This is a genomic window from Aeromonas sp. DNP9 (assembly GCF_001728955.1).
Classification (GTDB): domain Bacteria; phylum Pseudomonadota; class Gammaproteobacteria; order Enterobacterales; family Aeromonadaceae; genus Aeromonas; species Aeromonas veronii.
Genome location: NZ_LYSQ01000031.1, coordinates 1 through 52699 on the forward strand (window position 1 = coordinate 1; position 52699 = coordinate 52699).

The window sequence follows — 52699 nt, forward strand, 5'->3', positions numbered from 1 at the left end:
TGAAAAAACAAAAAGCCCTGCCAGATTGGCAGGGCTTTGTCAGTCAACCGCATAGCTGGGGAGTCAAGCTCCCGAGCCGCTTACTGATTGTGAGTAGAACGACGTGGACGACGGGCCTGAGCCGGCTTGGCGGCGCCATCAGCCGGACGCTGACCACCCTGGGGCTTGGGCTTGCCGCCGTTGCCGGAGCGGTTAGCGCCTGCGTTGCCACCATTGTTGCCGGAGCGAGCGGCACCCTGACGCTGGCCTTGACCTTGCGGACGCGGCGCTCGGCGCTGCTCGCTCGGATCACGGGGCTCTTTGCGCAGCGGCGCGCCGATACCACGGGCGATGTTGTCGAGGGTCTCGCGGGATGCTTCGAAGCCGGGCACCTGCTCGCAGGGGATGTTCTGCTTGGTCAGACGCTCGATGGCCTTGATAAGCTTCCCTTCATCGGCTGCAACCAGGGAGATGGCGTGACCGGCAGCGCCGGCACGACCGGTACGACCGATACGGTGCACGTAATCTTCCGCCACGTTCGGCAGCTCGAAGTTCACTACCTGCGGCAGCTTGTCGATATCGAGGCCACGGGCCGCGATGTCGGTCGCCACCATCACGCGCACGCTGCCATCCTTGAAACCGGCCAGCGCGCGGGTACGGGCACCCTGGCTCTTGTTGCCGTGAATGGCGGCGGCGCTGATGCCGTCTTTTTCAAGCTTCTCGGCAACCCGGTTGGCGATGTGCTTGGTACGGGTAAAGACCAGCACCTGCTGCCAGTTGTTGCTGGAGATCAGGTGGCTCAGCAGGGCAATCTTGTTGGCCTTGTCGCACGGGTGCACCAGCTGCTCGATACGCTCGGCGGTGCTGTTGCGCGGGGCGACTTCAATGACCGCCGGGTTGTCCAACAGGCCAGTTGCCAGCTCGCGGATCTCGTCGGCGAAGGTGGCGGAGAAGAGCAGGTTCTGGCGCTTCTTCGGCAGCAGGGTCAGGATGCGGCGGATGTCGCGGATAAAGCCCATGTCGAGCATGCGATCCGCTTCGTCCAGTACCAGGATCTCCACCTCGTCAAACTTGACGGCATTCTGGTTGTAGAGATCGATCAGACGGCCCGGACAGGCCACCAGCACGTCCAGACCACGGCGGGTCGCCATCATCTGCGGGTTGATGCTTACGCCACCAAATACCACGTGGCTGCGCAGGGGCAGATGCTTGCCGTAATTGCGCACGCTCTCGCCCACTTGGGCAGCCAGCTCGCGCGTCGGGGTCAGTACCAGCGCACGGACGCGGTTCGGAGAGACCTTGCGCTTGCTCTCCATCAGACGTTGCAGCATCGGCAGGGTAAAGCCTGCGGTCTTGCCGGTCCCTGTTTGGGCCGCCGCCATCAGATCGCGGCCAGCCAGAACGGCGGGGATCGCTTGCTGCTGAATGGGAGACGGGGTGTCGTAGCCTTGTTCGGCAACGGCACGCAACAAGGGTTCGGCCAGACCGAGGGAAGTAAAACTCATAATTACCTGCTAGAGATAGGGGCGCCGGGGATTTGTGGTGGGGCTCCTCTGCTGAGCCGATGCCATCTCACAAGATCTGGGCCTATTGAGAAAACAACGATTTCCCCGGGGAGCAGAGCAAAGGGGAAAGAATAGAGGCCCAGTCTAACGGAGTTGTCCGGGATAAACGAGAAAAATGTGATGCTCCTCCCAGCACGAACAGAAAATCCCCCTCCTGCCCCCCGAATAATCCCGTTGTTGATGTAGCACGCACCACACTATTAACTGGCAACACAATATCAGCCCTCGCAGGCATGGCTCGCGGGGCAAACGCACGGGATAAAAGAACACAATAACGAGGTTTAGCTATGACCACGCCATATCGTCCCCGCGGCAGCTGGCAGGCAAGGATTGGCCTGCTGCTTCTGCTGCTAAGCCCTGCGCTGCAGGCCAGTCAGACTCTGACCGTGGCCTGGAGTCACTGGCCCCCCTTCAGCCAAATCAACAACCGGGGTGAGCTGGATGGGCTGGATGTCAGCCTGACCCGCCAGATCCTCACCCAGGCGGGCTTTGCCCCCAAGTTTCGCGAGCTTCCCTGGGCGCGGGCACTGCATCTGGTAGAACACGATCAGTTGGATGTGGCGATGGCCGCCCTCCCTCTGCCGGAGCGCCAGAGCTATGCCCGCTTCTCGACACCCTACCGCCAGAGTGCCTATGTGCTGCTGAGCAATGACCCGATTCCCGGCCATCAGGATCGCTGGGCGCAGCTCGATAATCTGCCCGCGCTGTGCCACGAGAAAGGACTCAAGATAGGCAAGTTGCGCGGCACCCGCCCCATGCATCAGATGGATAGCTGCCCGGCGCTTAAAATGGCGACCGAATACAACGCCGATGAGCGGATGCTCGATCTGCTGCTGGCTCGCCGCCTCGATGGCATTATCATGGAGTGGCAATATGCCCGCTACCGGCTGGCCCAGCTGGGGGCCGAAGAGTTTATCAGCTGCCAGCTGTTGCTACACCACCAGCCGGTCAGTCTGATGTTTGCCAAAAACAGCGTGAGCGAAGAACAGATCCTCAAAGTCAACGAGGCCATTCATGCCTTGCCCAAACCCCACAACAAGTTCTCGCCCCCCAGGTGTCGCCTCAATGCCGATCCGGGCGCCGCGGATCTGCTGACCCGCACTCTCCGCAAGCATTGACGGGTTGAGCCGCCACCTGAAATAGCAAAGGCGACCCGAAGGTCGCCTTTTTGGTATTGTCGAACTTGTTCCCCAAACAGGGAGCGATCAGTCGATGCGCAGCAACTGCGATCAGCGTAGCTGTGGGGTATGGGTCAACACCCCCTGGTTCTGGGCGCGATGGCGCAGCAGATGATCCATCAACACCAGCGCCAGCATGGCTTCGGCGATGGGTACGGCGCGAATGCCGACACAAGGATCGTGACGACCCTTGGTGATCATCTCGATTGCCTCGCCTTCGGTATTGATGGTCTTGCCCGGCACAGTGATACTGGAAGTCGGTTTGAGCGCCATGCTCACCACGATATCCTGACCCGACGAGATCCCACCCAGAATGCCGCCCGCATGGTTGCTGGCAAAGCCTGCCGGAGTCATCTCGTCACGGTGCTCGGAACCTTTTTGCTCCACCACCGCGAAACCGTCGCCGATCTCCACCCCTTTAACCGCATTGATGCCCATCATGGCATGGGCAATGTCGGCGTCGAGGCGATCGAACACCGGCTCACCGAGGCCCACCGGCACATTGCTGGCAATGACCTGCACCTTGGCACCGATACTGTTGCCCTCTTTTTTCAGGTCACGCATGTATTGATCGAGCGCTTCCAGCTTGCCCGCATCGGGAAAGAAGAAGGGATTCTGCTCGATCTGCGCCGCGTCAAAGCCTTCTGCCTTGATGGGGCCGAGCTGGGAGAGAAAACCGGTGATCTCGATGCCATGCACCTGTTTGAGGTACTTCTTGGCGATCGCCCCCGCCGCTACCCGCATCGCGGTCTCGCGTGCCGAGGAGCGACCACCGCCACGATAGTCCCGCTGACCATACTTCTGGTGATAGGTGTAGTCAGCGTGACCCGGCCGGAACAGATCCTTGATGTCGGAGTAATCCTTGGAGCGCTGATCGGTGTTCTCGATGAGCAGCCCGATGGAGGTACCGGTGGTCTTGCCCTCAAACACTCCGGAGAGGATCTTCACCTCATCCGGCTCGCGGCGCGGCGTGGTGTAGCGGGAGGTACCGGGCTTGCGCCGATCCAGATCCCCCTGCAGATCCGCTTCGCTTATCTCCAGCCCCGGCGGGCAACCATCGACCACGGCGCCCAGCGCCAGGCCGTGGCTCTCGCCAAAGGTGGTGACCCGAAAGAGTTGACCAAAACTGTTCCCTGCCATGCGCGCTCCTGCTTAGTTCTTGTAGATGGCGAAATGATCCTGATACTGCACCAGCTCTTCACGGGTCATCACAAAGACGCCGTGACCGCCGTTTTCGAATTCAACCCAGGTAAAGGGGATCTCGGGGAACTGGGCTTCCAGATGGATCATGCTGTTGCCCACTTCGACCACCAGCACGCCGTTATCCTTGAGGAAATCTGCCGCATGGGCCAGCAGACGCTTGGTCAGCTTGAGACCATCGGAGCCGGACGCCAGCGCCAGCTCGGGCTCGTGACGGAACTCGTCCGGCAGATCCGACATATCTTCGGAGTCAACATAGGGCGGGTTGGAGACGATGAGATCGTACTTGTCGCCCGCTGGCAGATCGCGGAACAGATCGGAGCGGATCGGAATGACCTGCTGCTCCAGCCCGTGATCGTTGATGTTGCGCTCAGCCACGTTCAGCGCATCGATGCTGATGTCGATGGCATCCACTTCCGCTTCCGGGAACTCGTGAGCCATGATGATGGCGATACAGCCGGAGCCAGTGCACAGGTCCATGATCCGGGTCGGTTCATGTTTGAGGAAAGGCGCGAAACGGTTGGCCACCATCTCGGCAATGGGGGAACGGGGAATGAGCACCCGCTCGTCCACGTAGAACTCCCAACCGGCATACCAGGCCTTGTTGGTCAGATAGGCGGCCGGAACCCGCTCCTGTACGCGGCGGATAATCAGCTCGGCGATACGGTGACGCTCGCTGCTGGTGAGACGGGAGTGGCGCATGGCCGGGTCTACATCCGGTGGCAGATGTAACGCGGGCAGTACCAGCTGCACAGCTTCATCCCAGGCGTTGTCGGTTCCATGACCGTAAAAAATCCCGGCGTCGTTGAAACGACTCATGGCCCAACGCAACATGTCCTGGATGGTGTGCATCTCGGCAACCACCTCATCGATAAATATCTTGTCCAAATCCACCTCCAAGTCGAGTAATATCCGGCCCGAGCCCCGTTTACGTTGCGGGCAAGACGCATACCTAATACATGAGCATCTGATGAAAAAAACGCCCTCACCGACAGACGAGGAAACCCTGCTGTTCCGCGATGCGATAAAAGGTACCCGGAAAATCAAGCAAGATACCATAAGGGCCGAGTTACGCCCGGTCAAGCAGAAACGCGAATTGCGCGAAACCCGCGAAAAGCTTGGGGTTGACCACTATTTCAGCGATGAGTATCAGCCCCATCTCGACGACGATGGGCCGACACGTTACGTGCGGGAAGATGTGTCAAAATTTGAGCTGAAAAAGCTCAAGCGGGGCATTTATCCGCCGGAGATCTATCTCGATCTGCACGGTATGAACCAGCAGCAGGCAAAACAGGAATTGGCCGCTCTGCTCACCCTCTGCCAGAAAGAGAACATTCACGTCGCGTCGGTGATGCACGGCATCGGCAAACATATTCTCAAGCAGCGCATTCCCAGCTGGCTGGCCCAGCACCCCAATGTGCGCGCCTTCCATCAGGCCCCCCGCGAATGGGGCGGCGACAGCGCCATTCTGGTGTTGCTGGATATCGAAGAGTAGTTAGCCAAATGACCACACTATACTGAATATCAATACGTTATTCGCCGTGGAGGTCGCATGTTTACACAGGGTTCCCATGCCGACATAAAGTCATCTCTCGACGCCATCGGCGCTGCCGTGGCGGTGTTCAGCCTCGACAAAGATGATCACTTTGTGCTGGTCTCTGCCAACGATACCTTTGCCAAGGCGTTCGAGCTGGATGTCCTTGGCAGCATTGGCAAACAGCTGAGCGAGATGTTTCCCCGCTACATCACCAATACCATCGAGCCGCCAATGCACGAATGTGTGCGCATGCAGACTGGGCTCGAGAGCGAGCTGCCCATCGACAGCCTTTCGCGTACCAGTTGGTGGCGTTTTATTCTCTCCCCCATCATCCCCGAGCAGGCACGGATCAACCGGATCATCGTGACCGCTATCGACATCACCGCCAGGATGCAGCTGGAAGAGGCGCTCACCACCAGTCGCCGCCGCTTCGAGGCAGTGGTCAACTCCGCCTATGACGGCATCATCAGTGTCAGCAGCGAGTCACGCATCGAGCTTATCAACACCGCCGCCTGCGAGATGTTCGGCATCGACGAAAGCTATCTCGGCAAGCGGCTGGAAACCCTGCTGCCACAGCGTTTTCGCGCCAATCACGAAACCTATTTCAAAGCCTTCAGCAGCTCCCCCATCAATTCGCGCCCGATGCATGCCCGCGCTTCGGTGATGGGTCTGCGCCGAGACGGCAGCGAATTTCCGCTGGAGGTGACCATCGCCAAGATCAATCTGGGCCCGACCACCGAGATGACCGCCATCTTGCGGGATATCTCTGAGCGAGCCCGACTGGTGGAGGAGTTGAAGGTCGCCGCCACCACGGATCCCCTGACCGGCATTGCCAACCGGCGCCGCTTCAACGAGCTGGTCAACGCCGAGATGCAACGCTGCCAGCGTTTTGGCCATACCATGAGCCTGCTGCTGATCGATATCGACCACTTCAAGGAAGTCAACGATACCTTTGGCCACCAGCAGGGGGATCAGGCGATCCTGAGTCTGGTGAAACGGATCAGCAAACAGTTGCGGGAGGTGGACATGCTGGGGCGCTGGGGTGGCGAGGAGTTTATCGTGCTGCTGCCGGAAACCTCCCTCGAACTCGCCTGGGCCAGTGCCGAGCGGATCAGGCTCGCCATCGAATCCCAGCACCATGCACTGGAGGGGGATCTTGAGATCTCCCTCACCATCAGTATCGGGATCAGCGCCAGCAAGGGCAGCCATGACACTGTAGAGAAGATGGTTAGACGGGCCGACACCGCCCTCTATCTGGCCAAAAAGCAGGGGCGCAACTGCTGCCGCAAAGAAGAGCCGGAGCCGACCTGATGGCGCACGCCCCTGCCCTCTGGTGACACTGCTAACCTGTGCCTGTAGAGATAACCAACCGCAACGAATACAAAAGACAGCGCTACTCTCTTCGGTAGCGCTTTTTTCGTCCTGCTTTTGGTGCACTTTTCAATCACAACCATCAAGGGGACGGCTAAAGCGCAGTGGGCCACCATCAGTCTGAGAGAGCCTCACCGACAGCATGCCGCTGTTGGGCAATTGCCACTCGAAGAAGTCATCAAATCCGGCAATCGTTACGGCGCGGATCACCTTGGCGACCACTCCATGCGCCACCAGCAGTATCCGCTCCCCTTGCATGGTCGAAGCAAGTTCCGTGAGTCCCTGCGAGACCCGGGCAATCACCTCATCAATGGTCTCACCACCGGGTGGTGCCTCTGCCCAACGCCGGGTAATATTGCGCGCCCACAGCTCGGGATAACGCGATTTCGCCTCTGCCTGTGTCAACCCCTCAAAGAGGCCGACATGCCGCTCACGAAAAGCTGGCGCAAGCTCCACTGGCAAATCCAACTGGCGAGCGAAGATCGCAGCGCTCTCTCTGGTTCGCTGCAGCGGCGAAGCCAGCAGCCGATCGAACGGGGCCTGAGTGGCCGCTATCTCATCAGCCAATCGGGCAATGTGCCTCTGGCCACTCTCATTAAGCCCGATATCCAGCGCGCCCTGATACCGTCCTTCCGCATTGGCTTGCGTCTCGCCATGGCGGATAACGACCAGCTCCATGCCGACCTCCTTTGTTGGGGCTACCCTGGTTTTACTTCCCTTTGCGATAACGAGGATGCTCGTCCTGGATCGGCAACCAGGGCAGCTGGCTGTCGGTATGGATGTGGTAGGTTGGCGCAACAGTATCTGGATTATCGAGGGAGGCGATGGCCAACGTGAGATACTCAGGGTACTGGGTGCTGCGATACGTAAGGGAGGAGCCACACTCGGCGCAAAATCCCCGGCGGATAAAATCTGAAGACGCATACTCGGTCGGTTTGCCGCAAAGCCACTCTACCTGCTCGATGCGAAAGTCCATCCAGGCCCCGACCGGGGCACCCGTGGTGCGCTGGCAATCCCGACAGTGACAAAAATCGGCCGCAAAAGGTGCAGTCAGCACCTCATAACGGATCACCCCGCAATGACAACCGCCCTTCATCTTGCCCCTTTTGTTGCAATTTTGCACAAGTCAAAGAGCTTACCAATATAAACCGATCGTTCACATCAATTTTCTCAAGGGAATAAGCGACAAAGTACCTAGATCAAGCTGAGTGATATAGCAAGACCTCACCATTTCAGGTGATAAATGACAGTTTACCAATAGAGAAGATACTCCTCATATTCGCAATGAGAGGTTTCAATTTATGGTGGAAAATGAATTAGCAAGTAGCGCGCTACTCTTATCAGAAGATGCCAGTTTATAGGGGCTAACGAACCTGAATATAAATTTCATTCTCAACGTTGATTCAACACTATTTTATTTCAATTTTCAGATAAAAACTCACCTTATCAGTTAGAACATAAGCACCATTGAAAATACAAGATAATATTCAGTGATGCACTGCTGATAATTAACGAGGAGAAGGAGTTATCCCCCCTCTCCTCTTTGGGAGTTAAATTACGCCATCTTATTTGGCAGGAACTACAACCCAGGGGCCGCCTTTGGCGGGATCATCCCCCTGTGTCCACCATTTGGCCTGATAGACGGCGCCCTTGTAGCTCACCTTGTTGCCCGCGGTGTAGACCTTGGTCACTTCCCAGGCCGGGTTGCCACCGATGGGGGGTTCGCTCGGATCGACCGGTGGTGGAGTCAGTTTGTCCACAACCCGCACTTTCGGCCAGTTGGCGTGGGAGCCGTAGAAGTTGGTCACACACTTCTCGTAATCACCCGGTACCAGCGCGGAATATGCGGTCTGGAAGCCCACCAACTCACACTCGAAGGAGTAACCGCCCGGGCGATCCGGGTAGTATTTCCAATTGCCATCCCAGTTGGTGTAGAGCACGTCGGTAGCGCCATTGAGATTGAGGCTGCCATAAGGAGTCTGCTGCCAGCAGGTGTTCTTCTCATCCGCCTTGATCGGGATCTGGTAGTGGTTGGCCAGCCCTTCCCAGTAGCGGATTCGATTGACCGGCTGCCCCTTGTCCTTGTTTTGTTCACCACACTCGATACCGCCGTTGATCACGTTGATGGTGGTACCGAAGCCATAGCCGATACCGGCGTCAGCTTCCCGTTTTGAGGGTACCCAAGTGCGATCAATCACGTGCAGCATGGCCGGTTTCGGAGCCTGCGGGGTGAGGAAGAACCAGATGGCCGAAGCGAGGTTGAGCCAGGAGTCCGCCACCAGCCCCGGGTTGTTGAGCAGCACGGAGGCATCGCCGTCAAACATCGCCTCGGAGAAGGCGCCGTAGTTGAAGTGGTAGGAGAGCTGCTTGGCACCGCGACCGAAGTAACCCTGCCCCGTGCTGCAGGGCCACTTTTTGTTCTGCCAGTCGTTCTGGCCACAGCCGGTGGTGTAGCCGGTCTGTCCCTCTGACCAGCCCATCTCCCGCACATGCACCAGTGCCTGTTGCCACTCCTCCAACCCCAGCGGGTTATCGGAGACGTTCTCCTTGGCAATATGGCCACCGGTCTCCTGAGAGAAGTGCGCAAAGGCGGTCACGATGGATTTTTTACAGATCGCATCAGAGTCGCGACCGTCGGTATATTCGCCACAGAACGCAGGAAATTTACCGATGGCTCGCAAGAAGCGGACATAAGTATATTCCGGCGCTGCCATCTGGGTTAAATATTCCCATTCAGATTGGGGAAATACCCGTTCAACCCGTTTTACGTTGTCAGGATTGCTTGCCAGACCCGGTTCAATGGCATCAACGATTTTATTTGACCTGGTCGCCAATGCCTTGGCCCATATTGCATACATGGGATTGGCCGTCTTGGCTTTTTCCATGGCAGCCAGATCCGGGGCCGCAATCACATATCCTCCCGCATTTTGCGGATCGGGTTGAATATTCATGGCTGCACTCATTGCGGCATAGCTTGGCAATGCGCAGGCGGCAGCGATCAGCCAGGCACAACGCTTGGGTTTGAACATGTTTATCGTCCTTGTTTGAATTAATGCGTTCCAAGAGTAGGTGTTTCAACAACTAAATTCACGATGAGAATTAAGAAATAAGCAGAATTTGTGAGCCATTTCACCTTGTGATATTCAGTGCAGCTGAAACAAAGAAAAAGAACCCAAACGAAAACGCCACAGCGTGATCTTTCGCCCATTTTTAGAACAGTTGAGACGGCCAGGTGGCCTGCCATACGGTCATTGTTCGTGATGGAAAAAATGGCTGACAGGCTCAACCTATCAGCCATCATCAATGTTCAAGAAAAATGCTCAAAATAGCCGGATGTCAGGCACGCACGGCACGGATCAGGATATTGCGCGGGGTCATGGGTTTGGCACAGAACTCCCCCACTTCGACCCGATAGCCCTGCTCTTGCAAAAAGAGCGCGCGATCCAGCGCCAGCCAGATCTCGAGGGGACGGCGAAATAAATGACGCACCAGCTCCATGCGGGCGACATCACCAAAGCGGCGCTCCCCGTGTTCCAGCCAGGCGGAATAGTCGAGCCCGGCGGGCAGCACAATCCCTTTGCGTTCAGCAGCCCAAACGCAGAATGCCTCGAAGGTGCCGGTCAGCAGGCTCTTTTGCATATTGGGCACCGGCAGATACTCATCCACCCCGCGCACCTGACGCTGCAGGCAGTCAAACCCGAGCCGCCACACCACTTCCTGCTCGCGCAGGCGGGCGATCCGCGCACCGCCAGTCACCGTCTCCTGCAGCGGCAACTTGAGATCCGCCTTGCTCAACACCAGCTGGCTGGCATTGGCCGCGGCCGACAGCGGGCGATAGTGGCTGGTACGGATCAGGTGATAACAGCAGGGAGAGATGGTCACTCCGCTGGCACTGCGCTCGGCCACCCGCTCCAGCAGATGGGTGTGCAGCTCACCGCAGGCATGGAGTGCCATGGCGTGATGTTCGGGGGCGATCAGCGCCGCCGATTCGGGGGCAAAGGCATCGGCGCAGGTAAAGGTCATATTGGCACCATCCCGCTCGGCCAGCAGCCGACCTTCGTCACAAAGCTGCTCTTGCAACTCCAGACTGAGGATCGGAGCCTGTCGATGAAGTGACACCAGCCGCCCAAGGTGGCCCTTGCCGGCACACCACTCCAGATAGGGGCCCTGATGGGCCGGCAAACAGGCGGTGAACGACTCGATCTGGGCCTGCTTGCGCCCCGGCATATGCAGCGCCATCTCCTTGCTGCAACTGATGGGCTCGGGGGTAAAAGGCTCAAGCTGACTGAGTTGCAGCAACAACTCGCCATCAGCAATCCAGGGGGAGAGCAACGAGCCAAGGGCTGCCATGTCGCCATCAAGTTCAGCCAGTTGCTCCAGCGTGAGAGCATCGAACTGCGCCACCAGCTCCGGCGCCTCGTTGGCAAAAGGCATGGTCAGGTGGTGATAGGGCTGATATTGCCACCAGCGCCGATGGCGGATCAGCAGCTGATCCAGTTGTTGAAAGCGTTGCGCCAGCACAGGAGCCTCTATCCGGCAGTCAAAAGGAGGCTCATTCTAGCGATCCCGCTTCAAATTGCACTCCTGCTGCGCAGTAAAGTGCCGTTCAAGGGTGTAGCCTGACCCGGCTTGCTACCCAACCTGACAAAGTGCGGGGTTTTATGCTATATTCCGCCCCCTCTTTCACGCGCCCCGCCCAACGCGGGTCGCTTTACCACTAGCTATGGAACCAACAACATGACCATCAACGCCATTCTGCAAGCGCGCGCGGGCGCCAAGTGTGAACTGTGCAGCGCCGAGCAGGCGCTGACCGCCTTCGTGGTGCCTCACTCCCCCGCCAGCGACGATGATCACAGCGTTGCTATCTGTGATACCTGCCGTGGTCAGCTGGAACAACCGGATACCCTGGTGGTCAACCACTGGCGTTGCCTGAGCGACAGCATGTGGAGCCAGGTGCCTGCGGTGCAGGTGATGGCATGGCGCCAGCTGAAAGCACTCTCCGGCAAGGGTGAAGTGTGGGCTCAGGATCTGCTGGACATGATGTACATGGAAGACGAAGCCAAGGCCTGGGCTGAAGCTGGTATTGCTGACGAAGATGATGACAACGTACCGACTGTTGACTCCAACGGCGCCGTGCTGCAAGAGGGCGACTCCGTCACCCTGATCAAGGATCTGGACGTGAAAGGCGCCGGTTTCACCGCCAAGCGCGGCACCTTGGTCAAGGGCATCCGTCTGACCAACAACCCGCTCCATATCGAAGGCAAGGTAAACGGCGTGCAGATCGTACTGGTGGCCGCCTACCTGAAAAAGGCCTAAGCCAAGCGCGATTGCTCTGCTGTCTACTGCCAGAGCACAAGCACAACGGAAAAAGGATGGCGTCACGCCATCCTTTTTTATGCCCGCTTGCCGCAAACGGCCAACTTGAGCCCATAACAGACGAGCCAAAGCTAAAAGGCGCATCCGGATGGACGCGCCTTGTTTACATGGCCGATGCCGTTAACCGGCAGCGGAAACGATCACTCAGGAGGAGAGCTTGCCGTCCAGCTCGGCAATCTTGGCCGACCAGTAGGCCGGACCGGTTTCGTGGATATTGTTGCCTTCGGAATCGACGGCAACGGTCACCGGCATATCTTCCACTTCAAACTCGTAGATCGCTTCCATGCCGAGATCGGCAAAGGCCACCACACGCGCCTTCTTGATCGCTTTGGCCACCAGATAAGCAGCGCCGCCCACCGCCATCAGATAGACGGCCTTGTGCTGCTTGATGCTCTCGACGGTTTTCGGGCCACGCTCGGATTTGCCGATCATGCCGATAAGGCCGGTTTCACCCAGCATCATGTCGGTGAACTTGTCCATCCGGGTGGAGGTGGTGGGGCCAGCCGGGCCAACAACTTCGTCACGCACCGCATCGACCGGGCCAACGTAATAGATAAAGCGGTTGGTGAAATCGACCCCTTCCGGCAGCCCTTCGCCATTTTTCAACATGTCGGCGATGCGCTTGTGGGCTGCGTCACGACCGGTGAGGATCTTGCCTGACAGCAGTACGGTATCACCGCTCTTCCAGCTGGCCAGCTCGGCCTTGGTGATGCCATCGACGTTGACGCGGCGCACGTTGCCACCCGCTTCACGGGTGATCTCCGGCCAGTCGCTCAGTTTCGGCGGGGTCAGTTCGGCAGGGCCTGAACCATCCAGCTCGAAGTGAACGTGGCGGGTGGCGGCGCAGTTGGGGATCATCACCACCGGCTTGGAGGCGGCGTGAGTCGGCGCAGATTTAACCTTCACATCCAGCACGGTAGTGAGGCCGCCCAACCCCTGGGCACCGATCCCCAGCTTGTTGACCTTGTCGTAGAGCTCGACCCGCAGCTTCTCTTCGGTGGTTTGCGGGCCACGGGCGATCAGCTCCTGAATGTCGATGTGCTCCATCAGGGCCTCTTTGGCCAGTACCGCGGCTTTCTCGGCGGTACCGCCGATGCCGATGCCCAGCATGCCGGGCGGGCACCAGCCTGCGCCCATGGTCGGCACGGTTTTCAGCACCCACTCGACGATATCGTCAGAGGGGTTGAGCATCACCATCTTGGATTTGTTCTCGGAGCCGCCGCCTTTGGCCGCGATGCTCACTTCCACCTTGTTGCCGGGGATCATGTCGATATGGACCACGGCAGGGGCGTTGTCTTTGGTATTCTTGCGACTGCCAGCCGGATCGGCCAGCACGGAGGCGCGCAGCGGGTTGTCAGGATTGGTGTAGGCACGACGGGTCCCTTCGTCCACCATCTCCTGCACCGTCATGTCGCTGTCCCACTGGACTTGCATGCCGATCTTGACGAAACAGGTCACGATGCCGGTGTCCTGGCAGAGCGGACGATGACCTTCGGCGGACATGCGGGAGTTGATCAGGATCTGTGCCAGCGCATCTTTGGCGGCCGGGTTGGCCTCGCGGTCATACGCCGCTTTGGCAGCCTGAACAAAATCCACCGGGTGGTAATAGGAGATGTACTGGAGGGCATCTGCGATAGAATCGATGAAATCCTGTTTTTTTATAATGCTCATATCATCCTCACTGGTCCTTGTCTCTGCCACGGAGCAGGGCAAGGGCTTCCATATGATGGGCCGTGCTGACGTGCTGGCTAAAAACTATCAACCAGCAAAAAACGAACGACACGGCAGTTTTTTCTTAAGTCACCGATACCTATGATACGCTTGCCCACCAGCACCGACTAGGGTTCGGGAACCAAACTGTTGCCTGTGTAACATAAAATGACGCCAACACTTCATATCCATCATCTAGACCATAGTGCTGAACTCCATCAGCTTTTTGCCCGCCTGCAACATCAGCCCTGGGCTATGTTGCTGGAATCAGCGGGGCCATTCGGCGCCGATAACGGCTTTGATATCATCACTGCCGATCCGCTGGCGACCCTCGAAACCCGCGGCGAGGTGACCACTCTGCGTGTCGGGGCGGATATCAGCAAACACCACGAAGATCCCCTCGCTCTGCTGGCCCATACCCAGCAACAGTTGCTGGGGGAGCTGGAACTTTGCGCCACTCACCTGCCCTTTATTGGCGGCGCCCTCGGCCTGTTTGGCTATGATCTGGGCCGCCGCTTCGAACGTCTTCCCGTACAGGCAACCGCCGATATCGCGGTGCCAGACATGGCGATGGGCATCTACGACTGGGCACTGCTGCGCAATGTGGCGACCGGCGACTGGCAGCTGATGCACTGGGGGGATGAAACAGGCCTTGCCAAGCGGCTGGCCTGGCTTGAACAGCAGCAGGCCAAACCGGCCCCCGCTTTTGCCTTGCAGGGGTCGTGGCAGAGCAATATGAGCCGTGCCGAGTATGGCGAGAAGTTTGCCCGTATTCAGGAATACCTCGCTGCTGGGGATTGCTACCAGATCAACCTGACCCAGCGTTTCAGCGCCCCCTATCAGGGGGATGAGTGGCAGGCCTACTGCCTGCTGGCAACCGCCAACAAGGCCCCCTTCTCTGCCTTTATCCGTCTGCCGGAGAGTGCGCTGCTTAGCCTCTCCCCCGAGCGGTTCCTGCTGCTCGATGGCCGTCATATCGAAACCAAACCCATCAAAGGCACTCGCCCTCGCCACCCCGATCCGGCCACCGATCGGCAAGTCGCGCAGGAACTGGCGCAGGCCGACAAGGACAGATCAGAGAATCTGATGATCGTTGATCTGCTGCGCAACGATATAGGTCGGGTCAGCCGGCCTGGCTCGGTCAGCGTGCCTCATCTCTTTACTGTGGAGTCGTTTCCGGCGGTACATCATCTGGTCTCCACCATCCACGGTGAGCTGGATGCACGCTGGCAAGGAGTCGATCTGCTGCGGGCCTGTTTCCCGGGTGGCTCCATCACTGGCGCCCCCAAAATCCGGGCTATGGAGATCATCGAAGAGCTTGAGCCACAGCGCCGCAATGCCTATTGCGGCAGCATCGGCTATCTCAGCCAGCATGGCCGGATGGATACCAGCATCTGCATTCGCACTTTGATCGCCGAAGCGGGTCGCCTGCACTGCTGGGCCGGTGGCGGCATCATCGCCGACTCCGATGCCGACAGCGAATATCAGGAGACCTATGACAAGGTTGCCCGCATCCTGCCGCCGCTGTCGGCGCTGTAATCCTCCCCACTGTCAGGCCAACGCACAGGAGAGCTCCCCGCCATGGATCGCCACGAACTGCTGACCCGCTTCCAGTTGCAGCGACCCGCCCCGGCCCATCGCCTCGCCATCGGCGGGCTCAACCCGGCGGCGGTGTTGATCCCGGTGGTGATGCGCGATGAGGGGCTCAGCGTGTTACTGACTCGGCGCAGCCCCCGGCTGCGTCATCATGGGGGACAGATCAGCTTCCCCGGCGGGCGACAGGATCCCGGCGACGAGAACCTGATTGCCACGGCGCTGCGGGAGACCGAAGAGGAGCTCGGCATTCCGGCCCGGCTGATTGAAGTGATCGGCACCCTCAACCCGCTCAATACAGTGTCACGATTCGAGGTGCTGCCGGTGCTGGGGCTGCTCGATGGCAACTATCCCCTCATCCTGAGTCCGGATGAGGTGGATCACGCCTTTGAAGTGCCGCTGACCCATCTGCTGGATCGGCGCAACCACATCCCCCTGACCCTTTACAGAGGGGGCAAAGCACACACCATCTACTGGATCCCCTGGCAACAGCACTTTATCTGGGGGGCTACCGCCAGCATGATCAACCAGCTAGCCCAGCATCTCGCAAAATAACAATTTACCTACATTTGGCTGAGCGCGATTTAATCATTAACACTAAAATAACGTGCCAATTGATAAACAATAATTGAATTTTTCTTGTTTTGATCACATTTCCATAAGAAAGTGCGGTTTTTCGTGCCGTAAAGATGAATTTGATCAACATTTTTGATTAGAAAAACCGTATCCTTGCGCCGACTTGATAAGAACCACACATTCGGGGTGAGATAGATGTCAAACACAGTCACTGGCACGCAGGGAGTTGCGGCGTCAACAGAGCAAGGGATCCGCTCTACTCAAACCACTCGTTGGGAAAAACGCGACTCTACCTGGGTCATCAGTCTGTTCGGGACCGCAGTTGGCGCGGGGATCCTGTTCCTGCCGATCAACGCAGGTATGGGCGGTTTCTGGCCGCTGGTCGTCATGGCGCTGCTGGTAAGTCCCATGACCTATCTGGCCCACCGTGGTCTGGCCCGCTTCGTGCTCTCCTCCAAAAAGCCAAATGCAGACATCACCGAAGTGGTGGAAGAGCACTTTGGCGTGGGTGCCGGTAAATTAATCACCCTGCTCTACTTCTTCGCCATCTACCCCATCGTGCTCATCTATGGCGTGGGTATCACCAACACCGTCGAAAGCTTTATGGTCAACCAGCTGCAGATGAGTGCCCCGCCGCGCTGGATCCTCTCCATCGTGCTGATCATGGGCATGATGTCGGTAATGCTGGCCGGTGAAAAGCTGATGCTGAAAGTGACCGAGCTGCTGGTTTATCCGCTGATCGCCATTCTGGCCGGTATCTCTTTGTACCTCATTCCGGACTGGACCGGTGCCGCGCTGGAGCAAGTGCCCTCTGCCAAGGATTTCGCCACTACCCTGTGGCTGACCATCCCGGTACTGGTTTTCTCCTTCAACCACAGCCCGGCCATCTCCAGCTTCTCCCTGGCCCAGCGCCGCGACCACGGTGATCAGGCGGTCGAGAAGGCCGATGCCATCCTCAAGCGTACCGCCATGGTGCTGCTGGGCTTCGTGATGTTCTTCGTCTTCTCTTGCGTCATGAGCCTGACTCCGGCTCAGCTGGCAGAAGCCAAGGCTCAGAACATCGCCGTGCTCTCCTATCTGGCCAACCAGCATGCCAGCCCCATCATCTCCTACTTCGGTCCGCTGGTTGCGTTCGTGGCCATCGTATCCTCCTTCTTCGGCCACTATCTGGGTGCCCGTGAAGGTCTGAAGGGGATGATCGTGCAGAACATGCGCAAGTCAGGCAAAGAGCCGAACGCCAAGAAAGTCGAGATGTTCATCATCGCCTTCTTCATCCTGACCCTGTGGGGCACTGCCATTGCCAACCCCTCCATCCTGGGCATGATTGAATCCTTGGGCGGCCCGATCATCGCCACCATCCTGTTCATCATGCCGATGTACGCTATCAAGCGCGTACCGGCCATGGCGAAGTATCAGGGTCATATCAGCAACGTATTTGTCGCTGTGATGGGGATGATCGCCATCTCCGCCATCCTCTATCAGCTGGTCGGTTAATCCCCCAGCTGCCACTGATAGCAAAAAGCCAGCCGAATAGTCGGCTGGCTTTTTTATCTCTGCAATCTGTGCCACCGCGATTACCCTGCTCTCTCCTTATTTCTCCCTTTGTTGGATATCTGTATGCTCACCAGCGCCATGGCAGAGCACATCGGGTATCAACATGACCCCCCTGCCTGCAGCTCAATATCCTCAACACGTTTACTCCCCCTCACCAAACCATGACGGCGTGTCTGATAGGACGGGTTTATTTGCCGCAGCCAGCCACCTCCATTCTTCTGTGATGCTGTGATGCTGTGATGCTGTGATGCTGTGATGCTGTGATGCTGTGATTATCCTGAAGATCTGGGGTAAGCCATAGCAATCGGCTGTTAGCAGAGCAGACAAATGTGTGTGACTCACAACAGAGGGAGTAAGCACAACTCGAAGGGATAAAGATAAGGCAGAGCCCTGGACAAGGGCGACAGAATGTCTGGCACATCAGTCAATGAGATTGCTCAAAGAGGAAAAGAGAGCAAAGCCGACAATAAAAAGCGCCCTCCGAAGAGGGCGCAAGTGTGTTACGAAACTGACCGTTACGAGATCAGGCTTCGCGGCTCGGTACCGGGGCCACATCCAGCAGGGTTTCATCTTCGGCCATGCAAGCAGCGGCGGTGAACAGCACGTCGGTGGAGCTGTTCAGTGCTGTCTCAGCAGAATCCTGCAACACGCCGATGATAAAGCCGACAGCAACCACCTGCATGGCGATGTCGTTGCTGATGCCAAACAGGCTGCAGGCCAGCGGGATCAGCAGCAAAGAGCCACCGGCGACACCGGATGCGCCACAGGCACTGACGGTGGCGACCACGGAAAGCAGAATGGCCGTTGCCATGTCCACTTCCATCCCCAGGGTATGTACCGCCGCCATGGCCAGCACTGTGATGGTGATGGCCGCACCCGCCATGTTGATGGTGGCACCCAGCGGGATGGAGACAGCGTAGGTATCTTTGGGCAGGCGCAGTTTTTCACACAGCGCCATGTTGACCGGGATGTTGGCGGCAGAGCTGCGGGTAAAGAAGGCGGTCACACCGCTCTCTTTGAGGCAAGTCAGCACCAGCGGATAGGGGTTGCGCTTGATCTTCCAGAAGACGATCAACGGGTTGACCACAAAGGCGATAAACAGCATGCAGCCGATCAGCACCACCAGCAGTTGGGCATAGCCAAACAGGGCGTCAAAGCCGGTCTCTGCCAGCGTGGAGGCAACCAGACCCAGGATCCCGAGCGGGGCACAGCGGATCACCGCTTTCACGATGGCGGAGACACCGTGAGACAGGTCAGTGATCAGCGCCTTGGTGCTCTCGTTGGCATGGCGCATGGCGATACCCAGACCGATGGCCCACGCCAGGATCCCGATATAGTTGGCATCCATCAACGCCTTGACCGGGTTGGTCACCACGTTGAACAGCAGGGTCTGCAGCACCTCGGTGATCCCGCCGGGCGGGGTGATCTCGGCAGTATTGGCCACCAGATGGAGGTTGGAGGGGAACAGGAAGCTGGCAATCACCGCGACCACGGCCGCAGAGAAGGTACCAAACAGGTAGAGCGCCAGCAGCGGGCGAATATTGGTCTTCTGACCCTGCTTGTGACCAATGATGGCCGCCATCACCAGTACGAATACCAGCAGCGGGGCTACTGCTTTCAGTGCGCCAACAAACAGACTGCCGAGCAGACCTGCCGTTTTCGCCCACTCGGGCGCAAACAGTGCCAGCAAGATACCAAATACCAGACCAACCAGGATCTGGCTGACCAGACTGGTGCTATTGACCAGCCGAAGGAGGGGGTGTTGTTGTGTCATCAAAAAAGTCCCTAAGCACCGTAGTGCATGAATCATGAGTCCTGTCTGCAACCACTCATCGGGAGACCCCTGTCGCCCGAATGTGGTGTCTGTGGCAAGCCTTCTGTCGGGCCGATCCGCCAGTCACCGGATTGCATGACGGAATATCCCATTCGCCATCTTTTTTTTCCAGAGACTCACCAAAAAATATCCCGTTTCCATCACAAAAAACCGCAACAAAACATTAACCACAGCGCAACCACCCATTTTTGTACGTTTTATCGACACTCTCTGCCCTTACCCTGACGACCATTCCTGTGCCCCCCGTGACCGTGTCGCTGTGCTATCATCCCCCATTTGCCGCGGAGCCTTGCCATGATCCCATCCCTGCTCAACCAATATTTTGGTTTCTCCGCACTCAGGCCAGGTCAGGAAGCGGTGATCAGCCGGGTGCTGGCAGGTCAGAGTGCCGCCGCTATCTTTCCCACCGGCTCCGGCAAGTCGCTCTGTTATCAACTGCCGGCCCTCGCCCTGCCTCACCTGACCCTGGTGATCTCGCCGCTGCTGGCGCTGATGCACGATCAGCTCGCCTTCCTTAAAAGCAAGGGAATAAGCGCCGCCACCCTCGACTCGAGCCAGAGCCCGGAGGAGAGCCGACGAGTGATGCAGCAGGCGCTGGATGGCCAGCTCAAGATCCTGATGATCTCGGTGGAGCGACTCAAGAATGAGCGTTTTCGCCGCTTTATCCAGCAAGTACCGCTCTCGCTGCTGGTCGTCGATGAGGCGCACTGTATCTCGGAGTGGGGCCACAACTTTCGACCCGACTACCTCAAGCTGCCGAGTTATCGCCATGACCTGAAAATCCCGCAGGTGTTGCTGCTCACCGCCACCGCCACACCGGCGGTAATTCAGGATATGCAGACCAAATTCGGCATCGCGCCGGAGGGGGTCGTGGTCACCGGTTTCTACCGCCCCAATCTTGATCTGGCGGTCATTCCCCTGGCGCCCGATGCGCGGGATAGCTGGCTCGCAAAGGAGTTGGCCAACGATCCGGCGGCCCCCACCATCGTCTACGTCACCTTGCAACACACCGCAGAAGCCTGTGCCGAACAACTCATTAGAGAAGGGATCAACGCCCGCGCTTATCATGCCGGACTCGACTCGGCGCTGCGCAGTCAGATCCAGCACGACTTCATGGTGGGCAAGGTGGATTGCATCGTCGCCACCATCGCCTTTGGCATGGGGATCGACAAAGCGGATATCCGGCGGGTCATTCACTACGATCTGCCCAAATCCATCGAGAACTACAGCCAGGAGATTGGCCGCGCCGGACGAGATGGCCAGCCATCGCGCTGTATCGTGCTGGCCAACCAGAGCCAGCTGCCGGTGCTGGAGAACTTCGTCTACGGCGATACGCCGGATTTGAGTGCCATCCTCCAGCTCCTTGCCCTCATCAAGCAGAGTGGGAGCGAGTGGGAATTCACCCTGCTGCGCCTCTCCAACGACACCAATATTCGCCAGTTGCCCCTTAAGACCCTGCTGGTCTATCTGGAGATGGCAGGCATCATCATCCCGGCCTACAGCTACTACGCCGACTACCGCTTCAAGTTTGTGCTGGATAAAGGCGAGATAGTGAGTCGCTTCAATCCGGATCGCCGCCAGTTTCTGGAGCAACTGTTCGCCTGCGCCCCGCAAGCCCGCAGTTGGTGCACCATGGACTTTGACGCCCTCTGGCAGGGCTATCAGGGAGAGCGACAGCGGGCCGTTGCGGCGCTCGACTACCTGCAGCAGCAAGGCTGGATCGAGCTTGAAAGCAAACAGATGACCGAGGTCTACCGGATCACCCGTCAGGGGTGGGACTGCGAGCAGGAGGCTAACGCGCTCCATGCGCTCTTCTTGCAAAAAGAACAGAGTGAGCTGGCCAGACTGCAAGCCATGCTCGACTTTTTCACCTCAAGTGAGTGCCTGAGCCACCGCCTCGCCCGCTATTTTGCCGATGAGGTGGCGCCGGTTCATTGTGGCCACTGTTCGGTTTGTCGCGGCGAGGTGGCGCATCTCCCGTCCCTGCCCTCACTGACCATGCCAAACGAGGCGGGGATCCGCGCCTGGTGCGATCCGCTGATTGCCAAGACAGGTTCGGTGGATGCTCGTGTTCTGGCCCGTTTCCTGTGCGGCATCACCACACCGCTGACCAGCCGGGTCAAAGCCAAATCGCTGGCGGGAGCAGGCCAGTTGGCCGCGCACCCGTTTGCAAGCGTCCTGGCGGCAGTGCAACAAGCCTACCCTTGCTAGATGAGTGCTGGCGGCGTCAATAGCCACCAGCAGAAACAAGCGTTTACAGACGCAGAAAAAGAAGACCCTCGCGGTTGCGAGGGTCAAGCCAACGGAAACGTGCTTAAACAGAGCTTGGTGAGGCAACAGTCAACTCTCTTGCTAAAGCGTCTTGCTGCTCACACATCGCCAATCTAGGGCACTCAAAATGTAGCGTCAATGTAAAAATTAGAGCCAAAACTCCAAACAAAGTGATTTACGTTGACGTACACGTAATGACGTTTTCATTCATAACCCCGCTAACCCGCAGCCCCATTGCCTTTCGTCAAACCCCTTAATCTTTTCGCAATAAGTTCCCTGTTTCCCATAAACATTTATTTTTTATGTCTTTGACATTTACCTCACTATCGTGGCAAAAATAATTTAACAGTCAGTAACATAGCGGTGTTGTTGACTGACCCTCCCCGCACAAGGATCGGGCAGGTTTCTTCAGAATTTAACCTATCAACCGTGATGGATTACTGGAGTCTGTTGACTAGGCTTTAAAAGCGCACAACACAAAAGCAGTCATCCACTTTTTTCAGGGTAAGCGACTATAACGAGGGCAAAGTTATGGGCATATTCGAGCATTACCAACAGCGATATGAAAAAGCGAGAGAAGAGGAATATACCATCCAGGAGTTCCTGGATATGTGTAAGCAGGACAAAGCCTGCTACGCCTCCGCAGCCGAACGTCTGCTGACCGCCATTGGTGAGCCGGAGATGGTAGACACCTCAGCCAACCCCAGACTGAGCCGGCTTTTCTCCAACCGCGTCGTGGCACGCTATCCGGCATTCAAAGACTTCTACGGCATGGAAGAGGCGATCGAGCAGATTGTCTCCTACCTCAAACACTCCGCCCAGGGGCTGGAGGAGAAGAAACAGATCCTCTATCTGTTGGGCCCTGTTGGCGGCGGTAAATCCTCGCTGGCAGAAAAACTCAAATCCCTGATGCAGAAGGTGCCCATCTATCGCATCAAGGGCTCACCGGTCAACGATCACCCCTTCTGTCTGTTTGACATCGAAGAGGATGGCGAAATCCTGGAAAAAGAGTACGGCATTCCGCGCCGTTATCTGCGCCCCATCATGTCGCCCTGGGTTGCCAAGCGCCTGCACGAGTTTGGCGGCGACATCACCAAGTTCAAGGTGGAGAAGGTCAACCCCTCCATCCTCGATCAAATCGCCATCGCCAAGACTGAACCCGGTGATGACAACAACCAGGACATATCCTCACTGGTCGGCAAGGTCGATATCCGCATGCTGGAGCACTTCGCCCAAGATGACGCCGATGCCTACTCCTACTCCGGTGCACTGTGTAAAGCAAACCAGGGGGTGATGGAGTTTGTGGAGATGTTCAAAGCGCCCATCAAGGTGCTGCACCCTCTGCTTACTGCAACTCAGGAGGGGAACTACAACGGTACAGAAGGGCTCTCAGCCCTCCCCTTTGACGGCATCTTGCTGGCTCACTCCAACGAATCCGAGTGGCAGCAGTTCCGCAACAACAAGAACAACGAGGCCTTCCTCGACCGGGTCTACATCGTCAAGGTGCCTTACTGCCTGCGCGTCTCCGAAGAAGTGAAGATCTACGAGAAGCTGCTGGTCAACAGCGAGCTGACCGAGGCCAAGTGCGCCCCGGGTACCCTCGAGTTGCTGGGCCAGTTCTCGGTGTTGTCACGGCTGAAAGAGCCGGAAAACTCCAGCATCTACTCCAAGATGCGGGTCTATGATGGCGAAAGCCTGAAAGACACAGATCCCAAGGCGAAGAGCTATCAGGAGTATCGCGACTACGCCGGTGTGGACGAGGGGATGAATGGTCTTTCTACCCGTTTTGCGTTCAAGATCCTCTCCCGCGTCTTCAACTTCGACCACGCGGAAGTGGCCGCCAACCCGGTGCACCTCTTCTATGTACTGGAGCAGCAGATCGAGCGCGAGCAGTTCCCGCAAGAGCTGCACGATCGCTACCTTGAGTTCATCAAGGGCTATCTGACCCCGCGCTATGTGGAGTTCATCGGCAAGGAGATCCAGACCGCCTATCTCGAGTCCTACTCCGAGTACGGTCAGAACATCTTCGATCGCTACGTCACCTACGCCGACTTCTGGATCCAGGATCAGGAGTACCGTGACCCCGAAACCGGCCAGCTGTTTGACAGAGCGTCCCTCAACAGCGAGCTGGAGAAAATTGAAAAACCTGCCGGGATCAGCAACCCGAAAGATTTCCGCAACGAAATCGTCAACTTCGTGCTGCGTGCCCGGGCCAACAATGCAGGCCGTAACCCCAACTGGACCAGTTACGAGAAGCTGCGCACCGTGATCGAGAAGAAGATGTTCTCCAACACGGAAGAGCTGCTGCCGGTTATCTCCTTCAACAGCAAAACCTCGGCCGAGGAGCAGAAGAAGCACGATAACTTTGTCGAACGGATGATGGAGAAAGGCTACACCCGTAAACAGGTGCGACTGCTCTCCGAATGGTATCTCAGGGTACGCAAGTCATCCTGACCCTGACTGTTCAAGGGGGAGTTATGGCGCATTTTATCGACCGCAGGCTCAACGGCAAAAACAAAAGCGCTGTCAATCGGCAGCGCTTCATCCGCCGCTACAAGAAGCAGATAAAACAAGCGGTCTCGGATGCTGTCTCCAAGCGCAGCATTCAGGACGTAGACAAGGGCGAGAGCATCAGCATCCCGACCAAGGATATCGGCGAGCCCCATTTTCATCAGGGGCACGGCGGTAAACGGGAGATGGTGCATCCCGGCAATGATCAGTTCGTCTCCGGCGACAAGATTGACCGTCCCAAAGGAGGGGGCGGCGGACAGGGTTCCGGCGAGGGACAGGCATCCAATCAGGGTGAAGGAGCCGATGATTTCGTGTTCCAGATCTCCAAGGATGAGTATCTCGATCTGCTTTTTGAAGATCTGGAGCTGCCCAGGCTGCAGAAAACCCAGCTCAACCAGCTGATGGAGGTGAAAACCTATCGGGCTGGCTACACCTCAAACGGGGTGCCCGCCAACATCAACGTGGTGCGTTCCCTGCAAAATTCGCTGGCGCGGCGCATGGCGCTGCAAGCGGGCAAGAAACGCCAACTGCACGAACTGGAAGAGCGGCTGGCTCTGCTGGCCACCGATCCCAACGAGCACTTTGCAGAAATCGCCCTGCTCGAGAAGGAGATCAGGGAGCTGAAACGACGGATCGATGCGGTGCCGTTTATCGACACCTTCGATCTCAAATTCAACAACTTTGTCAAACGGCCCGTCCCTTCCAGTCAGGCTGTGATGTTCTGTCTAATGGACGTATCGGGCTCCATGGATCAGGCCACCAAGGAGATGGCCAAGCGTTTCTATATCCTGCTCTATCTGTTCCTGAGCCGGACCTACAAGAACGTCGAGGTGGTCTATATCCGCCACCATACCCAGGCCAAGGAGGTGGACGAGCACGAGTTCTTCTACTCCCAGGAGACTGGCGGCACCATCGTTTCCAGTGCGCTCAAAATGATGAATGACATCATCAACGAGCGTTACCCGGCCAACCAGTGGAACATCTATGCGGCGCAGGCGTCGGATGGTGACAACTGGGCCGATGACTCGCCGCAATGCAGGGAGATCCTGGCGCGGGACATCATGCCAAGGGTGCGGTACTACTCCTACATCGAGATCACTACCCGTGCCCACCAGACCCTGTGGCACGAATATGAGTCGGTAGCCAGCCAGTTCCCCCACTTTGCGATGGAGCACATTCGCAAGGTCGAGGATATCTATCCGGTGTTCCGCGAGCTGTTCAAGAAACAAGCGGCGTGAGGAGGTCACATGCTCGAAACAGAAAAACGTGTAGCGCCACTGGATGACGGACCAGACTGGAACTTCGATCTGCTGGAGACCTATCACCAGGAGATCGCCCGGGTCGCCCGTTTCTACAAACTGGACACCTACCCCAATCAGATCGAGGTGATCACCGCCGAGCAGATGATGGATGCCTACTCCAGCGTCGGCATGCCCATCGGCTATCAACACTGGTCGTTCGGCAAGCGCTTTATCCATACCGAGCGCAACTACAAGCGCGGCCAGATGGGGCTGGCCTACGAGATCGTCATCAACTCGGATCCCTGCATCGCCTACTTGATGGAGGAGAACACCATGCCGATGCAGGCGCTGGTGATGGCACACGCCTGCTACGGTCACAACTCCTTCTTCAAAAACAACTACCTGTTCAAGGCCTGGACCGATGCCTCCTCCATCATCGACTACCTGTTGTTCGCCAAGAACTACATCACCCAGTGTGAAGAGAAGCATGGCATCGAGGCGGTGGAACAGCTGCTCGACTCCTGCCATGCCCTGATGAACTTCGGGGTGGATCGCTACAAACGTCCCCAGAAGATCTCCATGGCCGAGGAAAAGCGGCGTCAGAAGGCACGGGAAGATTATCTGCAGACTCAGGTCAACGAGCTGTGGCGTACCCTACCCAAGCAGCATAAAGCGGCAGGGGTGGAGGACAGACGCTACCCCGCCGAACCTCAGGAGAACATTCTCTATTTCATCGAGAAGAATGCCCCCTTGCTGGAGCCCTGGCAGCGCGAGATAGTGCGCATCGTGCGCAAGATCAGTCAGTATTTCTATCCGCAAAAGCAGACCCAGGTGATGAACGAGGGGTGGGCTACCTTCTGGCACTACACCATCCTCAATCACCTCTATGACGAGGGCAAGTTGAGCGATCGCTTCATGATGGAGGTGCTGCACAGCCACACCAATGTGGTCTATCAACCGGCTTACAACAGTCGCTACTACTCGGGGATCAACCCCTATGCGCTGGGGTTTGCCATGTTTACCGACCTGCGCCGCATCTGCGAGAACCCGACCGAGGAAGATAGATACTGGTTCCCCGACTATGCCGGCAGCAACTGGGTCGAAACCCTCCACTTTGCTATGCAGAACTTCAAGGACGAGAGCTTTATCAGCCAGTTCTTAAGCCCGAAAGTGATGCGGGATATGAAGCTGTTCGCCATTGATGACGACGATCTGAAGAACTACATCAAGGTCTCGGCCATCCACAATGACGAGGGTTACCGTCAGGTACGCAACACCCTGTCAGCTCAATACAATCTCAGCAATCTGGAGCCAAATATTCAGGTCTACAACGTGGCGGTGAAGGGAGATCGTTCCCTCACCCTGCGTTATGTGCCCCACAACCGCATACCCCTTGGCGACTCACGCCATGAGGTGCTCAAACACCTGCATCAGCTGTGGGGATTCGATGTGGTGCTGGAGCAGGACAACGGTGAACTGCCACCCGATATTATCGGCCGCTGCCCGGAGCGCAAACCTGGGATCTGAGCCGCGATCAGATATATCTACGGCCCACTTCGGTGGGCCGTTTTTTAATCGGTTGCTTCTGCCAGCATGAGCGCAGCCCAAGCCGTACAACCCGAACAAACCACAACATAGAAAGAGGCCCGCACTGTATGCGGGCCTCTTTGCCTTGCGGTCACTCTGCTGCGATTATCAGTAGAAGGTCTGCTGCTCTGCGGCCATCGCCTTGAGGCGGGCACAGGGAGCAAACCGGTCGCCGTGGCGCTTCTGGTAATACTCCAGACGACCAACCAGATGATCGATCCCGAGCGTGTCCATGTAGCGGAACGGACCACCAAGGAAAGGCGGGAAACCGATGCCGAAGATGGCGCCGATATCGCCATCACGGGCCGAGGCCACCACTCCGCTATCCAGCGCCATGGCGGCTTCGTTGAGCATCAGCAATACGCAGCGTTCGGCGATCTCCTGACGGGCCAGCTTGGCGGAAGGTTTGATCCCAAGCACGCCATAGACACTCTCGTCCACCGTCTTCTTGCCCTCTTTGCCGGTCAGCTTGTTACGCGGTGCTGCCTTGCCATAGAGGTAGAAGCCTTTGCCATTCTTGCGCCCCTTGCGATCATTTTGCAGCAGTTTGTCGAACGCCTTGGGCGCCTGGAACTGCTCGCCGCCCAGTTCTTTTTCGAGAATAGGGGAGATCTTGGCCCCTACATCGATCCCCACCTCGTCCAGCAAGGTGATGGGGCCAACCGGGAAACCAAAGTCCAGCAGTGCGCTATCCAGCACCTCCACCGGCTCCCCTTCCAGTACCAGTCTTGCCGCCTCATTCATGTAGGGCGCCAGGATGCGGTTGACGTAGAAACCTGCTTCGTCCTTCACCACGATGGGCGTTTTGCCCTGGGCGCGGGCAAAAGCCAGGGTGGTGGCGACCGTCTCGGCACTGGTGCCAGCGTGGGGGATGATCTCCGCCAGCGGCATCTTGTCCACCGGGCTGAAATAGTGCAGCCCCACGACTCGCTCTGGGTGCGCCGCCTCTGCCGCAATCTGGTTGATGGGCAAGGAAGAGGTATTGGAGGCAAACACTGTGTGTTCACCGCACTCACGCTCTACGTCTTTCACCATCTGGTGTTTGAGCGCGAGATCTTCAAACACCGCCTCCACCACCATGTCGACCCGGTGGAAACCGGAGTAATCGAGGGTGCCGGTCAACAGGCTCATCTGCTTTTCCAGCTCGCTGCGCAGAATGTGACGACGCTTGAGCTTCTTGGCCAGAATGTCATAGCTGTAGCGCATGGCATTGCCGATGCCACTACTTGCCACATCCTTGATCCGCACCGGCACGCCCGCCTTGGTAGCTGTGACGAACGCAATGCCGCCCCCCATCAGACCACCGCCCAGCACGGCGGCATGGGCCACCTTGCGCGGCTCGGCCCCCTGATAGGTGACCTCTTTCTTCATCTCGGTGGTGGCAAAGAAGATGGAACGCAGGGCCGCAGACTCGGCTGTCATCACCAGCTCGCCAAAGTGGCGGCATTCAGCGGCCAGACCGGCTTTCATCCCCTCCTCCACGCCTATGCGCACCACCTCGAGGATCCGCTCCGGCGCCGGGTAGTTGCCACGGGTCTTGGCTTTCACCCCCTTGCTGGCTTGATCGAACAGCACCTTGCGACCCAGCTTGTTGGTCTCCAGCACCTTGCCCTGCAGATCCCGTTTCAACTGATGGTGCGGTTTGCCCTTCTTGGCCAGCTTGATGGCGGCATCCAGCAAAATGGACGGCGGCACCACATCGTCCACCAGCCCCAATTTCTTGGCTTGTTTGGCCCGCACCTGCTTGCCGGTCAGCATCAGATCCAGCGCCTTGGCCACCCCGATAAGACGCGGCAGACGCTGGGTACCGCCAGAGCCCGGCAGCAGGCCAAGCTGCACTTCCGGCAATCCCAGCACAGATTTGCCGTGATCGGTCACCACACGGCCATGACAGGCCAGCGCCAGCTCCAACCCGCCACCGAGGCAGGGACCATGAATGGCGGCGATCACCGGAATGGTCAGCCCCTCGATCTCGGCAAAGATCTCCTGCCCTTCTCGTGACAGGGTCTCGGCATCCTTGGCACTGGTGCAGGCGGCCAGCATGGTGATATCAGCACCAGCGATGAAGGAGTCCTTTTTGCCGGAGGTGATCACCAGCCCGATCAAATCCTTGTTGCGTTTTACCTCGTCCAGTACGGAGCGGATCTCCTCGACAAAGGCGGCTTTCAGGGTATTCATGCTCTCGCCCGGCACATCCATGGTGAGGATGCCGATGCCATCTTTACGAACATCAAGGGAAAAAGTCTTAGCGCTCATCATTCAACCTCCAACACCATAGCCACGCCCAATCCACCCGCCGCACAGGCGGTGTTGAGCCCCAGTCCCCCACCGCGACGACGCAGCTCATGCAAGGTCTGGGTGATCATCCGCGCACCGGTCGCGGCAAAGGGGTGGCCATAGGCCAGCGAACCGCCGAGGACGTTGAACTTCTCCATGTCTACCTCGCCGATGGCCTGATCGCGGCCCAGCTTGTCACGGGCAAACTCGTGGCTGGCAAACATCTTGAGGTTGGCCAGGGTCTGGGCGGCAAAGGCTTCGTGCATGTCGATCAGAGTCAGATCGCTGAGCGTGATGCCGGCTCTGTCCAGCGCCAACGGCGTGGCGTAGGAGGGCCCCATCAGCATGTCTTGCCAGACATCAATGGCCGAGAAGGCGAAGCTGCGGATATAACCAAGCGGCTCGAGGCCCAGCTCTTTCGCCCGACCTTCCCGCATCAGCAACACGGCAGCGGCGCCATCGGTCAGCGGCGTGGCGTTGGCTGCAGTGACTGTGCCATGAACCCGGTCAAACACCGGTTTGAGCTTGGCGTAGCTCGCGAGATCCGAGCTTTCACGGATATTGTTGTCCCGCTCGAGCGGCGACTTGTAGGGCGGTACATGAGCGGTAAACACCTCGCCGCTGAGCTTGCCATCAGCCCAAGCCTGCGCGGCCAGGGTGTGGGAGCGATGAGCCAGCGCATCTTGCGCCTCGCGGCTGATCTGGTGACTCTTGGCCATCTGCTCAGCGGTCTGCCCCATGGAGAGACCGGTCGAATATTCAGCCACAGCAGGCGGCACCGGCAGCAGGTCCTTGATCCGCAACTGGCGCAAAATGTTGAAGCGCTGCTGCAGATTGCGCGCCTTGTTGAGATCCACCAGGGCGCGGGCCAGCTTCTTGCTCACCCCGATAGGCAGCACGGAGGAGGAGTCAGCACCGCCGGCGATGGCGATGTCTACGGTACCGGCCATGATGGATTCGGTGACGTTGGCCACCGCCTGAAAACTGGTGGCGCAAGCGCGGGAGACGCTATAGGCATCGGTATTGACGCTCATGCCGGTACCGAGCACGATCTCGCGGGCAATGTTGGGGGCTTCCGGCATCTGAACCACCTGACCAAACACCAGCTGGTCGATAAGCTTGGGATCGAGATCGGTACGGGCGAGCATCTCGCTCACCACCAGTTTGCCGAGATCGACTGCAGGCACGCCATGAAAGGCGGTAGCCTGCTTGGCAAAGGGGGTACGCAGCCCCGCCACGACGGCAATCCGTTCGCCCTGGCGAGTCGTCAGTTTCAATGGCTGTTTCATCCTGGCTCCTTGGTTTGAAAGGCAGAGGTCTGACCTCATTGCGCCACATCTTAACAATCCAATCACAAGTTTCATACAGCTGATTGAAACTAAATTAAGCACGGCAAGGCCCCTTTGCTCGCCCTTGGGGAGCAACTGGAGTATAAAAAGATCAACTTCCATAAAAACAACGGGTTTATCGCATGGCAGCGGCCGAGTTCAGAGCACTTAGGGACTATCTTGGCAGTCAGATCCTGGGGCAGGAGGAGCTAATAGAAGGGCTCCTGATTGCCCTGTTATGTGAAGGACATGTGTTAATCGAAGGGGCCCCCGGTCTTGCCAAAACCCGCGCCGTCAAGGCGCTCGCTGGCGCCGTCGAGGGACGCTTTGCCCGTATCCAGTTTACCCCCGACCTGCTTCCCGCCGATCTCACCGGCAGCGAGGTGTTTCACCCGCAGGATGCCAGTTTTGTATTCCAGCCCGGCCCCCTCTTCAACCATCTGGTGCTGGCGGACGAGATCAACCGGGCACCGGCCAAGGTGCAATCAGCGCTACTTGAAGCCATGGCCGAACACCAGATCACCGTGGGCAAAAAGAGCTGGCGGCTGCCACCTCTCTTTATGGTGGCCGCCACCCAGAACCCCATCGAACAGGAGGGAACCTATCCCCTGCCGGAGGCCCAGCTCGACCGATTTCTGCTCAAGCTGATGGTGGATTACCCGAGCCCCACGATGGAGCTCGCCATCTTGCAGCTCAATGCCGGTGGCGAACAGCTTGGCGCAGCGCCAGTGACCCTGAGCCAGGCCGCCTTGCAAGGTGCTCGCAGCGAAGTGCTGGCGACCAGCATGCAGAGCAGGCTTGAACACTATCTGGTGGAGCTGGTCTGCGCCACCCGCCCGGGCAGCGGCCTTTGCCCTGCCCTCGAGCCATTGATTGCCGTGGGGGCCAGCCCTCGGGCTACGCTGGGGCTGGCTCGCTCCGCCCGCGCCCGAGCCTGGCTTGCCGGACGTGATTATGTGCTGCCGGAAGATATTCAGCTGCAAGCCTATCCGGTGCTGCGCCATCGCCTTATCCCCAGCTATCAGGCACTGGCCGACAATCTGGATAACGATATCCTGATCGCCCAACTGCTGGATCAGGTGCCATGTCCCTAACTCCTGATCTACATCCCGATATCGCCCTGTCGCTGCCACGGCTGCTCAATATCCGGCTCTGGGCCAAGGCCAAGAAGCCACCTCACGCAGGCAGAAGCAGCAGCGAACGCGGCAAACCGGGCCGATCTCCCGGACTCACGTTTCGCGAGCTGCGCGCCTATCAGACTGGTGACGAGGTACGCCATATCGACTGGCGAGTGACCGCACGCCTCGGTCGTCCCTATACCCGCCTCTATCGCGAGGAGCTGGATCAGGCGCACTGGCTGCTGCTCGATCTCTCTCCCGCCATGTATTTCGGCTCCACACTGCAGCTCAAGGCGCGTCTGGGGTGCGAGCTGGCAGCAGCCTTGATCTGGCAAGGGGAGAAGCAGCACAACACCCTGATCTGCCACGGGCTTATCTCCCATCACCAGAGCCAGCGCGGCAGCGTGCTGCCCCTGCTCGAATCCCTCTGCCATCACTATCAGCAAGGGCTGGCCCGCCGGGCGCTTTCTCACTCTCTGGCCGACACCTTGTCCGGCGTGAAGCTGCCTCACGGTGCCAAGCTTACGATCATCACCGATCACAGACCCTGCGAGTCGGCGCTCTGTCAGCAATTGCAACTGCTCTCCCGTCGCCACGATATTCACTATTGGCAGATCCGTGACCCCCTCGAGGCTGCCCTTCCCTCTGATGGCCAACTGCCAGTGGCCATTGATCGGCCAGGGCAACACTATCAAGGCTGGCTGGATGGGGGCCATGCCGGTTTCTCCCGCCGCTACCAGCAAGCTGCCGAACAGCAACTGACCCACGGCAAGCAGTTGCTGTTGCCATTGGTGCAGCGCCTCTATCTGCTCGATAACGGCCAGACGCTGCAACAGCAGTGGCAGGAGGGGTTATGTCATCAGGGATGATCTCCCCCGCCGAACTCGACAGCGCCAGTCCCGCCTCCGAGGCCATCACTCCGCCGCTGGCCGCCCTGATGCGAGACATCCACCCGGGGCCAGATCTGATTGAACAGAGTCTTGATCCCAGGGTGCAGGCGCTATTGTGGCTATTGATCACAGCGTTATTGCTGCTGCTGATCGTCTTGATTGCCAAGAGGGTGATACGTTACCGCCGCTGGTGTCGTCAGCTGGAGGGAGATCCCGCACTGCTGGTGGCACGCATACAGGAGGCCCTGCGTCATGAAGCACTGCAACGCTGGCCCGAGGCGCGCCAGCTGCAGGGAGAGGCGTGGCTCGCCTTCGTCGATCGTCACGGCGGCAGCGATTTCAGCCAGTTCTCGTCTCACTGGAGCAGTTGGCTCTATGGCAGCCAGAACCCGACTCGCGAGCAGAGCGAACAGCTTCGGCAACATTATCGCCGCTGGGGTAAGAGCCTCTTCTTGCAACGCTATCCCCGCTTGAAGCGTAAAGCCGCGTGGAGGCAGCCATGATCCTGGCCTGGCCCTGGTTTGCGCTGGCGCTGGTGCTGCCCTTGCTGGTGCGCTTCGGCTTGCCACCCCTGCGCCGCGGTTATCTGGCTCATCCCGGGTTTGCGCTGCTGCGCCCTCAGGCCGGATTGCCGCTCTGGCGCGCCATGCTGCTCTGGTGCGCTCTTATTCTCGCCCTCTGCCGCCCCCAGTGGTGGGGGGAACCGGTTATCCAATATGAAGGGAGTCGGGATCTGCTGCTGGCAGTGGATCTGTCAGACAGTATGCGCACCCCTGATATGCTCGATAACGGCGAGCAGCAAGCTCGGTTGACGGCGGTGCGCCAGCAGATCAAAACGCTGATCGCCAAACGGGCCGGAGACAGGGTGGGCCTCATCGTCTTTGCCGATCACGCCTACCTGCTCTCTCCCCTCACTCAGGAGATCCCGGCGCTGTTGACCTTGAGCGACGAGCTCGATTTTGATCTGGTCGGCCGAACCACCGCCCTTGGCGAGGCGATCCAGCTGGCACGTCAGCATGGGGATCCTGGTCGCCCCACCGCCCTGCTGCTGGTCACTGATGGCCGCAATACCGCAGGCAATGCCGACCCGCTGCAGGAGGCCAAACTCGCCGCAGCGCAGGGAATACGGATCTACACGCTGGGGGTCGGGGCCGATCCCGATACCTTTATCCAACCCTATGATGAGGCAGGCAGCGGTCAGGCCGATCCCAGCAGCGAACTGGACGAACCGCTCCTGAAAGAGCTGGCAAAAACAGGACAGGGGCGCTATTTCAGGGCGCGAACCCAAAGCGATCTCGATGCCATCAATGCGACCCTCAATACCCTTGAACCTGCCCCCATACCGATTGCCCAGTACCAGCCGGTGATCGAGCTCTACCCCTGGCCGTTGGCACTGCTTTGTGGCTTGCTGCTTCTGCCATCAGGACACGGCAGACTGGAGTTTCGCATGGTGCGTAACTGGCTGGCACGAGGCGCGCGCAGATGGAGCTGATCTTGCTCCGCCCCCTGTGGCTGATCGCACTCATCCCCTGGCTCTGGCAAGGGTGGCACCGTCGTCGCCAGCCCCCGCTGCTCGCACCTGCGATGCAGGCTTATCTACTGCCAGCCTCACGTCCTCAGCGCCCCTGGCTCTGGCTGGCAACCCTGCCCGTCATTTTGGCCCTGAGCGGACCGGCACTGCGCGGTGAGCTGCAACAGCAGCCTGCAGCACCGCTAGATATCTGGCTACTGGACTTGTCACGCTCGATGACCGCCACCGATCTCAAACCGGATCGGGCAACCCGGGTCAGATGGCAGTTGCAGCAGCTGCTGAGCCACACCAAGGGTGAACGCATTGCGCTGATCCTCTACGCAGGCGATGCCTACCTCGCCATGCCGCCAACCCGAGATCATCAAGCCCTTTCGCTGCTACTGCCCGACTTGCGCCCCGATATCATGCCGCTGCAGGGCAGCAACCCGGCACGGGCGGTGGAACTTGCCATGAAGCTGCTGGCCCCTGGAGAACAAGCGCGTCTGCTGCTGATCACCGACGACCTCACCCAGAATCAGATGACCCAAATCGCCGCCCTGTGGCCCTGCCAGCAACGCCTTCTTTGCCGCGACACCCAGTCGGCACGCCTCGATATTCTGCTTGCCAACAGCGGTCAACCGGCCCCCATGCCCGCCATTCCGGCCAATGAGTTGGGGTTTGCCACCCGCATGCCCGCGCAGTTGCCCGCTCCCAATAGTCAGGCCATTGCCGCACTGGCCAATCGCCTCGGCGGTGAGCTGCAATGGCTTGGTAGCGATGTCCCCCACTTTGCTCCCCTCCCCACCACGACCTCGGCCCTCACCCCGGCACCACTGGATCTTGGCCCCTGGTTGCTAATCCCCTTGTTACCGCTCGCCTTGCTGGCCAGAGTCGGCGCCCGGTTGATGGTGGCGCTGATGTTGGGGTGGCAGCTGCTTGCGCCGCAAGATCTGCAAGCAGCAGAGAAGGGAGATCTGCAAGCGATGCAGGCTTATCAAGAGGGGGATTTTCAGCGGGCTGCCCGCACCTTCAACGATCCAGTCTGGCGCGGCAACGCCTGGTATCGAGCTGGTGCCTACCGGCAAGCCATCGCAGCCTATCAAGAAGTGACGAGCGCCACCGCCCACTACAACCGCGGCAATGCCCTGCTGCAACTGGGGGAGTTTGCCGCAGCCAAAGAGGCCTATCTGGCCGCTCTGGCACTTGAACCCGGCCATGAAGATGCGCTCTATAATCTCTCTCTGTTGCAAGGCACAGCGGCGGCCGCTCCCGATACCAGCAACAGCAAGCAACCCAAGCCATCGGCTGAACAGCAGGCAGCAGCAATGCCCCTGCCCCCCTCTCCCCCGGTGTTGCTGCTGGAGCAGCGACTGCGTAAAGAGGCGCTGCGCCGGGATCTGATCAAGGTGGAGGAGCCCTGGTGACGCGGGCAGGATGGGGGCTGTTGCTCGCACTCGCGAGTCCACTTTGCTGGGCCCTGCCCCCACGGGCAGAGCTGCTGCCGGGGGCCGACCCCAACGATTGGCTACTGATCATCGAAGCGGATGGCGAGCGCCAGAGCAGCGAACTGGAGATCACCCCCCTACTGCGCCAGTTTGCAGTGGGCAGAGTGACCATGAGCCGGGTCACCACCCCGGTACAACAACTGACTCGCTGGCAGATCCCGCTGCACCAGAGCGACTCACCCGCTAATACAAAGGTGGTGATTGCCCCGCTCAAGCTGGGAAATGAGTTCACTCCCTCGCTCACCCTGCCATTGAGAGAGGTGAAAACAGCGGCGCTGCCGCAACCCGCAGCCCCCTCGCCCCTCGAGATGCAGGCCCGCCTTGAGCATCAGGGCCCGCTCTATCCCGGCCAGCCGGTGATCTACCGGCTGACACTTTGGCTGCCCACCAGTATGCAAAACCCGGCGCTGAGCGAGCTTAGCTCTGCCCACTTCACCATCCGTCGCCTCGGTAGCGACGAGTGGATCGCCCCCGTTCAGGCAGGTCTACCTGGTCGGCTCACCCGCAGCTGGCTCGTTCAGGCAAAAGCGCCGGGACTCTGGTACCTCGACTCGCCCCGCTTGCAAGGGCAGCTCACGCAGCAAGGGGGAAAAGCGCAAAAACTCTCGGCCCGTGCGGCACCACTCGAGGTTCGAGTCGACAAGGCCCCCGCCACGCCGGTGGCCACACGGCTGACCCTGAGTCAACGGTTTGAACCGGCCACCAAGGGGGAAGTGGGTGAACCGCTGATCCGGATCCTCACCCTGACCATGGAAAATGGTGACAGTGCCCAGATACAGCTTGCCCCCTTGATGGCCCATCAACTGCCAGGCGGCATACAGGCACATCCCGATGGCGAGCAACAGCAGGAGCGTTACCGTGATGGCAAGCTGCTGTTTGAGCGACAGTGGCGCCAGACTCTGGTCGCGGAGCAGAGCGGCGACTATCAGCTGCCCCCCATTGATCTGCCCTGGTTTAATACCCAAAGCGGCCGGATTGAGCAGGTCAGCCTCCCTGCCATCACGCTGACATTTCAGGCAACAACAAATCGGCATCCTGATCAGCAGACATCGCAGATGGTACTGCGAGAGAGCCTTTGGTGGGTCGTGCTGGCCGTGGCGCTGCGTACGCTATGGCGCCACTGGCCCCGCTGGCGCGCCTTCTATCAACTGCAACGTGCCCTTGCCCAACACCAGCCGGATGCCAGTCGCAAGGCACTGATCCGATGGGCGACCTTGCGCTGGCAGGTCTCCTATTATCAATTAGGCCAGTTGCCCGACGCTGGGCATAATCGGCTCGGCAACGCGCTCACCGCACTCGAGCGAGCCTGTTTTGCACGGCCCTCTTCTGGCCCGCCCATCGAGTGGCGCGCTCTGGCGCGTACCCTCAGGGCTGATGAAACGGCCGGTATTGCGCATCTGATTTACCTGCTGGCGCACGGGAGTTCCCGCTCCCGCCGCCACGCCCCCTGACAAGGATTGCCCAATGGCACTGCTGTTTTTTAGAAAAAAACGTGCTCAGCAGCATATTGGTGGAAATGATCCGGCCACTTCGCCGGTCTCTGATCCCATGGCTGACAAACAAACCAAATTTGAAGCACTGGTTCATGCGCTGCATGGCGATCTCTACCGGTATGCCTACTGGCTGACCCGGGATCCCAACGTAGCGGAAGATCTGGTGCAAGAGACCTTTCTGCGTGCCTGGAAGGCTATCGACACCCTGCAGGATGACAAGGCGGCCAAAGGGTGGCTGATCACCATCCTCAGACGGGAAAACGCCCGCCGCTTTGAACGCAAACAGCTGGAGCTGATTGATTTCGACGATCACCCTCAACCCCAGCACGATGCGCTGCACAGCGAACAGGAGATGGAGAACGAGTGGTTGCACCGTCACATCGCCCGGTTGCCCGAGGAGTATCAGGAGCCACTGCTGCTGCAAGTCGTGGGAGGATTCAGTGGTGAGGAGATTGCCGGGATGCTCGGCCTCAACAAGAACACCGTCATGACCCGACTGTTTCGCGCCCGCAACCAGCTCAAGGAGGCGATGGAGCAGAAGAACCAAGCAAGAGGACACGGACATGGATGAACTCGAATTTCGCCGCAACGCCATGATCCAGCCCAACGATCAACAACCGGACTTTCTCAAAACCGCTGAAGCAAGCCAGGCCAATCGGAACTACCTCGACGAGATGAAGCAGTTCGACAGAAGCCTCAAGCGCGCCATGCAGGTAGAGGTTCCCGCCGGACTGGCCGAGCGGATCCTGCTCAGGCAAGCCATGCTGCAAGACAGTGACGCGCCAGATGAGATGCCGCCATCCCGCCCCCTTGGCACGGCGCCAGTCAAGCTCCGGACATCGACATCCTGGCGCCAGATCGCCCTGGCTGCATCGGTCGCCTTCCTGCTGGGAATGAGCACCCGCTGGATCACGCTGCCAGAAACGGCTCCTGCGGCCCTCTCCCTCGCACAGGTGGCGATGGCTCATGTCTATGGCGAAGAACCCTTTATTGAAGGTGTCGATGAGCAGGTCAATCTGCATAACATCAATGCCAAGATGGAGAAGTATGGCGCCACCTTAAGCGGGATGGATGGGCTCAAGGTGACCTATGTCAATCACTGCTCGTTTTATCAGGGACCAGCCTTGCACATGGTGATCCAGGGAAAGATGGGGCCAGTCACTCTCTTTTTAGTGCCCAAACATGTGCCATTAACCCTGCAACAGGCCACCTTTGAAGATGGCACCCTCAAAGGGGAGATTGTCCAGCTCAAAGGCGCCAATATGGTACTGATTGGCGAGATGAAAGAGCCACTTGCCCCCGTTGCCAACGCCCTGCAGTCACGTCTGCAGTGGGACATTTAACATCGCCGGTTAACAACCTCAGAACCATCCTCAATAGCAGGCGGCGGTCACGAGCCGCTGCCTGTTCCCCCCCTGATTACTCCCCTTTGTCACTCATTTGCCTCAAGATTTCGAAAAAATTGACAAAATTATTTTTGTGACGGAGATCGGCAATCCAGGTCAATAATCCACCTTTAGACCCTCAAAATGATGAATTAAACAGCAGGTTAAAACAAATGATTAACACATCGATCACTTTTATGTATTCTGCTGTCACTGGTCTGATTTCTTACCTCCTACCAGATCCATAGAATCACGCCAGAATTGATTGGGAAGAAGCTGAAATAAAAACGGATTTTGTCGAGGTTTGCATTGAACGTGCAGCCAATATCGGCAAAAAAATCTGCCTACAAGAGAGAACACCATGACGACAACTATTTTCAAAAAGAGCCTGATTGCCGCAACCATCGCGCTGGCCACCGGTCAAGTCCATGCTGCGGCATTCCAGTTGAACGAGCACTCGGCCTCCGGTCTGGGTCGCGCCTATGCCGGTGAAGCAGCTATTGCCGACAACGCCTCCGTTCTGGCCCGTAACCCGGCTGCCATGACCACCTTCGACAAGATGGCAGTTTCTGTCTCCGGCACCTACATCAAACCGGATGTCGATGTGGATGGTGCTGTTTACGCTGGCGCGAACAAAATGGCTCCAGCCAGCGAAAGTGGCATTGCTCCGGCAGCCTTCGTTCCCGCCTCCTACTTTATTCAGCCGCTGAATGACCAGTGGGCTTGGGGTATTGGCATCTTCTCCAACTACGGTCTCTCCACCGAATACTCCAAAACCTTCCCGGCTGGTGCCGGTGCTGGTGATACCGAGTTGATGACCTTCAATATCAACCCGAACATTGCCTATCGTGTCAACGAACACTTCAGTGTCGGTGCTGGTATCAACGCCGTTTACGGTGCCGCCGAACTCAACCGCTATGCCGGTCTGCTGGGCCCGCTGAACCCACCTAGCCAAGGTGGCCCGCTGCCGACAGATACTCGTCTGGCTCACCTGAAAGGCGACACCTGGGGCTTTGGCTGGAACGTTGGTACCCTGTATGAAGTCAATGAAAACCATCGCTTTGCACTGACCTACCGTTCACAAGTCGATATGAGCTTTGACGGTGATTTCCAAGGTGCAAGCTCACTGAATCGCACCGTGGATGGCAACCTGAAGCTGGATCTGCCTGCACAAGCCGAGTTCGCTGGTTACCATCGCCTGAGCCCGCAGTTTGCTGTTCATTACTCTGTAAACTGGACTGACTGGAGCGCCTTCCAGGAGCTGAAAGCAACCAGCAGCCAATGTGCTGGCGGCGTATGTCTGCAAAAAGATGAGAAGTTCAAAGATTCTACTCGCTACTCCATCGGCGGTACCTGGTATATCAACCCGGCATGGGAAGCTCGCATGGGCTTTGCCTATGACAACACCCCGATCGAAGCTGACTACCGCAGCCTGAGCATTCCCGACTCAGACCGTATCTGGTACAGCGCCGGTGCCACCTACCATATCAACACCGATATGAGCGTTGACTTTGGTATGGCTTATCTGGACGGTAAAGAAGTTGACGTCAACGAAGGTCTGCGTAGCCACTCCGACAGCCTGCGTTGGAAAGGTACTTCCCACGGCAACGCCTTCCTGGCTTCTGCCCAGTTCAACATGAAGTTCTGATTATTGATAGAATTGAAAGAGCGCTGTCAGGCGCTCTTTTTTTATCCGAAATAGCCATTTCAGCGCACACATGTAGCACACACGTGTTTATTTTTCTTTTCTAATCAATCTATTAGAGTGCATCATCCCAGCATTTAATCTTGTTTTATCCTGATACTGGCCATTACCGTTGCCTTACTGGTCATACCATATAAAATCCTGTCTCCATTCATATGACCTATTGAACCTTCGGGTAACAGCAAGGATTTTGCCATGCATCCCATCATCAAACCGTCCGCCATCGCCCTGTTGGTGATCGCGGGTCAAACCCATGCCGCCGGGTTCCAATTGGCTGAACAGTCCGCTACAGGACTGGGACGCGCCTTTGCCGGTGAGGCAGCCATCGCGGATAACGCCAGTGTACTCTCCCGCAATGCAGCAGCCATGACCCGCTTCGATCAGATGGCGCTCTCTGGCGGAGTCATCTATGTCAGTCCTGACGTCAATATTGAAGGTAACACCCGCTTGCCGACTAAAGCCGGCATCGTCACCTCCGATGCCAGTGCACACGATATCGCCGCCGCAGCCTGGGTTCCCAACGCCTATCTCATCATTCCACTCAATGAGCAGTGGCGCCTCGGTTTCTCGGCAACCTCTTACTACGGTCTTGGCGTCAAGATGCCGGATAACTACAGCGCCGGACACTTTGGCAATGTCTCCGATATCAAGACCATGGATCTGGGTACCTCACTCGCCTATCGCATCAATGAGATGTGGTCAATTGGTGCCGGGATCTCTGCTATTCAGGGCGAAGGCGAAGTCGGCGGCACCTTCCCCTCTCGCAACCTGATCGCAAAACATTTGCAAGGGGATGGCTGGGCATGGGGCTGGAATGTCGGCACCTTGCTGGAATTGTCCGAACAAACCCGAATTGGCCTCTCCTACCGTCACGATGTCACTTTGACCCTCTCGGGAGATGCTATCGTGGGCCGACCCAATGCAGATGGCTCCGTTACCGAGATCAGAGATACTGGCAGTCTGGATCTGCCATTACCCGCCACCGCAGAACTGGCTGCATTCCATCAGCTGACTGACAAGCTGGCTCTCCACGGCAGCCTGAACTGGACCAACTGGAGCAAATTCGTTCAGTTGGAAGCTGATCTCAACAATTTGCAGAACATGCACATCAAGGACGAGCACTGGGAAGATAGCTGGCGCTACGCCATCGGTATGACCTATCAGGTCACTCCCAAGTGGCAACTGCGCTCCGGTGTGGCCTATGACGCCAGCCCGGTGCCAGCCGCTCGTCGTACCATCTCCATCCCGGATGCCGATCGGCTCTGGTATAGCCTGGGAATGGGGTATCAGTTCACGCCCAACCTGACCGTGGATCTGGGGCTGACCCTGATCGATGGCAAAAAGGTGGATGTCACTGAAAAAATGGAGCTGCAACCGGGTAATCCGATGACGACCTCCACCTTCCAGGGCACTTCCGAAGGGGATGCCTGGCTGGCTGGTGCACAATTGAGCTATCTCTTCTAAATTCCTTCCCTGCAAAAAAACGCTATGCCAATTATTGCCTTACTCAATAAGGTGAACACTGGCATAGTGTTCTGCAACACCATAAAATCAACCCAGTACCTTTACTGGAGCAAGGCATGTATTCCTACGTAGCAAGACAGCCGATCCTCGACAGAGACCTCAAAACTCATGCCTATGAGCTGCTCTTTCGCGATAGTCTGAATAATGTCTTCCCGAGCATCTCATCCCAACAGGCGACGTCACGCCTGGTGGTAGAACAGTTCCTGCAACAAAATATCGATCAGCTGTTGGGGGGCCGCCCCTGCTTTATCAATTTCCCCCACTCACTGCTGCTGGAGGGATTGGCAGAGTGCCTGCCACCCGAAAAAGTGGTGATTGAGATCCTGGAAGATTCCCCACCGGATGATGCCCTGCTTGAAAAGGTGAAACAGCTGCACAAGCTGGGATATCAACTGGCACTCGATGACTTCACCATGTCACCGGATTGGGAGCGCTTCCTCCCCTTTATCCACATCATCAAGTTTGATCTTCGTGCCACCCCCCTGATGCAGATCAAAGTGTTTATCCAGCGGCATCAGACGCTGGGACTCACCTATCTGGCGGAAAAAGTAGAGGACAAGGCGGAGTTCGAGCGGGTCAAACAGCTGGGGATCCAGCTGTTTCAGGGCTTTTTCTTCAGCAGACCCGAGATGGTCAAGCAAGCCACCATGGAACCAGCGCAAGTCGTGGTGATGCAGTTGCTCAACGTGGTCAACGAGGCAGAGCCTGATATCAACAAGATTGAGCAGCTACTCGGTCAGGATATCTCCCTCTCTCTCAAGCTGTTGCGCTATGTCAACCATCTCAAAGGTCACACCAACCCTATTTCGTCATTTCGCCAGGCTGCCATCTATCTGGGCAACACCCAGCTAAAGCGCTTTGTCTCGCTGGTAGCCGCGACCAGCGCCGGCAAGGGCAAGAGCGCCGAGCTCTACCAGATGTCGATGATCCGAGCCCGATTCTGTGAATTGCTGGCCCACGCCCACGCCCCGAGTCAGCAGGCACAACAGGCCTTTATCACCGGTCTCTTCTCCCTGCTGGATGTACTGATGGAGCAGCCGATGGACAAGCTGCTCGGCACTATCCCTCTTATCGACGATATTCGGCTGGCGCTGCTGGAGCGAAAAGGCAATCTCGGTTTCTACCTCGCGTTTTGTGAAGATTACGAGAGCGCCAACTGGTCACGGGTAACGGCCAGAACAGCCCGCCTGGGGCTGAGCGAGGACAAGGTGAGTCACCTCTATCTGGCCGCCACCACCTGGGTCACGGAACAACTGCTGGCGATGGAAGCCACCAATTAATTCGTCTCGTCATTCACCTCGACCGCGATAGCGGTCGCCTCCCCGCCCCCGATACAGAGCGCTGCCACGCCTCGCCGCAAACCCCGTTGCCGCAGCGCGGCGATCAGCGTCACCAGAATGCGCGCGCCACTCGCCCCCAGCGGATGACCGAGTGCACAGGCCCCTCCATGGACATTGACCTTGTGATGAGGGATGCCGACCCCGCTCATGGCCAGCATGGTGACCATGGCGAAGGCCTCGTTGATCTCAAAGAGATCCACCTCTTCCACCGACCATGCAAGACGCGCCAGCAAGCGTGAAATGGCGCCAATGGGCGCAGAGGTAAACTCGGCGGGCAATGCCGCGTGGCTCTGATAACCGACGATCCGTGCCAGCACTGGTACCTGCCAGGCTTGCGCCGTGGCGCCATCCATCAATATCAGCGCCGCCGCACCGTCCGAGATGGAGCTTGAATTGGCCGCCGTAATAGTGCCTTCCTTGCCAAACGCTGGCTTCAGGGTCGGGATCTTCTCCGGTCTGCCCTTGCCGGGCTGCTCGTCTTCGGCCAGCAACAAGCGATCACCGCGATAGACACTTGCCAGCTCGGATGCAAACGCGCCGGCTTGCTGCGCATCGCGGGCACGCTGCAACGACGCAATAGCAAACTCATCCATGGCACTGCGGGTCAAACCGGCCTGATCGGCGCTGCGCTGGGCATGTATCCCCATCAGCTGGCCATCATAGGCATCTTGCAAACCGTCGAGGAATAGGTGGTCCAACACCTTTTGATGCCCCATCCGAAAGCCGTTGCGGGCATTATCCAGCAGATAGGGGGCACGGCTCATACTCTCCATCCCCCCCGCGACCACCACCCTGTTGTCACCAAGGCGGATGGTATCCGCCGCCAGCATCACTGCTTTCATGCCGGATCCGCACACCTTGTTGACCGTGGTAGCAGGCACACTATCTGGCAACCCTGCTTTCAACAACGCCTGCCGGGCTGGCGCTTGCCCCACGCCCGCCGCCAGCACATTGCCCATGAACACTTCATCGACCTGCTCCGGACGCAGCCCGCTTTGTTGCAGTGCCGCTTCGATGGCACAGGCTCCCAACTCAGGCGCAGTGACCTCTGCCAATGCCCCCTGAAACGCCCCCATCGGAGTCCGTTTTGCCGCAACAATTGCAATATCCATTTGCCTGCCTCTGTTTGTTACATAGCCATAACATAGGGGTTCTGACGCGATGGAACAAGAGTTGCAGTGCAGTTTACGTTTAGGTAAGGTGCAGACAGGATTTAGTTCGCCAAGAAGTCTGTATGAACAACAAGGATGAAGGACGGCGCTTCAGCATCAGTGAGCTGGCCCGGGAATTTGATATTACGACGCGCAGTATCCGTTTCTACGAGGATCAAGGATTGCTCAATCCTGCCAGAGAGGGACAGACCCGCATTTACAGCAAGCAGGATCGGGTTCGCCTCAAGCTCACCCTGCGCGGCAAGCGGCTCGGATTCAGCCTCGCCGAGATCCGCGAGCTGTTTGATCTCTATGATGCCGACAAGAGCAGCCGCACCCAGTTACAGACCATGCTGGGACTGGTTGAGGAAAAACGGGAGACACTGCAACAGCAGATGGAAGATATCAGGATGGTACTGCTGGAGCTTGATGCCGCCGAGCAGCGTTGCCAACAAGCCCTTAGCCAGCTGGGATAACCGCCTTGCTGGCTTATCAGGCAGTCCCTTCAGCCTGCTCACAAGATGCCAGATAGCAAAAAGCCACTCCTGAGAGTGGCTTTTCTTCAACCTGACGGTTCGCTATTAAACGCGAACGAAGTCCAGGTGGATCAGCTTGTAACGTACCGGGTGACGCTGGATAGCTTTCACTTTTACGTTAACTTCTTCACCGTTGATAACCAGAGTCAGTACAGACTCATAGAATTCCGGCTTCTCTTGAGCCAGGATCATTTTCTTGTGGTCAACAGTGATGGACAGGGCTTCTTTGCCTGCACCGTAAACGATGGCAGGAACTTGGTCAGCTTGACGCAGGCGGCGGCTCGCACCTTTCCCCAGGTCAGAACGGACTTCAGCTTGGAATACGAAAGACATAGTATGTATCTCTTTTGGATGAATTTATGGTGCTAACTGCGACCGGTCAGCACCTCGCAAAACGAGCGCGAATATTACCACGGGCCAAATTCGGATACAAGGTACCGACTCTGCATTTAGCGCCCCTGCTCCAACCGGGCGAATTGCTGCTGACGCTGGGCTGGGCTCAGGGCATCAAACCGCGCCAGGGTCTCGGCGCGCGGGCAGTAGAGTCCCTCCCCCGTTCTGACCCGAATGCTCTTGCCAAGCCGCTGCTGGTTCTCTGCCACCAGCGCCAGCAAATAGCTGTAGGTATCGGCTCCCCGGGCACTGGATAACTGGTTGGCAATGCGCCACAGGGTCTCCCCTGCTGCGACCTGATGACACACGGTTTGTGGACCGCCGGCCGCAGGAGCCGAGAGGGTAAGCATGACGTCACTGCCTGCGGATAAGCTAGCCGTGTGGCTGGCGAGCGCCATATCGGCGCTCGCTACTCCCTCATCTCCTTTGGCACCACTCATCCCCGCAGTGCGAAAGGTCGCCCCCAGCTGAGCCAGTAGAGGTTCGCTCTCATCGGGGTCGCTGGGTATATCAACACCACCGAACGCGTCTTGGGGTGTACGGAACTCGGCGATAAAGGGCGCGACAGGTTGCGCGTGATAATCAGGGGAACCACTCCCCTGCTGCACGATTGCACCAGCCGCAACAGCCTCCCCGGGGACAACCCCGTAAGCCATCTCGTCGATGCGCCGCAGCCTTGCCAGATAGGTTTTGGAGAGCTGCGCCTCCCCCTCGAACAGATCGAAAGGGGGGACCAGCCGGGCGGGAAAGAGGATCTGCCAGCGACCGTGCTTCTGCTTTTGGGCCAGCGGCGGAAACTGATTGCCACGCCAGGCCACAAACATCGCAGGCGGCGTGCGCGCCAGCGGGTAATATTCCGGGTTCAACTGCACCCAGGTTTGTTCCGCGATGGGTTGATAACCGCTGATCACCACCTGCGCCACACTCAACCAGATCCCCAGCATCCTTGCCTCCCTGACTTGCGGTTTGAAGGGGCTACCTGACCGGCAACCCCTTCTCAGCACCCGCTATCATGCTGTTAAAACAGTTAGATAGCAGCTTAGCACTGAGCGATGGCGTTAAGCACCCGTTTATCGGAGACCGGGTAAGGGGTCCCCAGATTCTGAGCGAAGAACGACACCCGCAGCTCCTCAATCATCCAGCGGATATTGACCACCTCGGTGGGAATAAGCTGGGATTTGGGGATCTTGGCCAGCAGCGCCTTGTACTCCGACTCCACGCTATGCACCTTGAGCATGTAGACCCGATCCCGGTTGGGATCGATGGCGAGCTTCTCCAGGCGTCGTTCGATGGCCCGCAGGTAACGCAGTAAGTCAGGCAGCCGCTGCCAGCCGGTCTCGGTGACAAAGCCCTTGTGGATGAGGTTGCCGAGCTGCTGCTGGATGTCGGACATGGCAAAGGCGGTGTCGAGCTGCATTTTGCCCTTGAGCCGTTTCTTGATCTCATGGGAGAGGGTCAGCACGGCTTCCACCTGCTTGGCCACCTCCACCACCGCATCGTTGAGCTCGGCGCGGACAAACTCCTTGAGCGCCTCGAAACCGGCCTCGTCCCAGGCCATGCCGCCGTGCTGCTCGATGAGCTTGTCACAGCCGCAGGCAATGCAGTCATCAATAAGCTCGGCTACCTTGCCAAACGGGTTGAAATAGAGCCCCAGCTTGGCCTTGTTGGGCAGCTTCTCCTGCAGATACTTGATGGGAGATGGTACGTTGAGCAGCACCAACCGGCGCTGACCGGCCCACATCAGCTGCTGCTGCACCACCGGGCTCTCCACCAGCTGGATGGCGACCGAATCCTTCTGATCCACCAGGGCCGGATAGGCCTTCACCTCGAATCCGCCCCGCTTCTGACTGTACTCTTGCGGCAGCTCGCCAAAGCTCCACAGGGTGAGACCGGACTGCTCGATATCATCGTCCGCCACTTGTGACAGGGTCTCCTGCACCTTGCCGCGCAGCGACTCTTTCAAGGCCTCCAGATCTTTGCCTTCCGCCACCTTCTTGTGTTTGTCGTCCACCACCCGGAAGGTGAGTTTCAGGTGATCGGGCACCGCAGACCAGTCCCAGGATTCACGGGGCACAGTGACGCCGGTCATTCGGCGCAACTGGCGCTCCATCTCGTCCAGCAGCGGCCCCTGCTCGGGGTTGATACTGGCGAGTAGTGCATCGGCATAGTTAGGCGCTGGCACGAAGTTCTTGCGCATCGGCTTTGGCATCGACTTGATGAGGGCCACCAACAGCTCGTGACGTAGCCCCGGGATCAACCACTCGAACCCCTTCACCTCCACCTGATTCAGGAGCGGCAGCGGAATATGCAGGGTCACACCATCCGCCGCCTCCCCCGGCTCGAACTGATAGGTCAACTTGAGCTTGAGGCGCCCCTGCTGCCAGAAGTTGGGGTAGTCGAGATCGCTGATGTGGGCAGCATCCCCCTTCATCAACATCTCTTTTTCGAAGTTAAGCAGCTCGGCGTCCCGCTTTTGCGCCTCTTTCCACCACTTGTCGAAATGGCGGGCAGAGATCACCTCCTCCGGCAAACGGGCATCGTAGAAGCGGAATAAGTCCTCATCATCCACCAGAATGTCGCGACGACGGGACTTGTGCTCCAGCGCCTCTACCTCGGCCAGGAGCTTGCGGTTATCGCTGAAGAAACGGTGGCGGGTCTCGAAATCCCCCTCCACCAAGGCGCGGCGGATAAAGAGCTCGCGGCACAGCGCCGGATCGATACGGCTGAAGTTGATGGTGCGCTCGTTGACCAGGGTCAGACCATAGAGGGTCACCTTCTCCTTGGCCATTACGGCGCCGTTTTTCTTCGACCAGTGAGGGTCGCTGTGGTGCAGCTTGATGAGGTGGCCTGCCAGCGGTTCTACCCACTCGGGCTCAATCTTGGCATTGATGCGAGCGTAGAGGCGCGAGGTTTCCACCAATTCTGCGGCCATCACCCACTTGGGCGGCTTCTTGAACAGACCCGAGGCCGGGAATAGGTGGAAGCGGCCGTTGCGGGCGCCGAGAAACTCCGGTTTTTCCAGATCCTTGTTGCCGATATGGCTCAAGAGGCCGGTCAGCAGCGCGCAGTGTACCGTCTTGAAATCTGCAGGTTCATGGTTGGCTTTAAAACCCAGCTCCTTGACCGTCTGACGCAGCTGGAAATGGATGTCCTGCCATTCGCGCACCCGCAGGTAGGAGAGAAACTCCTTCTGGCACATGCGGCGGAACGGGTTGCTGCCAAGGAGATCCTGCTGCTCTTTCAGGTAATTCCACAGATTGACGAAGGCGAGGAAGTCGGAATCCTTGTCCTCAAAGCGTCTGTGCTGCTCGTCGGCGGCCTGCTTCTTCTCCATGGGCCGCTCGCGGGGATCCTGAATGCTGAGGGCGGCGGTAATCACCATCACCTCGCTCAGGCAGCCAGTTTGCGCCGCGCTGATCACCATCTTCGCCAGACGCGGATCAAGGGGGATGCGCGAGAGCAGGCGACCAGTCTCGGTCAGCTGCAACTTGGCTTCGCGATCGCCGGTGGCGGGCAGCTCGCGCACCGCCTTCAGCTCTTTCAAGAGAGTCAGACCATCCTTGATATGGCGGGACTCCGGTGGCTCTACGAAGGGAAACGCCTCCATATTGCCAAGGCCGAGCGCCAGCATCTGCAGGATGACCGAGGCCAGGTTGGTGCGCAGGATCTCGGGGTCGGTAAAGGCCGGGCGGCCGTTGAAATCCTCCTCCGAGTAGAGGCGGATACAGATACCGTCCGCCACCCGACCGCAGCGGCCTTTACGCTGGTTGGCGCTGGCCTGGGAGACCGGCTCGATGGGCAGGCGCTGCACCTTGGTGCGCCAGGAGTAACGGCTGATGCGGGCGGTGCCCGGATCGATGACGTAGCGAATGCCCGGCACCGTCAGCGAGGTCTCCGCCACGTTGGTGGCGAGCACGATGCGCCGTCCGGTGTGTTGCTGGAATACCTTGTTCTGCTCGGCGTTGGAGAGGCGGGCGTAGAGCGGCAGCACCTCGGTATCGCGCAGGTTGAGTTTGCGCAGGGCATCGGCGGTATCGCGGATCTCCCGCTCGCCGTTCATGAAGATGAGGATGTCCCCCAGCCCTTCGCGAGCCAGCTCTTCCACCGCATCGAAGATGCCCTGCAGTTCGTCGCGCTCTTCCAGCCCTTCGCTCTTGTCACTGCTTTTTTTATCAACAAATAGTGGACGGTAGCGCACCTCCACCGGATAAGTGCGGCCGGAGACCTCGATCACCGGCGCCTTGTTGAAATGGCGGGAGAAACGTTGCGGGTCGATAGTGGCCGAGGTGATGATCACCTTGAGATCCGGGCGTTTTGGTAGCAGCTGCTTGAGATAGCCCAGAATGAAGTCGATATTGAGGCTGCGCTCGTGGGCCTCATCGATGATGATGGTATCGTACTGGGTCAGCATCCGGTCATTCTGGATCTCCGCCAGTAGGATACCGTCGGTCATCAGCTTGATGTGGGTCTGCTCGCTCACCTGATCGGTAAAGCGCACCTTGTAACCCACATAGTGGCCAAGCTCGGACTCCATCTCCTCGGCAATACGGGCCGCGACGGTGCGGGCTGCCAAACGGCGTGGCTGGGTGTGGCCGATAAAGCCCTTCACTCCGCGCCCGAGCGCCAGACAGATCTTGGGGATCTGGGTGGTTTTGCCCGAGCCTGTTTCCCCTGCAATGATCACCACTTGATGCTCTTGAATGGCCTTGGCGATCTCAGCCTGCTTCTGGCTCACCGGCAGGTTGTCCGGATAAGTGACCTTGGGCACTCCGGCCAGACGGGTTTGATAGCGCACTTCGGCGGCGGCCAAATCAGCGGCGATGGTCTCCAGCACGGCGGCCTGTTTGACTTCAGGTAGCTTCTTGACCCCGTGCAGACGGCTGGAAAGGCGGCGGGCGTCGAGGTTCATGCAGGCAGAGAGACGGCGGCGCAGCGCCTCGATAGAGAGAGACAAGGTGCGAATTCCTTAAATTAGGTGCCCAGAGGGGCCATATCGATAAGCTGGGAGCGATCCTAAAGAGCGAGCGGGGGCGGTGCAAGCCTTAACGTAGCGTTATACATGGGAAGACTGAGAGATTGGCTGATCCTCAAACATGACATAACAATCATTGTAAGATGGCATAACATGAATAAATCGCAGCATATGAAATAGCCAAGGCAAGCCGAAGCTTGCCTTGGGAGAGAGAAAAACAGGATTAACCGTGGGTGTGATGGACAAAACAGGTGGTGAGCTGGGCGTGAATGGCCTGCATGACATTGTGACGATTGATGACCCCGAGCAGACGCCCCTCCTCCACTACCGGATAGATCTTCGGCTTTTGCCCCATCATCATCTCCGCCAGACTCAAAATGCTGGTATCGGGACCCACCGACAACACCTCCTTGCGCATCACATCCTTGACCTGCGCCACCTGTTCGCAGTGATAGGCCTCCTTAAGCAGCACTGCGATGCAATCCTGCTCGGAGATCCAGCCAATCAGATGGCCCTGCCCATCCACCACCGGGCCACCGAGCTGATGACTGTTCAGAAATTTCTCGACCGCAGCTTGCACCATCATGTCGGCAGTGAAGGTGATGGGTCTGCTCTGCATATAATCCTTGGCTTTTAGCGATTCCATATCTGCTCCCCTACGGTAGTCCATCAAGCTGGCGTCTTGTGCGCCGGTACCGGCACCATGCTCGGCTTGTTCCAAGCATAGCTGGCTCACGGCGGTATGAGTCAGCGACCAGCCTCTCCCTCAATTGATGGCATGATCCGGCTCGCGATCTGGAATGGCTGCCATCATCATCTGCGGCAGGTGATCGGCCAGCACCGCCACCACAGCGAGATCGACCCGCCCCTGATCCGCCAGTTGCTGCATAAAGGTCAATGCGTCACGGGCAGGCAGACCGCGGCGATAAGGTCTGTCCTGCACCATTGCCTGAAAAATATCGGCGACCCGCAGGATCCGCGCTTCGAGCGCCATGGCGGATGCCGGCAGGTGGAACGGATAGCCCTCTCCATCAGGCTCCTCATGGTGATAGGCCGCCCAACAGGCAATCTCTTCAAACCCTTCGATATGGCGCAGGATTTGGTAAGTCTCGAAGCTGTGGGTATTGATGATGGCCCGCTCCTCTTTCGTCAGGCTGGCAGGCTTGTCGAGGATCTCGTCCGGCACCCTGAGCTTGCCCAGATCATGCAGCAAACCGGCGATCTCCAGCATGTCACAATGGATGGCACTGACTCCCATCTGCTCGGCCAATGCCCGAGACAACCTGCTCACACCGAGTGAATGCGTCATCGTGAATGGGCTTTTGGCGTCGACAATGCCGGAGAAGATCTGCGCCAGCGCTTTAAGCTCCCCGTTGAAGGTCAGGCAAGGCTCCCGCACCTGCAGCATCTCCAGCATGTAATCATTGATGGAGCGCGCTTCCAGCTGCAGCCAAAATGCCTCAGAGCGAGACGCCTTGAGGAAGGCATCCACCAGCTCGGGGGCAAAGAACTCGTCACGGAAATCCTGCAGGCGTGCGCGGATCTCGTTGGTATGCATCAACAATGAACCATCACCATAGTAGGGCGCCGCCAACGCATCGCAGCGATCCACCAGAAAGATAAGGTTGGCCTGACGGGCTACATTGGGGTCCACATCGGCCATCTCGCGCAACAGGTGCCAGTGGGTATGGTGATAACGGATAGGCAGGGCCAGCGGGGCCAGCAAACGGAAATCCTTGAGCAGCTGATATCCCACCTCGCAGTGGCGCTGGGAGGACTCCCAATCGAACTCGCTGACCAGATGATGATGGGTGATGGTCGAGGAGACACCGATATCATGCAGCACCCCCAGCTCGAACAGCAGACAGCGTTCGGCCTCACTCATCCCCAGCTCCCGGCTGCACTCGGCAGCCATAATCCCGACCCGTTTACCGTGGGCCACATCGCCAATGCCCACCAGATCCAGCGAGGCTGACAGGGCATACACCACCTGCCTTAGATCCACTTGCAACGAAAAGGGGGCTGCGCCCTGCGCTCTGTCCATGATCCGGGTCCCATGCGATGTTGTCGTATCAAACTGGCGCTGTTTTATGCTTCGCCTTCTATCAACTTAGTCAATAGCCGAGCCTTTTACCTTGTTTTTATAGGCATTTATGAACCTGCGCACCTTGAAAAGACAAAGATCACAGCTGGATTTATTTGGCCACTCCCATTCAAGTCATATTTATCCATTCAAAAATATGCAAGTAGACTTTTTAAATCTCGCGTAGATATTGTGAGCATTTTTAAAAACTCATATCTGAGCGAAACAATCAATACCCCAACTTTACTTAATTATGACTTAATCAGAATTAAAGAGTGCTCGGTTTGCCAATAAGAACTTTGAATAAAGGCACACCACAACGCCCATAACTGCCACCATCCCCAAATTAATTAACCGAACTGTGAACTCCATCACCCATTTATTCGCCTTGTCGCCATCGATAGTG

The 52699-nt window shown here is 58.1% G+C and carries 40 protein-coding genes; 23 read left to right on the top strand and 17 right to left on the bottom strand.

The features are described 5' to 3' along the window. Nucleotides 1-80: 80 nt before the first annotated feature. Nucleotides 81-1484 carry a DEAD/DEAH box helicase gene (locus tag A9G06_RS18715; protein ID WP_069556203.1) on the bottom strand — a complete coding sequence of 468 codons (1404 nt, stop codon included), beginning with the start codon at nucleotides 1482-1484 and terminating at the stop codon, nucleotides 81-83. Between the two features lie 347 nt (nucleotides 1485-1831). Between A9G06_RS18715 and A9G06_RS18720 the strand changes: the two genes are divergently transcribed. Further along, nucleotides 1832-2662, top strand: coding sequence for an ABC transporter substrate-binding protein (locus tag A9G06_RS18720; protein WP_069556204.1), 831 nt, complete (start codon nucleotides 1832-1834; stop codon nucleotides 2660-2662). Between the two features lie 111 nt (nucleotides 2663-2773). Here the strand turns inward: A9G06_RS18720 and aroC are convergent, their stop codons facing one another. Both aroC and prmB read right to left on the bottom strand, forming a co-directional pair. Then, entirely contained in the window at nucleotides 2774-3862 is a 1089-nt protein-coding gene (gene aroC, locus A9G06_RS18725; RefSeq protein ID WP_069556205.1) for a chorismate synthase, read from the bottom strand. Between the two features lie 12 nt (nucleotides 3863-3874). Then, on the bottom strand, nucleotides 3875-4810 hold the full coding sequence (gene prmB, locus A9G06_RS18730; protein WP_005345333.1) for a 50S ribosomal protein L3 N(5)-glutamine methyltransferase: 936 nt from the start codon (nucleotides 4808-4810) through the stop codon (nucleotides 3875-3877). A gap of 82 nt (nucleotides 4811-4892) precedes the next feature. On the opposite strand from prmB, the gene smrB reads away from it, so the two are divergent. Both smrB and A9G06_RS18740 read left to right on the top strand, forming a co-directional pair. Then, nucleotides 4893-5417, top strand: coding sequence for an endonuclease SmrB (gene smrB, locus A9G06_RS18735; RefSeq protein WP_005333198.1), 525 nt, complete (start codon nucleotides 4893-4895; stop codon nucleotides 5415-5417). Between the two features lie 57 nt (nucleotides 5418-5474). Further along, entirely contained in the window at nucleotides 5475-6770 is a 1296-nt protein-coding gene (locus A9G06_RS18740) for a diguanylate cyclase (RefSeq protein WP_069556206.1), read from the top strand. Between the two features lie 129 nt (nucleotides 6771-6899). On the opposite strand, the gene A9G06_RS18745 is transcribed toward A9G06_RS18740, so the two are convergent. The 4 genes from A9G06_RS18745 to A9G06_RS18760 form a co-directional block, all read right to left on the bottom strand. Beyond that, the gene (locus A9G06_RS18745; protein ID WP_069556207.1) at nucleotides 6900-7508 is read right to left on the bottom strand and encodes a histidine phosphatase family protein; all 609 of its coding nucleotides are present in this window, start codon (nucleotides 7506-7508) and stop codon (nucleotides 6900-6902) included. Between the two features lie 31 nt (nucleotides 7509-7539). Further along, nucleotides 7540-7926 (bottom strand): GFA family protein, encoded by a 387-nt coding sequence (locus A9G06_RS21700; RefSeq protein WP_083243838.1) that lies wholly within the window; start codon nucleotides 7924-7926, stop codon nucleotides 7540-7542. Between the two features lie 469 nt (nucleotides 7927-8395). Further along, the gene (locus A9G06_RS18755) at nucleotides 8396-9859 is read right to left on the bottom strand and encodes a chitinase (RefSeq protein WP_083243839.1); all 1464 of its coding nucleotides are present in this window, start codon (nucleotides 9857-9859) and stop codon (nucleotides 8396-8398) included. A 307-nt stretch (nucleotides 9860-10166) separates the two neighbouring features. Continuing rightward, nucleotides 10167-11351, bottom strand: a complete 1185-nt coding sequence (locus A9G06_RS18760) for a methyltransferase (RefSeq protein WP_171903405.1) — start codon at nucleotides 11349-11351, stop codon at nucleotides 10167-10169. Between the two features lie 216 nt (nucleotides 11352-11567). Between A9G06_RS18760 and A9G06_RS18765 the strand changes: the two genes are divergently transcribed. Continuing rightward, nucleotides 11568-12146 (top strand): alkylphosphonate utilization protein, encoded by a 579-nt coding sequence (locus A9G06_RS18765; protein WP_042053731.1) that lies wholly within the window; start codon nucleotides 11568-11570, stop codon nucleotides 12144-12146. A 204-nt stretch (nucleotides 12147-12350) separates the two neighbouring features. On the opposite strand, the gene A9G06_RS18770 is transcribed toward A9G06_RS18765, so the two are convergent. Beyond that, nucleotides 12351-13877 carry a fumarate hydratase gene (locus A9G06_RS18770; RefSeq protein WP_069556210.1) on the bottom strand — a complete coding sequence of 509 codons (1527 nt, stop codon included), beginning with the start codon at nucleotides 13875-13877 and terminating at the stop codon, nucleotides 12351-12353. Nucleotides 13878-14171: 294 nt separating this feature from the next. On the opposite strand from A9G06_RS18770, the gene pabB reads away from it, so the two are divergent. The 3 genes from pabB to A9G06_RS18785 all read left to right on the top strand — a co-directional run bounded on the left by pabB (nucleotide 14172) and on the right by A9G06_RS18785 (nucleotide 17579). Further along, nucleotides 14172-15455, top strand: coding sequence for an aminodeoxychorismate synthase component I (gene pabB / locus A9G06_RS18775; RefSeq protein WP_069556211.1), 1284 nt, complete (start codon nucleotides 14172-14174; stop codon nucleotides 15453-15455). Between the two features lie 42 nt (nucleotides 15456-15497). Next, on the top strand, nucleotides 15498-16064 hold the full coding sequence (locus A9G06_RS18780; protein WP_069556212.1) for a CoA pyrophosphatase: 567 nt from the start codon (nucleotides 15498-15500) through the stop codon (nucleotides 16062-16064). Between the two features lie 216 nt (nucleotides 16065-16280). Continuing rightward, nucleotides 16281-17579: a serine/threonine transporter gene (locus A9G06_RS18785; protein WP_069556213.1), complete on the top strand. Its 1299-nt coding sequence runs from the start codon at nucleotides 16281-16283 to the stop codon at nucleotides 17577-17579. A 583-nt stretch (nucleotides 17580-18162) separates the two neighbouring features. Here A9G06_RS18785 and sstT read toward each other — a convergent pair. Beyond that, nucleotides 18163-19413, bottom strand: a complete 1251-nt coding sequence (sstT, locus tag A9G06_RS18790) for a serine/threonine transporter SstT (protein WP_069556214.1) — start codon at nucleotides 19411-19413, stop codon at nucleotides 18163-18165. Nucleotides 19414-19767: 354 nt separating this feature from the next. On the opposite strand from sstT, the gene A9G06_RS18795 reads away from it, so the two are divergent. The 4 genes from A9G06_RS18795 to A9G06_RS18810 all read left to right on the top strand — a co-directional run bounded on the left by A9G06_RS18795 (nucleotide 19768) and on the right by A9G06_RS18810 (nucleotide 27023). Beyond that, nucleotides 19768-21684 carry an ATP-dependent DNA helicase RecQ gene (locus tag A9G06_RS18795; protein ID WP_069556215.1) on the top strand — a complete coding sequence of 639 codons (1917 nt, stop codon included), beginning with the start codon at nucleotides 19768-19770 and terminating at the stop codon, nucleotides 21682-21684. 591 nt (nucleotides 21685-22275) lie between these two features. After that, nucleotides 22276-24198: a PrkA family serine protein kinase gene (locus tag A9G06_RS18800; RefSeq protein WP_033113275.1), complete on the top strand. Its 1923-nt coding sequence runs from the start codon at nucleotides 22276-22278 to the stop codon at nucleotides 24196-24198. A 23-nt stretch (nucleotides 24199-24221) separates the two neighbouring features. Further along, complete coding sequence (locus tag A9G06_RS18805; protein WP_021230168.1) at nucleotides 24222-25493, top strand: YeaH/YhbH family protein; 1272 nt, start codon at nucleotides 24222-24224, stop codon at nucleotides 25491-25493. 9 nt (nucleotides 25494-25502) lie between these two features. Beyond that, a complete protein-coding gene (locus A9G06_RS18810; RefSeq protein ID WP_069556216.1) occupies nucleotides 25503-27023 on the top strand; it encodes a SpoVR family protein in 1521 nt (506 codons plus the stop codon). Nucleotides 27024-27191: 168 nt separating this feature from the next. Here A9G06_RS18810 and fadJ read toward each other — a convergent pair whose 3' ends face one another. Together fadJ and fadI are read right to left on the bottom strand one after the other, a co-directional pair. Continuing rightward, complete coding sequence (gene fadJ / locus A9G06_RS18815) at nucleotides 27192-29339, bottom strand: fatty acid oxidation complex subunit alpha FadJ (protein ID WP_069556231.1); 2148 nt, start codon at nucleotides 29337-29339, stop codon at nucleotides 27192-27194. Next, the gene (gene fadI / locus A9G06_RS18820) at nucleotides 29339-30649 is read right to left on the bottom strand and encodes an acetyl-CoA C-acyltransferase FadI (RefSeq protein WP_069556217.1); all 1311 of its coding nucleotides are present in this window, start codon (nucleotides 30647-30649) and stop codon (nucleotides 29339-29341) included. Before fadI ends, fadJ begins: the two co-directional genes overlap by 1 nt. Nucleotides 30650-30831: 182 nt before the next feature. Here fadI and A9G06_RS18825 point away from each other — a divergent pair, with 182 nt between their 5' ends. The 11 genes from A9G06_RS18825 to A9G06_RS18875 all read left to right on the top strand — a co-directional run bounded on the left by A9G06_RS18825 (nucleotide 30832) and on the right by A9G06_RS18875 (nucleotide 43098). Further along, the gene (locus A9G06_RS18825; RefSeq protein WP_069556218.1) at nucleotides 30832-31782 is read left to right on the top strand and encodes a MoxR family ATPase; all 951 of its coding nucleotides are present in this window, start codon (nucleotides 30832-30834) and stop codon (nucleotides 31780-31782) included. Further along, a complete protein-coding gene (locus tag A9G06_RS18830) occupies nucleotides 31773-32675 on the top strand; it encodes a DUF58 domain-containing protein (protein WP_069556219.1) in 903 nt (300 codons plus the stop codon). The genes A9G06_RS18825 and A9G06_RS18830 overlap by 10 nt, the downstream gene beginning before the upstream one ends. Next, a complete protein-coding gene (locus A9G06_RS18835; protein ID WP_069556220.1) occupies nucleotides 32660-33199 on the top strand; it encodes a DUF4381 domain-containing protein in 540 nt (179 codons plus the stop codon). Before A9G06_RS18830 ends, A9G06_RS18835 begins: the two co-directional genes overlap by 16 nt. Next, complete coding sequence (locus A9G06_RS18840; RefSeq protein ID WP_069556221.1) at nucleotides 33196-34188, top strand: VWA domain-containing protein; 993 nt, start codon at nucleotides 33196-33198, stop codon at nucleotides 34186-34188. The genes A9G06_RS18835 and A9G06_RS18840 overlap by 4 nt, the downstream gene beginning before the upstream one ends. Continuing rightward, nucleotides 34179-35630, top strand: coding sequence for a VWA domain-containing protein (locus A9G06_RS18845; protein ID WP_069556222.1), 1452 nt, complete (start codon nucleotides 34179-34181; stop codon nucleotides 35628-35630). Before A9G06_RS18840 ends, A9G06_RS18845 begins: the two co-directional genes overlap by 10 nt. 20 nt (nucleotides 35631-35650) lie before the next feature. Continuing rightward, nucleotides 35651-37162, top strand: a complete 1512-nt coding sequence (locus A9G06_RS18850) for a BatD family protein (RefSeq protein ID WP_069556223.1) — start codon at nucleotides 35651-35653, stop codon at nucleotides 37160-37162. A 13-nt stretch (nucleotides 37163-37175) separates the two neighbouring features. Next, the gene (locus A9G06_RS18855) at nucleotides 37176-37775 is read left to right on the top strand and encodes a sigma-70 family RNA polymerase sigma factor (protein ID WP_069556224.1); all 600 of its coding nucleotides are present in this window, start codon (nucleotides 37176-37178) and stop codon (nucleotides 37773-37775) included. Continuing rightward, a complete protein-coding gene (locus A9G06_RS18860; protein WP_069556225.1) occupies nucleotides 37768-38547 on the top strand; it encodes a DUF3379 domain-containing protein in 780 nt (259 codons plus the stop codon). The genes A9G06_RS18855 and A9G06_RS18860 overlap by 8 nt, the downstream gene beginning before the upstream one ends. 403 nt (nucleotides 38548-38950) lie before the next feature. Beyond that, nucleotides 38951-40237, top strand: a complete 1287-nt coding sequence (locus A9G06_RS18865; protein WP_005360328.1) for an outer membrane protein transport protein — start codon at nucleotides 38951-38953, stop codon at nucleotides 40235-40237. 252 nt (nucleotides 40238-40489) lie between these two features. Continuing rightward, nucleotides 40490-41758: an OmpP1/FadL family transporter gene (locus A9G06_RS18870; protein ID WP_069556226.1), complete on the top strand. Its 1269-nt coding sequence runs from the start codon at nucleotides 40490-40492 to the stop codon at nucleotides 41756-41758. Nucleotides 41759-41874: 116 nt separating this feature from the next. Continuing rightward, the gene (locus A9G06_RS18875; protein ID WP_005333249.1) at nucleotides 41875-43098 is read left to right on the top strand and encodes an EAL domain-containing protein; all 1224 of its coding nucleotides are present in this window, start codon (nucleotides 41875-41877) and stop codon (nucleotides 43096-43098) included. Here A9G06_RS18875 and A9G06_RS18880 read toward each other — a convergent pair. After that, complete coding sequence (locus tag A9G06_RS18880) at nucleotides 43095-44270, bottom strand: thiolase family protein (protein WP_069556227.1); 1176 nt, start codon at nucleotides 44268-44270, stop codon at nucleotides 43095-43097. The two genes, A9G06_RS18875 and A9G06_RS18880, sit on opposite strands and share 4 nt — an antisense overlap. Before the next feature lie 122 nt (nucleotides 44271-44392). Between A9G06_RS18880 and A9G06_RS18885 the strand changes: the two genes are divergently transcribed. Then, a complete protein-coding gene (locus A9G06_RS18885) occupies nucleotides 44393-44785 on the top strand; it encodes a MerR family DNA-binding transcriptional regulator (protein ID WP_005360322.1) in 393 nt (130 codons plus the stop codon). A gap of 105 nt (nucleotides 44786-44890) precedes the next feature. Here the strand turns inward: A9G06_RS18885 and rplY are convergent, their stop codons facing one another. From rplY to A9G06_RS18910, 5 genes are all read right to left on the bottom strand, one after another. Then, entirely contained in the window at nucleotides 44891-45178 is a 288-nt protein-coding gene (gene rplY / locus A9G06_RS18890) for a 50S ribosomal protein L25 (protein ID WP_005333252.1), read from the bottom strand. A 116-nt stretch (nucleotides 45179-45294) separates the two neighbouring features. After that, the gene (locus A9G06_RS18895) at nucleotides 45295-46182 is read right to left on the bottom strand and encodes a hypothetical protein (RefSeq protein ID WP_069556228.1); all 888 of its coding nucleotides are present in this window, start codon (nucleotides 46180-46182) and stop codon (nucleotides 45295-45297) included. Between the two features lie 95 nt (nucleotides 46183-46277). Next, the gene (gene hrpA, locus A9G06_RS18900) at nucleotides 46278-50192 is read right to left on the bottom strand and encodes an ATP-dependent RNA helicase HrpA (protein ID WP_069556229.1); all 3915 of its coding nucleotides are present in this window, start codon (nucleotides 50190-50192) and stop codon (nucleotides 46278-46280) included. Nucleotides 50193-50433: 241 nt separating this feature from the next. Further along, nucleotides 50434-50856 carry a CBS domain-containing protein gene (locus tag A9G06_RS18905; protein ID WP_005333273.1) on the bottom strand — a complete coding sequence of 141 codons (423 nt, stop codon included), beginning with the start codon at nucleotides 50854-50856 and terminating at the stop codon, nucleotides 50434-50436. A 120-nt stretch (nucleotides 50857-50976) separates the two neighbouring features. Beyond that, nucleotides 50977-52254 (bottom strand): HD domain-containing phosphohydrolase, encoded by a 1278-nt coding sequence (locus tag A9G06_RS18910; protein WP_069556230.1) that lies wholly within the window; start codon nucleotides 52252-52254, stop codon nucleotides 50977-50979. Between the last annotated feature and the right edge of the window lie 445 nt (nucleotides 52255-52699).

What these genes read in the sequence shown, in the direction of transcription:
- A9G06_RS18880 (WP_069556227.1), bottom strand. Translation starts at nt 44,270, where the DNA reads ATGGATATTGCAATTGTTGCGGCAAAACGGACTCCGATGGGGGCGTTT.
- A9G06_RS18830 (WP_069556219.1), top strand. Translation starts at nt 31,773, where the DNA reads ATGTCCCTAACTCCTGATCTACATCCCGATATCGCCCTGTCGCTGCCA.
- A9G06_RS18795 (WP_069556215.1), top strand. Translation starts at nt 19,768, where the DNA reads ATGATCCCATCCCTGCTCAACCAATATTTTGGTTTCTCCGCACTCAGG.
- A9G06_RS18870 (WP_069556226.1), top strand. Translation starts at nt 40,490, where the DNA reads ATGCATCCCATCATCAAACCGTCCGCCATCGCCCTGTTGGTGATCGCG.
- A9G06_RS18860 (WP_069556225.1), top strand. Translation starts at nt 37,768, where the DNA reads ATGGATGAACTCGAATTTCGCCGCAACGCCATGATCCAGCCCAACGAT.
- A9G06_RS18740 (WP_069556206.1), top strand. Translation starts at nt 5,475, where the DNA reads ATGTTTACACAGGGTTCCCATGCCGACATAAAGTCATCTCTCGACGCC.
- A9G06_RS18805 (WP_021230168.1), top strand. Translation starts at nt 24,222, where the DNA reads ATGGCGCATTTTATCGACCGCAGGCTCAACGGCAAAAACAAAAGCGCT.
- A9G06_RS18875 (WP_005333249.1), top strand. Translation starts at nt 41,875, where the DNA reads ATGTATTCCTACGTAGCAAGACAGCCGATCCTCGACAGAGACCTCAAA.
- A9G06_RS18745 (WP_069556207.1), bottom strand. Translation starts at nt 7,508, where the DNA reads ATGGAGCTGGTCGTTATCCGCCATGGCGAGACGCAAGCCAATGCGGAA.
- sstT (WP_069556214.1), bottom strand. Translation starts at nt 19,413, where the DNA reads ATGACACAACAACACCCCCTCCTTCGGCTGGTCAATAGCACCAGTCTG.
- A9G06_RS18865 (WP_005360328.1), top strand. Translation starts at nt 38,951, where the DNA reads ATGACGACAACTATTTTCAAAAAGAGCCTGATTGCCGCAACCATCGCG.
- rplY (WP_005333252.1), bottom strand. Translation starts at nt 45,178, where the DNA reads ATGTCTTTCGTATTCCAAGCTGAAGTCCGTTCTGACCTGGGGAAAGGT.
- A9G06_RS21700 (WP_083243838.1), bottom strand. Translation starts at nt 7,926, where the DNA reads ATGAAGGGCGGTTGTCATTGCGGGGTGATCCGTTATGAGGTGCTGACT.
- A9G06_RS18785 (WP_069556213.1), top strand. Translation starts at nt 16,281, where the DNA reads ATGTCAAACACAGTCACTGGCACGCAGGGAGTTGCGGCGTCAACAGAG.
- A9G06_RS18895 (WP_069556228.1), bottom strand. Translation starts at nt 46,182, where the DNA reads ATGCTGGGGATCTGGTTGAGTGTGGCGCAGGTGGTGATCAGCGGTTAT.
- A9G06_RS18780 (WP_069556212.1), top strand. Translation starts at nt 15,498, where the DNA reads ATGGATCGCCACGAACTGCTGACCCGCTTCCAGTTGCAGCGACCCGCC.
- A9G06_RS18800 (WP_033113275.1), top strand. Translation starts at nt 22,276, where the DNA reads ATGGGCATATTCGAGCATTACCAACAGCGATATGAAAAAGCGAGAGAA.
- A9G06_RS18855 (WP_069556224.1), top strand. Translation starts at nt 37,176, where the DNA reads ATGGCACTGCTGTTTTTTAGAAAAAAACGTGCTCAGCAGCATATTGGT.
- A9G06_RS18845 (WP_069556222.1), top strand. Translation starts at nt 34,179, where the DNA reads ATGGAGCTGATCTTGCTCCGCCCCCTGTGGCTGATCGCACTCATCCCC.
- A9G06_RS18840 (WP_069556221.1), top strand. Translation starts at nt 33,196, where the DNA reads ATGATCCTGGCCTGGCCCTGGTTTGCGCTGGCGCTGGTGCTGCCCTTG.
- A9G06_RS18835 (WP_069556220.1), top strand. Translation starts at nt 32,660, where the DNA reads ATGTCATCAGGGATGATCTCCCCCGCCGAACTCGACAGCGCCAGTCCC.
- A9G06_RS18720 (WP_069556204.1), top strand. Translation starts at nt 1,832, where the DNA reads ATGACCACGCCATATCGTCCCCGCGGCAGCTGGCAGGCAAGGATTGGC.
- smrB (WP_005333198.1), top strand. Translation starts at nt 4,893, where the DNA reads ATGAAAAAAACGCCCTCACCGACAGACGAGGAAACCCTGCTGTTCCGC.
- fadI (WP_069556217.1), bottom strand. Translation starts at nt 30,649, where the DNA reads ATGAAACAGCCATTGAAACTGACGACTCGCCAGGGCGAACGGATTGCC.
- A9G06_RS18765 (WP_042053731.1), top strand. Translation starts at nt 11,568, where the DNA reads ATGACCATCAACGCCATTCTGCAAGCGCGCGCGGGCGCCAAGTGTGAA.
- A9G06_RS18825 (WP_069556218.1), top strand. Translation starts at nt 30,832, where the DNA reads ATGGCAGCGGCCGAGTTCAGAGCACTTAGGGACTATCTTGGCAGTCAG.
- A9G06_RS18715 (WP_069556203.1), bottom strand. Translation starts at nt 1,484, where the DNA reads ATGAGTTTTACTTCCCTCGGTCTGGCCGAACCCTTGTTGCGTGCCGTT.
- aroC (WP_069556205.1), bottom strand. Translation starts at nt 3,862, where the DNA reads ATGGCAGGGAACAGTTTTGGTCAACTCTTTCGGGTCACCACCTTTGGC.
- A9G06_RS18755 (WP_083243839.1), bottom strand. Translation starts at nt 9,859, where the DNA reads ATGTTCAAACCCAAGCGTTGTGCCTGGCTGATCGCTGCCGCCTGCGCA.
- A9G06_RS18910 (WP_069556230.1), bottom strand. Translation starts at nt 52,254, where the DNA reads ATGGACAGAGCGCAGGGCGCAGCCCCCTTTTCGTTGCAAGTGGATCTA.
- A9G06_RS18770 (WP_069556210.1), bottom strand. Translation starts at nt 13,877, where the DNA reads ATGAGCATTATAAAAAAACAGGATTTCATCGATTCTATCGCAGATGCC.
- A9G06_RS18885 (WP_005360322.1), top strand. Translation starts at nt 44,393, where the DNA reads ATGAACAACAAGGATGAAGGACGGCGCTTCAGCATCAGTGAGCTGGCC.
- fadJ (WP_069556231.1), bottom strand. Translation starts at nt 29,339, where the DNA reads ATGAGCGCTAAGACTTTTTCCCTTGATGTTCGTAAAGATGGCATCGGC.
- A9G06_RS18905 (WP_005333273.1), bottom strand. Translation starts at nt 50,856, where the DNA reads ATGGAATCGCTAAAAGCCAAGGATTATATGCAGAGCAGACCCATCACC.
- A9G06_RS18810 (WP_069556216.1), top strand. Translation starts at nt 25,503, where the DNA reads ATGCTCGAAACAGAAAAACGTGTAGCGCCACTGGATGACGGACCAGAC.
- pabB (WP_069556211.1), top strand. Translation starts at nt 14,172, where the DNA reads ATGTTGCTGGAATCAGCGGGGCCATTCGGCGCCGATAACGGCTTTGAT.